The organism is Streptomyces sp. URMC 124, assembly GCF_051386455.1.
Lineage (GTDB): Bacteria > Actinomycetota > Actinomycetes > Streptomycetales > Streptomycetaceae > Streptomyces.
In genome coordinates this window covers 1-46,438 of record NZ_JBPQTS010000044.1, presented here as the reverse complement: position 1 = coordinate 46,438, position 46,438 = coordinate 1, and the positions used below count along the sequence as shown (strand labels likewise).

Sequence of the window (46,438 nt, the reverse complement as noted above, 5' to 3'; positions counted from 1 at the left end):
GCCTCGGTGTGCTCGGAGGCGGGGTTCTCGGCGGGGCCGGGGCGGGAGACGGTTCGAGGGCGCTGTCAGTGCCGTGTGCCACCGTGGTCGGCATGACGACGCACGGCAGGAAGCGGGCGGGCGCGAAGCGGCCCGTGGTGAGGGTCCCGGAGGTGCGGCTGCCCGAGCTGCGGCCGTACGACGGCGCGGAGCTGGAGCCCGAGGGGGACTACGACGGCCTGGCGTTCACGGACGCCGTCTTCGCCGGGCAGTCGGGGGTGGGCGCCCGCTTCCTGGACTGCGGGCTGTACGGCTGTGTGCTGGACGAGACGGAGCTGGTCGGGGCGCGCTTCACCGACTGCGTGCTGGAGGGGGTCCGCGGCGTCGGCACCGACCTGGCCAAGGCGGGCCTGCGGGACGTGGAGATACGGGACGCCCGGCTCGGCGGGGCCCAGCTGCACGGCGCGGTGCTGGAGCGGGTCCTCGTCCGCGGCGGCAAGATCGACTATCTGAATCTGCGCGGGGCGGGGCTGAAGGACGTCACGTTCGAAGGCGTCGTCCTCTCCGAGGCCGACTTCGGCGGGGCCCGGCTGGAGCGCGTCGCCTTCCGCGACTGCGTGCTGCGCCGCGCCGACTTCACGGGGGTGCGGATGACGGAGGTGGACCTGCGGGCGGCGGCGGAGATCGACGTCGCCCGGGGCATCGAGTGCCTGTCGGGAGCGGTGATCAGCCCGTCCCAACTCCTCGATCTTGCTCCGGCGTTCGCGGCGCAGATGGGCGTACGGGTGGAGGATCCGGAGGGCCCGGAGGGCTGAGGGGCGGTGGGCTGAGGGTCGGGGGGCTGAGGGCCGGAGAGCTGAGGGCCGGTGGGCTGAGGCCCGTCGGCCGCGGTCAGACGCGCGGGAAGCGGCTCTGCAGGTCCCAGATCACCGGGTTGTCGGCGAGGCCCTCGTGCATGTCGCACAGGTCCGCGATCAGGTCGTGCAGGAAGTCGCGGGCCTCGCGGCGCAGGGCGCGGTGGTCGAAGGTGAGCGCGGGCTCGTCGGCCGGCATCCAGTCGGCGGAGACCTCGACCCAGCCGAAGCGGCGCTCGAAGAGCATGCAGTCGGTGGATTCGGTGAAGTCCAGCTCGGCGAACTGGGTGGCCGAGGAGCGCCTGCCCCGCGGGTCCCGGTCGACCTGCTCCAGGACGTCGCACAGGGCCCACGCGAAGTCGAGCACCGGCACCCATCCCCAGGCTGTGGACAGCTCGCGGTCCTTCTTCACGTCCGCGATGTAGACGTCGCCGCAGAAGAGGTCGTGCCGGAGGGCCCGCACGTCGGCGGTGCGGTAGTCCGTCTGCGGGGGGTCGGGGAAGCGGCGCGAGAGCGAATAGCCGAGGTCGATCACGCTTCGATGGTGACACGGCCGCGGCGCGGATGCGTAAACGCGTGCGAGGACGCCGCCGAGCCCGGGTGCCCCGCGTCGGCGGCGGGGCACCCGGGCTACGGGGCTGTCGGGCTACCGGGCGCGGGCGAGGATGATCGCCCGCTCCGGTGTTACTTCACGTTGATCGCGGTCCAGGCGGCGGCGACCGCCTTGTACTCCGCGCTCGAGGAGCCGTAGAGGTCCGCGGTGGCCTTCAGGGTGCCGGTGCGGGCGGCCTTGTAGTTGGTGGTCGAGGTGAAGTACGTGGTCAGGGCCTTGTACCAGATCTTGGTGGCCTTGTCCCGGCCGATCCCCGCGACCTTGGAGTTGTTGTAGGTCGGGCTGTTGTACGTCACGCCGTTGATCGTCTTCGAGCCGCTGCCCTCGGACAGCAGGTAGAAGAAGTGGTTGGCCGGGCCCGAGGAGTAGTGGACGTCCAGGCGGCCGAGCGAGGAGGACCAGTAGTCCTTGGACGCGCCGTCCTTGCTGGGCTTGTCCATGTAGCGCAGCGGGGAGCCGTCGCCGCGGATGTTGATGGCCTCGCCGATGAGGTAGTCGCCCTTGTCGGTGCCGTTGTTGGCGTAGAACTCGGCGGCGGTGCCGAAGATGTCCGAGGTGGCCTCGTTGAGGCCGCCGGACTCGCCGCTGTAGTTCAGGCCGGCCGTGGCGGAGGTGACGCCGTGGCTCATCTCGTGCGCGGCCACGTCGAGCGAGGTCAGCGGGTTCTTGTTGCCCTCACCGTCGCCGTAGGTCATGCAGAAGCACTCGTCGTCCCAGAAGGCGTTGACGTAGTTGTCGCCGTAGTGGACGCGCGAGTAGGCGGCGACGCCGTCGTTCTTGATGCCGCTGCGGCCGAGCACGTTCTTGTAGAAGTCCCAGGTCACGGCCGCGCCGTAGTGCGCGTCGACGCCCGCCTTCTGGTCGCCGGAGCCCCACGTGTCGGTGGAGTTGGTGAACAGGTCGCCGGTGCCGTCGGTGCCCTGGGCCAGGTTGTAGGTCTTGTGGCCGCCGCGCTGGCCGTCGACGAGCTGGTAGCCCGAGCCGCCCTTGGTGGTCGTCAGCGGGACGGTGCCGCTGTAGGTGCTGGTGCCCGAGCCGGTTTCGATGGCCTCGCGCTGGAAGAGCTTCTTGCCGGTGTTGGCGTCGGTGATGACGTGCAGCTTGCTGGGCGTGCCGTCCTTCTGGACGCCGGTGACCACGGTCTCGTAGGCCAGGACGGGCTTGCCGGAGGCCGCCCAGACGACCTTGCGCGGCGCCCGCTCGGCGCCGGCCTTGTCGGTCTTCTTCTCCTCCGCGGCAGCGCTGAGGGCGCTCTTCTTCGCGGCGGCCGGGGCCTGGGCGGGGGTGGTGCTGGGCACGGATATCTCGGCGTCGGTCGCCTTGTCGACGCTGCGCGAGCCGCTCTTCGCCTCGTGCACGACGAGGTCGCCGCCGAGCACCGGCAGACCGTCGAAGGTGCGCTCGTAGCGGGTGTGCACCGTGCCGTTCGCGTCCTTGATCACGTCACGGACGACGAGCTTCTCCTTGCCGCCGAGGCCGATCTTCGCGGCGGTGGAGGGAGCCGCGGACTGCGCGTCCTTGATCGCGGCGACCCGCTGACCCGCGGCCACGGCCAGGGCCTTGCCCTCGTTCGCCTTGTCGGCGGTGGCGCTCGCGGAGCCGGTCTGCACGGCCACGACGACCATGGCGGCGGAGGCGACGAGCGCGGCGGCGCGCAGGGTGTTCTTGCGGGAGGTGGAGGTGACGCTTCTCAACTCTGTCTCCTATGTGCGGGCCGCGAAGTCACGGCCCTTTGAGGGGGGTTCAGGCAGCACGGGTTACGGCTGCCCGGTGGTGCAGGAGTGGTGCATGAGTGGATTGAGGAGAGAGTGCCATCCTCTGGGCGACATTGACAGGGGCGCAACAAGGATTTGATCTGTCGTTCTCCGAAACGCGGTTGTTCTGTTCCGCTATGCGGTGAACTGCACAGGGCTGGTCCGGACTTGAAACCGGTCGCATCTCAGTGCGAGGACAGTGATTGCATGCGATCGGATGAGATTGCATGCAATCCGGCGGCGCGGGGCGCGTACGAAGCGCGGGTCGCCGGACGGCCGGAGCGATGAGGCGGCGGTACCGCTTCCGCTACCGGGGTGACGCGCACAGGCTAGGGCCGCCGGCATCAAGTCGGTGTGAAGTCACGGCAAAAGACGCTGTTCCTTCGCGACGGCCACGGCACCGGATCGCGTGTCCACGCCCAACTTGTCGTAGATCCGCCCCAGATGGGTCTTCACCGTCGCCTCACTGATGAACAAGGCGCGCGCAATCTCCCGGTTGCCGAGCCCTCGGGCGAGCTGCCCCAGGATGTCCCGCTCGCGGTCGGTGAGCGCCGGCCGCCCCGAGCCGCGCATCCGGGCCATGACGCGGCCCGCAACCGGCGGCGAGAGCGCCGTACGGCCCTCCGCGGCCGCCCTGATGGCCGAGAACAGCTCCTCCGGGCGCTCGGCCTTCAGCAGGTACCCCGTGGCTCCCGCGTCGATGGCGCGCGTGATGTCGGCGTCCGTGTCGTACGTGGTGAGGACGAGGACGTACGGGCCGGAGCCGGAGCCGGAGCCGGGGCCGGGGCCGGAACCGGGGCCGGAGCTCGCGTCGGCGACGATGCGTCGCGTGGCCTCGATGCCGTCCATGCCCGGCCCCAGCTGAAGATCCATCAGCACCACGTCGGGGCGCAGCCGGGCCGCCAGGACGACCGCCTCCTCGCCGCCGCCCGCCTCGCCGACGACCTCGATGCCGGGCGCGCTGGACAGCAGGGCCAGCAGCCCGGCCCGTACGACGGCGTGGTCGTCGCAGAGCAGAATGCGAACGGGCCGGCTGGACCGGCTGGGCCGGCTGTGTGCGGCGGAGCGGCCGGGCTCGAAGGGGCCGGAATCGGTCACTGGGGCTCCAGGGGAATGCAGGCGGAGACGACGGTGCCCTCGCCGGGCGCCGACTCGATGGTCAGGGAGCCGCCGAGCTGCCGCACCCGGGCCCGCATCGCGGGCAGCCCGTGGCCGCGCCCGCCGGCCGGACCGGGCTGTGCGCCCGCGCCGGCCGGTGCGGACGGCGCGAACCCCCGCCCGTCGTCCGCGACGTCGAGGACGACCTGGTCGCCGAGGTAGCTCAGGGTGAGCGCGGCCGTGGCGGCCCCCGCGTGCTCGCGGACGTTCGCCAGGGCGCCCTGGGCGATGCGCAGCAGCGCGGCCCGCACCCCGTCGGGCAGCGGGACCGGCGCGCCGTCGACGTGGAAGAGCACCGGCACCCCCGTCCCCTCGGCCGCGCCGGAGGCGGCGAGCGTCCGCAGCGCGTCCTCCAGCCGGGCCCCGCCGTCGAACTGCGGCGGCGCCAGGTCGTCCACGAACCGCCGGGTTTCGGCCAGGCCGCGCGCCGCGACCTCCGCGGCGGTCCGCACGTGCCGGCGGGCCGTCTCCGGGTCCGACTCCCAGGTGCGGTCCGCGGCCTGCAGCAGCATCCGCTGGCTGGACAGACCCTGGGCCAGGGTGTCGTGGATCTCCATCGACAGCCGCTGCCGCTCCGCGAGGGCGCCCTCGCGCCGCTCGGTGGCCGCCAGCTCGCGGCGCGCGCGGACCAGGTCCTCGATCAGCGCCCGCTGCCGGTCCGTCTGCCGCTGCGTGTGGACGAACACGGCCGTGGCCACGGCCGCCACGGCGGGCGGGGCCAGCACGAGGGTGGGGTCGAAGCCGTGGGAGAGCCGCAGCTGCGCCACGACGACCAGGCCGGTGAGGAAGGTGACCAGGAGGAGCGCGGCGCGCGTGGGGAGCGTGCGCAGGCCCGTGTAGAGCAGGGGGACGGAGCACCACGCGAAGCTCGGCGCGAGCACGACGAGCACGACCCACGTCGCGACGACCGCCGCCAGCCAGAGGAGCTGCCGCTGCGGCCGCGCCGCGAAGACCGGCCTCAGGACGTACGGCAGGACGTAGAGCAGGGCGAGCAGCACGCTGAGCGCGGTGATCCACGGGGTGCGGGGCTCGCCCGGGTGGCGGATCAGGAAGCGGGCGAAGGAGGCGGAGAGGAGCAGGAAGAAGGCGGCGTGCATGACGAGGGCGAGGCGGCGGGCGCCGGGTTCGTCGTCGTCGGTAAAGGTCACCTCCTGTTCCTAACCGGTGCGGAGCGCCCTCGCATCAGCCGATCGGTTGACCCGGCGGGCAGCCGGGACGCCGATGCCCGCGGCCCGGGCGGCGCGAAGGATGGAGAGCGCAAGGAAAACCCCTGGCGAACCACTGGCCTGTTGAGGAGCCCAAATGAAGTCTGCGATGTCTGCGCCGTCTGCGAAGCCCGCGGTGTCCGCGAAGCCGGGGCTGGGGAAGCTCTCGGTCCGTGGCCGGGTGCTCGTGGGTGCGGCCGGCGCCGCCGTCGTCGCCGCCGGTACGTTCGGTGCCGTCACGGCGACGGCCTCGCCCGCGGCGGAGCGCCAGGCTCCGGTGTCCGTGGCAGGCAACGGCGTGACCGAGTCGTCGCACCTGTCCGTGGACGCGGCCACGCGCGCCGCCCAGGCCGCGCTCGCCGCGGCGAAGAAGGAGGGCCAGAAGGTCTCCGTCGCGGTCGTCGACCGCAACGGCAACACCCTGGTGACGCTGCGGGGCGACGGCGCCGGCCCGCAGTCCTACGAGTCCGCCGTGCGCAAGGGCTTCACGGCCGTCTCCTGGAACGCGCCCACCTCGGAGCTCGTCAAGCGCCTCCAGAGCGTCCCGAACCTCAAGGACATCCCCGGCACCCTGTTCCTGCCGGGCGGCACGCCGGTGCAGGTCAAGGGTGCGCCGGTCGCCGGCATCGGCGTCGCCGGGGCGCCGAGCGGCGACCTGGACGAGAAGTTCGCGAAGGCGGGCGCGGCGGCGCTGGGCTAGCCTGCGGAGCCATGGGCTTGCGCGGGCGGGGCGCGGCCGGGCGGCGGAGGGGACGAGGTGCCGGGGGGACGCATGCGGATCGTCGCGATGGCGGAGCCGGAGATGCCGGCGGAGCTGCGCGCCCAGGTCGAGGCCCTGCAGGAGCAGGCCTGGCCCGGCGGCGGTCCCCACGACCCGGCCCTGCGCCCCGTGGCCGTCCTGCTCGTCGCCCCGGACGGCGCCGTACGCGCCGCGCTGGACATCCTGTCGAAGGACATCGTCCACGAAGGCCGGATCTACCGGGCCTCGGGCCTGAGCGCCGTCGTCACGGACACGGCGCACCGCGGCAAGGGATACGGGCGGCGGCTGGTGGCCGCCGCCCGTGAGCTGCTCGCCGGTGGCGGTGCAGCTGATATCGGAGTAGCTGATGGCGGTGCAGCTGAGTGCGGTGCAGCCGGTCGTGGTGCCGCCGACGTGGGACTCTTCACGTGCGACCGCCCGCTGCAGGAGTTCTACGAGAGCGCCGGCTGGACCGCCCTGCCCGGCACCGTCCTGATCGGCGGCACGCCGCAGGACCCCTTCCCCAGCGATCAGCCGGGCTTCGACAAGGTCACCATGGCCGCGTTCTTCACGGCACGCGCGCAGCGCGATGCGGCCGCCTTCGAGAGGAGCCGCATCGGGCTCTACCCGGGCGGGATCGACCGGCTGTGGTGACGTCGCCGCGGACCGCGGCGGTCGGGGAGATCAGGGCGGTCAGCGAGATCAGGTCGGCGGACGGTCCTCCGGCCGCTGCTGCTGCGGCCGCTCCTGTGCCCCCAGCTGCTCGTTGATCTTCTGCTGGGCGGTGTCGACCTGGCTCTGGTACTTGTTCTGAGTCCTGGCGTCGAAGGCGTCCCCCGCCTTCTCGACACCCTGCCGGGTGGTGTCCTCATGGCCCTTGAGCAGGCCTTTGAGCTTGTCGAGCATGGACATGGCCGTCCTCCTCACGGAACGCTGACCCAACCAGCATCTCCGCATTCGGCCCGGCCCGCATCCGCGGCCCTACCCCTGAGCTTCACCCGGTGCTGGTGTATCCGCAGCTCCAGCACTTGTACACACCATTGCCCATCTGCTGCATCATGTTCTGGCAGTTGGGACAGGCCAAGGCCAGGTGCTTCAAGGGGCCGCGGCGCCCAGCCCCTTGGGGCACGCCGGGCAGACGCCCCGCACGATCGCCGGCGACGTGGCGTCGCCGGGGTTCTCCGCGACGACGATCACCCGTAGCTGGCGCCCGCATTCCGGGCACAGCTCGGGCTCGCGGTCCCGGTCGCCGATCACTGCGGCGAGAATGCGTTCGAGTGAGTCGCCGTCGTCCATGGTGCGTGTGTCCTGTCTCCACGGGTGCCCCTCCTTGGGTAACTACGTACCCGCCCCGGTGAACCCCAACTCCGCTGCTCAGCAGCTGGTTACGGAGCGTGCGCAACCGGTCGGCCATGTGGTATGGCGGACCGCTCCCCCTTGGTTCTACCCAGGTTGGGGTGATTGCCAGCCGCCTGCCTTGTTACGCCTCTAGCCACCCGTCTCACGCCGCGCCATCCTCAGGCAGGTACTGCGGGGGCCGGTGCGCGTCCCGCGCCCGGTGTGGATGCCGTGGTGCGTCGTCGAGGAGGTTCGTTCATGGAAACGGGTCTGGTTCGAAGACTCGGGGCTCTGGTGGGGGCGGGGCTGACCGCGCTGACCCTCGCCGTTGCCGCTACGAGCACGCCGGCGAGCGCGGTCGGGAACACCACCGATGTGTTGTGGCACAACACGACCACCGGTGAGGTGGGGACCTGGTTGCTCGACAGCAACCGCAATGTGATCGCCAATCCGCCGTTGTCGTGGCGGTGCGGTCCGGAGTGCAACCGGGATTGGAAGCTGTCGGGTACCGGGGATTTCAACGGCGACGGTAAGACCGATCTGCTGTGGCACAACACGACTACTGGCGAGGTCGGTACGTGGTTGCTCGACGGCAGCCGCAATGTGATCGGTAATCCGTCGCTGTCGTGGCGATGCGGTCCGGAGTGCAACCGGGACTGGAAGCTGTCGGGTACCGGGGATTTCAACGGCGACGGTAAGACCGATCTGCTGTGGCACAACACGACCACGGGCGAAGTCGGCACATGGCTGCTCGACGGAAGGTTCAACGTGACCGCCAATCCGCCGTTGTCGTGGCGGTGCGGTCCCGAATGCAATCGGGACTGGAAGCTCTCCGGCACCGGCGACTTCAACAGCGACGGCAGGACCGATCTGCTGTGGCACAACACCACCACGGGCGAAGTCGGGACCTGGCTGCTCGACGGCAACCGTAACGTGGTCGGTAATCCGCCGTTGTCGTGGCGGTGCGGTCCTGAATGCAACCGGGACTGGAAACTTTCCGGCACCGGCGACTTCAACAGCGACGGCAGGACCGATCTGCTGTGGCACAACACCACCACCGGTGAGGTCGGCACCTGGCTGCTCGACGGCAACCGCAACGTGACCGCCAACCCGCCGTTGTCCTGGCGGTGCGGTCCCGAGTGCAACCGTGACTGGAAGCTCTCCGGGACCGGGCGCTTCGGCTGAGCCGGGCGTCGTCAGCCGGTCGGCCGGGGCAGGGGAGCCACCCCGCAGTGCGGGGTGGCCCCTCGTCGGGCGTCGGACTCAGACGTTGACGCCGAAGTCCTGCGCGATGCCCTGCAGACCCGAGGCGTAGCCCTGGCCGACCGCGCGGAACTTCCACTCCGAGCCGTTGCGGTAGAGCTCGCCGAAGACCATGGCGGTCTCGGTGGCGGCGTCCTCGCTCAGGTCGTAGCGGGCGAGCTCGGTGCCGCCGGCCTGGTTGACGATGCGGATGTAGGCGTTGCGGACCTGGCCGAAGTTCTGGCTGCGGGAGACCGCGTCGTAGATGGAGACCGGGAAGACGATCTTGTCGACGTCGGCCGGGAGGGCGGCCAGGTTGACGTTGATCTGCTCGTCGTCGCCCTCGCCGGCGCCCGTGACGTTGTCACCGGTGTGGACGATCGACTGGTCCGGCGTGGACTTGTTGTTGAAGAAGACGAAGTGAGCGTCGGAGTAGACCTTGCCCGCGGGGTTCACGGCGATCGCGCTCGCGTCGAGGTCGAAGTCCGTGCCGGTGGTGGTGCGGACGTCCCAGCCGAGGCCGACCGTGACGGCCGTCAGGCCCGGGGCCTCCTTGGTGAGGGAGACGTTGCCGCCCTTGGACAGGCTTACAGCCATGGGAATTGTCCCTTTCTGGTCAGGTCTGCGTCGGATCTGCGTCGGATCTGCAGCGCACAGCGGCACGCGGTCACCGTCACCCTTCTTAACGTCCTCCGAGGACCCCAGGGTTCCACCCGCTTTTACTTTCTTTGCCAATCCCTGATGCCGGTGCGCGGCGACCACGGCGCAAAACGAGGTGACGCCCGCCCGTTCCACGCGGGATCATGGGGGGCATGTCCGGCCCCTACGTCATCCGCGGCTCGGTCTCCCTGCCGGAGGCCGAGCTCCAGTGGCGTTTCTCCCGCTCCTCCGGCCCCGGCGGCCAGCACGTCAACACCAGCGACAGCCAGGTCGAGCTGCGGTTCGACCTCGCGCGCACGGAGGCGCTGCCCGAGGTGTGGAAGGAGCGCGCGCTGGCCAAGCTCGCCGGCCGGCTCGTCGGCGGCGTCGTGGTCGTGCGCGCCTCGGAGCACCGCTCGCAGTGGCGCAATCGCGAGACCGCCGCCGTCCGGCTCGCCTCGCTGCTCGCCGAGGCGAGCGCCCCGCCGCCCCGCCCCCGCCGCGCCACGAAGATCCCGCGCGGCATCAACGAGCGGCGGCTGCGCCAGAAGAAGCAGCGCGCCGAGACCAAGCGCGGGCGCACGGGCAAGGACTGGGGCTAGCCCCGCCGCCGGGCCGCCCGCCTCACCCCAGCTGCCGGTACTTCCCCTTGAAGTACGTGAGCGGCCCGCTCTCCGTGGCCGGTGCCGTCGCCGTGAGCACCCTGCCGATCACCAGCGTGTGGTCCCCGGCCGTCACCCGCTGCTCCGTCCGGCACTCCAGCGTCGACAGCGCACCCCGTACGAGCGGGGCGCCGGTCGCGGTCCCCGGCGCGTAGGGGATGTCCTCGAAGAGCAGCCGGTCGCTGATCCGTCCCTTCATCGCGAAGCGCCCGGCGATGTGCCGCTGGCTCTCGGAGAGGACGGACACTCCCCACAGCGGCTGCCGCTCCAGGAGGTCGTCCATACGGGAATCGTTGCGAACGCTCACCATGACGAGCGGCGGTTCGAGCGAGACGGACAGAAAGGCGGTCGCCGTCATTCCGACGTCCTCGCCGCGCGGGCCGTGGTCCGGGTCGTGCGCGGTCACCAGCACCACGCCGGCGGCGAGGCGGGCGAGGGCGGCACGGAACTCATCGGCGCTCACCCCTTCAGAATGGGCTATGGCGGTCTCGTAGGGCGTGGTCGTCTGCAACACGCTGTGCACGCTAGTCCGCCGACCGTGCCCTCGCATCGGGCTGCAGGACCAGGCGGGTCCTAGGTCGCAAGGGTGCCGGAACGGTTCCGAAAGTTGTCCGCATCGGTTCGGGAAGGCGTCCGGATGGGTGTTCACACCGTTCCGGATTTGCGTTCACGAAGCATAAGAGCTTCTTCCCCCGCCAGTAGCGGGATCTCATCACGCATTGTGACATGAGTCACAGAGGGGCGTAATTGTTGACCCTGTGTACCGAGTGGTCAGCTCGCTGTGATTCAGTGGCCGTGGTAAACGGACGACAAGAAGCCTGGAGTTGCTGTCGAGGTCTCGGGGGAGAGCGAAGATGGAGACCGAGTCGGAGCCGTATGTCCGCCTGGCCACCTTGCGCGGGCTGCATCAGGTGGTGGCCGATCTGAACACGGCGCGAAGTCTCGCGGACACCTTGCAGACCGTCGCGGACGGCATCGTCACCGGGCTCGGGTACGAGCTCTCCGCCGTCAATCTCGTACGGCCGGACGGTGACCTCGTCGTGGCCGCCGTCGCCGGCAGCGCCGGCGCCGAGGCGCTGATGGCCGGGCGGGTCGGCTCGCGCGTCTCCTGGGAGCGGCGGCTGGCCATGGCCGACCAGTGGGGCTCGCTGCGCTTCATCCCGTACACCGAGGGCTGGGTCCTCGACAACGACGACGTGCCCCAGTGGCACACCGCCGGCCCCGCACCCCGCTTCCCGGACGAGTGGCACCCCATGGACCGCCTCTTCGCCCCCATGTACACCGCGGGCACCGCGGGCGGCGAGCTCCTCGGCGTGATCTCCGTCGACAAGCCGCGCAACGGCCGACGGCCCGGCGCATGGGGCCGCGAGGCGCTGCAGATGTACGCCTTCCAGGCCGCCATCGCCATCAGCAACGCCCGCCTGCGGGCCAACATGCAGCGCGCCCTCGTCCGCCTGGAGCGGGAGCAGCAGGCCCTGCGCGCCAGTGAGGAAAGCTTCCGCCAGGCCTTCGAGTACGCGCCCAGCGGCATGGCCATCGCCGAGATGGGCGGCGATCAGCACGGCCGCCTGCACCGCACCAACGACGCCCTGTGCCGTCTCCTCGGCCGCTCCGCGTCGCAGATGCGCCGCTATTCGTTCTCCGACCTCGTCCACCCGGAGGACATCGGCACGCTCCTGCGCACCTCCGCCGAGGGCGGCCGCGCCGAGCTGCGGCTCGCCCGCCGCGACGGCACCTACGTGTGGGTCTCGCTGCGCAACTCCGTCGTGGCCGACGCCGCCGACGGGCCGCGCTTCCTGCTGACCCACGTCGAGGACATCGAGGAGCGCAAGCGGCACGAGCTGCAGCTCGCGCACCGCGCCAGCCACGACTCGCTGACCGGCCTGCCCAACAGCGCCGAGCTGCGGGCCCGGCTCAGCAGCCGGCTGTGCACCCGCGCGCCCGGCAGCGAGCCCCACGCGGCCGCCGTGGCCGCGCCCTACGGCTGTCTCGACGGCTTCGCCGAGGTGGAGGGCGTGGACGGCGCCCCCGCGGTCGCGGGCGGGGCCGGGGCGGTCGCGGGCGGCGGCCTGTACGGCTCCGGGCAGGGCGGGGCGTACGCGCACGGCTTCGGCTCCGACCTCGGCCCCGAATACGCGCCGGACTGCGGGCCCGACTACGCCCCCGACGAGATCGGCTGCGGCGAGCACGACGGCGCCTACCCCGGGCATGTGCACGCCATAGCCCCGGCCGAGGACGGCGAGGACGACGGGGCCAAGGGCCTCGCGGTCCTCTTCTGCGACCTCGACGGCTTCAAGGCGATCAACGACCGTTACGGGCACCACACCGGCGACGCCGTCCTCATAGAGGTCGCCCGCCGCCTCAGCAACGGCGTCCGCGAGGGCGACACCGTCGCCCGCCTCGGCGGCGACGAATTCGTCGTCCTCGCCGACGGCCTCGCCCTGGCCGACGCGGAGGACCTCGCGGTCCGGCTGCGCAGCGCCATCGTCCCGCCGATCAGGGTTGACGGCCGGGCGGTCAGGGTAGGCGCGAGTTTCGGCATCGGCTGGGCCGGCTGCGGTATGTCCGCCGACGAGGTGCTGCACTCCGCCGACCAGCGGATGTACGTCGAAAAGCGGTCACGCGCCAAGGCAGGTCGGCGGGCAGGCTGAGGCCGGGCACCGCGAAGTGTCGCCGCGTCGCGGTAGTCTTCGCCGAAACGCGGCACCGCCGCCTACCGTGAATCGAACGTAAAGATTTGGCCAGTGGGCGATGGGCCCACAGCTGGGGAGTGACAGGGGATGACGGCCGGTAATAACGGCACGGGTACGCCGGAGAGCGAAGACCCGTTCGCGCACCTGTACCGCTCGGAGGGCGGCGGGTCCAACGACAGCGCCCCGGCCGCGCCGCAGCCGGGTGTCCCCCGCACTTCGTACAACCAGGTACGGACGGTCGGTTCACGCCAGTACGGCCCCCGCCAGCCGCAACAGCAGCAGCCGCCGCACGCCCAGCAGCCCTCGCCGCACTACGCGGCCCCGGAGACCCTGGCGGGCGGCGTCCCCCGCCAGACCCCGGCCCCGGGCCACGGCGGCCACGGCGGCGGCTCCCGCCCCAAGCGGACCGGCCTGCTGGTGGCGGCGATAGCCGTCGTCGCGGTGGTGGCGGGCGGCATCGGCGTCGCGATGATGAACAACAGCGGCACGTCGGACGACAAGAGCAACCAGGCCGCGCCCGCGGGTGACCAGAAGGAGCCCCAGGGCGAGGACAAGAAGAAGTCGTCCAAGGAGCCGGAGAAGAAGAACCAGCCGAGCAATCCGTCGGCGGCCGGCAACCTGAAGCGGGATGCGTCGACCCTGAAGCTGGTGGGAGGCGCGTCCACCGACACGGTGGTCAAGGGCGCCAAGGCCGCGGGCGGCGCCTACGCGGTGGTCGCGAACCAGTCGGGTTCGGGTGTCGAATGGGAGGTGGAGGTTCCGTCGACCGGGATATACCACCTGAACATCTATTACGGCGTGCCCGGCCAGGACGCCAACCTCGCGGTCGACGTCAACGGCAAGACCAACAGCCTGCCGATGCGCATGAAGATCTACGGCGACACGAAGCCGGGTGACTGGCCCCCCAACTGGCAGAAGAGCTGGACCCGCGTCGATCTGAACCAGGGCAAGAACACCATCAAGCTGTACTGCGGCAGCGGCAGCGGCTGTGAATCCCACCTCGACCAGCTGTGGATCACTAACGGCTGACGGTCCGGAGGAATCCCGCCACCGTCTCCGTTACTGCGGCCCGCGCAGGGGTCAGTACTTGCGCGGGTCCGTGGTCGAGGATGGGCCTCCATGAAGGCTCTTACCGCTCTTATGCGGCCTGGTTCAGGGCCGTGCCCGCCATCAGGGTCGGGTCGATGGTTGCCGTGCGGGCTGTCATTGCGTGGGTTCTGCCTATGGCTACTGCGAGGGCGTCGACGGATGTGTCGGCCACGTAAGTGGCTGCTTCCGTATGGTCCGTTCGTACGCCCGGGGTGTGGGCGTCGCCCGCCTTTCCGCCTATGCGGCCCGGTTCCGCCTTCACCCAGTCTCGCGCTCGTGGCCCTCACGGGCGGCTGCCGAAGAATCCTTCGGCAGCCGGTCTCAGAAACCTGAGGCGGTGAGGCTGCAGTTGCTCAAGGGAGCTACGACGTCGAGGGCGGGAGCTGAAACGGGGCCTGATGCTTGGTGGCGGTGAACCGCTAACACATCAGGAGGGCCCGGGACGTCGTCAACTTGCCGGGTCGGCAAGAAATCCGGCGCAACTCCGACTTCGAACGACCGTCAGTGTAGAGCGGCCCCGCCAGGAGCTGAAGGCGTAGGGTCAGGCGCCGGGGTTTCGCCCAAAGTTCCACACCTGGCCCGCCACGCTGGGGTAGTGCTCCCACTGCTGAATCCGTGCACCGTTCCAAGAGGCTGAATCTTCAACCTCGAGAACTTTTCCGGAGTTGTAATTGACGAAGACGTTTCCACTCCGGTCTCCGGCCTGCAGGATCTGCCACTTCTGCGTGTCATTGCCGACGCAGGTCCACTGCTGGACACCGGCACCGTTGAACCGGCTGGAGTCGGCCACCTCCAGGCACTTGCCACTGTTCTCGTTCACGATTTCGTAGAGCCCATTGCCGGCAGATTCAAAGCGCCAAAAGGACCCTGCCTGCCCGTTGCAGGACCACTGCTGGGCTCGGGCGCCGTTGCTCCGGCTGGAGCCGTCAATCTCCAGGCACTTGCCGCTGCCGCTGTTCCAAATACCCCCGTCGCCGGCAAAGCTCACACCCGGCGTCATGAGGATGATGGCAGCAGCAGAAACTGCTCCGAGGGAAAACTTGGAGGTGGCCTTCATTCGGTTACCTTTCTAGGGTAAATGCCCTATGTGCAGAATAGGGGTTATGTGTGATGTGAAGATCATATGTAGATGGCTGGGCGAGGGCAAAGGGAATTAGGCATTCCGGTTTGTTGGCTTGTCTAGCCGAGGGGCGCGGGTAGTCAGGGGCGAGCTGAGGCGGCTCAGGGATTGACTGCGTGAAGGAAACCCGCCACCGTCTCCGTCATTGCGGCCCGCGCAGGGGTCAGGTACTTGCGCGGGTCCGTGGTGGACGGGTGGGCTTCCAGGAAGGCGCGGATCGTGCCGGTGTAGGCCTGGTTCAGGGCCGTGCCCACGTTGATTTTCGTCATTCCTGCCGCCACCGCGCAGCGGAGCTCCGTGTCCGGTACGCCTGACGATCCGTGGAGGACCAGGGGGACGGGGACCGCCTCGCGGAGTTGTGCGATCAGGGCGTGGTCCAGGGTTGCCGTGCGGGCCGTCATTGCGTGGGTGCTGCCTACAGCTACTGCGAGGGCGTCGACGGATGTGTCGGCCACGTAAGTGGCCGCTTCCGCAGGGTCCGTTCGTACGCCCGGGGTGTGGGCGTCGCCCGCCTTTCCGCCTACGCGGCCCAGTTCCGCCTCCACCCAGATGTCGCGCTCGTGGCTCCAACGGGCCGCTTCGGCCGTCGCTTTGACGTTGTCTCCGTAGGGGAGTTTCGAGGCGTCGAACATCACCGAGGTGAAGCCGTGGGCGTGGGCCAGGCGCAGGAGGGCCTCGTCCTCCACGTGGTCCAGGTGGAGGGACAGACGCGCCGACGAGGCGGTCGCCACCGCGGCGGTCGCGGCGGCGATGGGGCCCAGGCGGCCGCCGTGGAACTTCACGGCGTTCTCCGAGATCTGGAGGACGGCCGGGCGGCCGGCGGATTCCGCGCCCGCCGCGATGGCCTCCGCGTGTTCGACCGTGATGACGTTGAAGGCGCACACGGCGCCGCCTGCGGTGATGAGTTCCCTGGTGTGGACGAGTGGCATGGCCGGTGGTCCTTCCGTCGGGTGCCCCCTCGGGGGCGGGTTCACGCCGCCGTGACCTTGACCTTCGGCAGCACGTCTTCGTACGTCGCGGGGTCGAATTCGCCTGCTGTGGGGGCCTTTACGGTCGCCGCGGCCAGGGCCACGGCACGGGTCAGGCGGTCCGGCCAGGGCAGGCCTTCGAGGAGGGCGGACAGGAGGCCGGCCGCGGCGGAGTCGCCCGCGCCGGTCGGGTTGCCGGTGAGGCGGCGCGGCGGGGTCGCGCGCCACCGGCCGTCGGGGGTCACGGCGAGCACGCCTTCCGGGCCGAGGGTCGCGGCGATGGCGTGGGCGCCGCGGCGGCGGGCGTCCAGGGCCGCGCGGAGGGGCTCAGTGGAGCCGGTCAGGGCGGCGAGTTCGTCCGCGTTGGGGGTGACCAGGTCGGGTCGGGCGGCGATGCCGCGGCGCAGCGGTTCGCCGCTGGTGTCCAGCAGGACGGGGACGCGGGCGGCGCGCGCCTGCCGGACGAGGTGGGCGTACGCCCCGACCGGCACGCCCGGCGGAAGGCTCCCGCACAGGGCGACGGCGCGGGCCTCGCGCAGCAGGCGCGTGTATGTGTCCGTGAACGCCGACCACTCCTCGGCGGTGACGTCGGGCCCGGTCTCGTTGAGCTGGGTGGTGTCGCCGGTGGAGGCGTCCACGACGGCGACCGTGCGGCGCGTGGTGCCGAGGATGGGGACGAGGGAGTCGATGAGCTCCGCCGCGCCGCCGGGGGTGTCCTCGGCGAGGTGACGGCGCAGGGTCTCGCCCGTCGTACCGCCCGCGAAGCCCGTGACCACCGTGGTGTGGCCGAGGGCGGCGAGGACGCGGGCCACGTTGATGCCCTTGCCGCCGGCCCGTTCGGCGGCGGCCTTGACGTGGTGCGACGCGTGCGGCTGCAGCCGCGGGACGCGATAGGTCAGATCGAGCGCGGCGTTGAGCGTGACCGTGAGGATCACCGGCGTCTCCCTCCCTTGACCAATGAACCGGACCGTCGACCGCGAGCGATCATGCCAAAACAGCGGCGGCAGGCCCAGACCTCGGGACTGCCGCCGCTGTTCCGGCCGGAGTGCGACCACTCGTCAAGGGCGGGAGAAATCAGTGCACTTAGGGCCTGACCACCCATTCGCCCTTGCGCATGACGCCCACCAGGTCGTACGAGGCGTCGAAAACGACCAGATCCGCATCCTTGCCGGGCTCCAGGGAGCCGACCCGGTCGGCCACGCCCAGCAGGCGCGCCGGGTTGGCCGAGAGGGCGCGCACCGCGTCCCCGACCGGCAGGTGGTCGACCGTCACGGCCCGCTTGAACGCCGTGTCCAGCGTCAGCGTCGAGCCCGCGATCGAACCCGCCGTCGGGCCGTCGGCGATCCGGGCCACGCCGTCCTTGACCTCGACGCTCATCGGGCCGAGCGGGTACATGCCGTCGCTCATGCCGGCCGCGCCCATCGCGTCGGTGATGAACGCGACCCGGTCCGCGCCGGCCCGGGCGAAGGCCAGCTCCAGGACGGCCGGGTGCAGGTGCGTGCCGTCGTTGATCAGCTCTACGGTGACCCGCTCGTCCTCCAGGAGGGCCGCGATCGGGCCGGGCGCGCGGTGCAGCAGGGACGGCATCGCGTTGAACAGGTGGGTGGCGACCGTCGCGCCCGCCTCGATGGCGTCCAGCGTCGCCTCGTAGGACGAGTCCGTGTGGCCCACGGCCGCGACGACGCCGTGGTCGGCGAGGAGGCGCACCGAGTCGAGGCCGCCCGCCAGCTCCGGGGCCAGCGTCATCATCCGGGCGGCGCCGCGCGCCGCGTCGACCAGCTTGCGGACGTCCGCCGGCTGCGGGTCGCGCAGCAGCTCCGGCTGGTGGGCGCCGCAGCGGTGCGGGGAGATGAACGGGCCCTCGAAGTGGATGCCCGCCAGGTCGCCCTGCTCGGTCAGCTCGGAGAGGACGGCCGCCTGCCGGGCGAGGTCGTCCAGGTCGCCGGTGACGGTGGAGGCGACCATCGTGGTCGTGCCGTGCGCGCGGTGCGTGCGGATCGCGGTCAGGGCCTCGTCGGGGTCGCCCGCCGAGAACGACGCGCCTCCGCCGCCGTGGACGTGCATGTCGACGAAGCCGGGGACGATCCAGTAGCCCTTGCCGGAGAAGTCGAGCGTCGTAGCCGTCGTGCGCTCGGCGTCCTCGTTCGCGGCGATCCGCCGGCCCTCGACCGTCACCCGCCCGTCCTCGACCACACCGGTCGGCAGCACCACGCGGGCGCCGGCGAGAACCGTTCGTTCGACCATCAGGCGGAAACCTCCGTGAGGTGGGTGGTGAGCAGGTCCCAGGCGAGCAGGCCCGCGCCCAGGCAGCCGGCGGCGTCCCCGAGGGCCGCCGGGACGATGCGGGGGAGCTGCTGGAACGTGATGCGCTCCGTGATCGCCGCGCGCAGCGGGGCGAAGAGGGTCTCGCCGGCCTCGGCGAGGCCGCCGCCGACGATCAGCGTGCGGGGGTCCAGCAGGGTGTGGGCGACGACGAGGCCGTCCGCGAGGGCGTCGACGGCCTCCTGCCAGACGGCGCGGGCGCGCGGGTCGCCGGCGTCGACGGCGCGCGCGCAGTCCGCGGCGTCGGCGTCCGGGACGCCGCTCGCCTCCGCCCAGGCGCGGCTGACCGCGGCCGCGGACGCGACGGTCTCCAGGCAGCCGCGGCCGCCGCAGCCGCACGGCAGGCCGGCGGCGCCGGTTCGGACGCGGATGTGGCCGATCTCGCCCGCGCCGCCGTGGGCGCCGGCCTCGATGCGGCCCTCGACGCCGATGGCGCCGGCGATGCCGGTGCCCAGGGCGACGAACAGGAAGCGGTCCGTGCCCTCGCCGGCGCCGATGCGGCCCTCGGCGAGGCCGCCGGTGCGGACGTCGTGGCCGAGGGCGACGGGGGCACCGCCCAGGCGGCGGCTCAGCAGATCGCGCAAGGGGGCGTCGCGCCAGCCGAGGTTGGCGGCGTAGACGGCGGTGCCGGCGGCGGCGTCCACGATGCCGGGCACGGCGATGCCCGCCGCGGCCGCGGGCTCGCCGAAGGCGGCCTCGCCGGTGGCCGCGAGCTCCGCGGCGAAGTCCAGGATGCCGGCTATGACGGCGTCCGGGCCCCGGTCACGGCCGGTCGGGCGGCGGGCCTCGTGCAGCAGTTCGTGGTCGGGGCCGATCAGTGCGGCCTTGATGGCGGTGCCGCCTACGTCGAGCGCGATGACGTGTCTCACGGGGACAGTGTCGCGTGTCCGCGCACGAAAGGTCTAGTCCACTCGCCCGTGGGGGGCCGTTTCCCCGCCCACGGGCTCGCTCGCGCGGGCGTATCCCCGTACGCGCCGGCGGCTCGGCGCGGCGCCTGCCCGGGTGTTCGGGGGTGCTCACCTCCGGTGAATCCGCCGCAGCGGTGCGCTGCCCTCGTGGGCGTGCCCGGCGGTGCCCCCGTTATGTGCCGCGGGTCGGCTCGGCGCCGCCGGAACAGTCCGTTTGTGGTTGCACGCCGTGGCGGCGGAGGGGGAGTGCTTGCTCGGCGTGTGCGAGGGCGCTCGTCCCCCGGCGGCTCGGCGCCGCCGGGCAGCCCGTTCGTGGTTGCGTGCCGTGGCGGCGGAGGAGAGCACCCGACACGGGACGGGAGGGCATCGCCCCCCGGCGGCATCGCGTCGCCGGGGCGGCGCCTGCCCGGGTGCTCAGGGGCGGCTCGCCGCTGGGTTCCGCCGCAGCGGTGCTCGGCCCTTGCGGGCGTGTCCGGCGGTGCCCCCGTTATGTGCCGCGGGTCGGCTCGGCACCGCCGGAACAGTCCGTTTGTGGTTGCGCGCCGTGGCGGCGGAGGGGAGTGACCGGTGCGGGGTGGGGGCGTGCCCCCGGGAGGGGCTCGTTCGCGGGAACCGCTGTTGCGGCCATCCCCCCGTGTCAGGTCATGGGTTCAGGATGACGCTTCGCGTCAAGCTCCTCGGGGTGTCCGGGTTGAGGTCTTTCGCTTCGGCCACCGCCACCGCGAGGCGCTGCGCGCGGATCAGGTCCGCCATCGGGTCCAGGCGCGCGCCGTCGGCCACGAGCGTGCCGCCCGTGCGGGCGACGTCCGCCTCCAGGCCCGCCGGGGCCGGGCCCAGCAGCCAGGCCGTGCGGCCCGGGCCCGTGATCGCTATCGGGCCGTGGCGGTACTCCATCGCCGGGTACGCCTCCGTCCACGCGCCCGCCGCCTCCCGCATCTTCAGGGCCGCCTCCTGCGCCAGGCCGTACGCCCAGCCCCCGCCCAGGAACGTCCACTGCTCCGACGCGTCCGCCGCCGGCGGCAGCGGCTCCGCCAGCGCCGTCTCCGCGTCCGCCGCCGCCTCCGCCACCGGCTTCACCCCGGCCGGCAGCGGGCCGCCCGCCTCCAGACCCGCCCGCAGGTACGCCAGTGCCGTCGTCGCGAAGCGCGTCTGGACGACCGACTTCTCGTCCGCCCAGTCCAGCACCGCCGCCTCGTCGGCCGCGCGCACCACCGGCGACGCCGGGTCGCCCGTCAGCGCGAACACCTCCCAGCGCTCGCGCACCTCCTCGATGAGGTCGAGCACCTCCGTCGTCGTCCCCGACCTCGTGATCACCACGAGCCGGTCGTACGTGCGCGACACCGGGAACTCCGACGCCGCGAAGGCGTCGGTCTCCCCCTGCCCGGACGCCTCGCGCAGCGCCGCGTACGCCTGGGCCATGAACCACGAGGTGCCGCAGCCGGTCACGGCCACCCGCTCCCCGGGCCGTGGCAGTCCCGCCGCGCTCGCCGCGGCCTTCGCCGCGCGCCGCCAGCAGTCGGGCTGGGTCGTGATCTCCGTAGAGGTGAGAGAGGGGGTGACAGAGGGGGTGAGAGAGGGCTCGGACATGCGCTTTCTTCTCCTTCCACCGGTGATCTCCGTGCATAGCAGCCCCCGCCCCGCACGGGAAGGGCGATACCGAAGCGAAACCGGAGTCGGCTGGACCGTATGGTGGCCCGCGGGGGAAACTCACGGTCCTTACGGTCCTCACGGTTCTTACGGGTCAGCGGACGAACACAAACCACGAAGGTGGGAAGCAGTAGTGCAGCGGCGGCGGTTCTTGGGTCTGACGGCGGCAGGTGCCGCCACGGCGGCGTTGGCGCCCGCGCTGACGGCGTGCGGGAGCGACAGCGGCTCCGGCAGCAAGACGCTGCGCGTCGTCGCGGCCGACTACGGTGACAACGCGGCGAACAGCTCCCAGAAGTACTGGGACGACCTCGCCCGCGCCTTCGAGGCCCAGAACAAGGGCATCAAGATCGACGTCTCGGTCCTGAGCTGGACCGAGGTCGACAAGAAGGTCGCCGAGATGGTCGCGGCCGGCAAGGCCCCGGACATCGCGCAGATCGGCGCGTACGCCGACTTCGCCGCCGCCGGCAAGCTCTACAGCGCCGACCAGCTGCTGACCATCCCCACCCAGGCCGACATCATCGCGCCGATCGCCCGCGCGGGCGAGGTGTCCCGCGTGCAGTACGGCCTGCCGTTCGTCTCCAGCACCCGCCTGCTCTTCTACAACAAGACGCTCTTCGCCAAGGCCGGCATACTCAAGGCCCCCGAGAGCTGGGACGAGCTGCAGGCCGCGGCCAAGAAGCTCCAGACCGCGGGGGTCAAGATCCCGTACGGCCTGCCGCTCGGCCCGGAGGAGGCGCCCGCCGAGACCATGATGTGGATGCTCAGCGGCGGCAGCGGCTACACGGACCACAACGGTTCGTACACGATCTTCTCCGACGAGAACGTCGACACGTTCAAGTGGCTGCGCGACGAGCTCGTCGGCAAGGGCCTCACCGGCAGCCTCGACCCCTCCCGCACCAACCGCCAGACCGTCTTCGACGCCTTCTGCCGCGGTGAGGTCGGCATGCTCAACGGCCACCCCACGCTGATGAAGCAGGCCGAGGCCAAGGGCATCAAGTACGGAACCGCCCCGCTTCCGGGCAAGTCGGCCAAGGCCAAGGCCACCATGGGCGTCGCCGACTGGATCATGGCGTTCAAGGCGAACGGCCACCGCGAGGAGATCGGCCGCTTCCTCGACTTCGTCTACAGCACGAAGAACGTCCTCGCCTTCACCAACCAGTACGACCTGCTGCCGGTGACCACCAGCGCCTCCGAGAAGATGGCCGGCGACAGCAAGAAGGCGAAGCTGAAGCCGTTCCTGGACCAGCTGGAGAACGCCGAGTTCTACCCCGTCGACAAGACCTCCTGGGCGAAGGTCAGCAAGTCCCTCAAGGAGAAGATCGGCTCGGTGGTCCTCAAGGGCGGCGACCCCGCGAGCGTGCTCGGCGAGATCCAGCGCGAGGCCGACTCCACGGAGCAGCAGGGCCTGGCCGGCAAGTAGGCGGCCCGCGAGCTGCCCGGCGGCCGGCCGAGCTGCCCGGCGGCCGGGCGGCGGACGGCCAGTAGGCTGGGCCGCGTGAACGGCGAGCAGGGCGAGCAGGGCGAGCAGGAGCAGCAGCGGGGCGAGGAGGGCGGACAGGCCGGGGGCCTGTCCGCGCACGACCTCGCCGTCCTCGCCCTGGAGCGGCAGTCCTTCCCCGGGCCCGGTGCCAAGGAGCGCGCCGTGCGGGAACGTCTCGGCATGACCCCGACCCGCTACTACCAGCTGCTCAACGCCCTCCTGGACGATCCGCGGGCCCTCGCCCACGACCCCGTCACCGTCAACCGGCTGCGGCGCATCCGGGACGCCCGGCGCGAACGCCGGTAGCCGACGGCGCCCAGCCAGTAGGTTGGGCCCATGGGCAGCCCTTCCCTCCCCCTTCCCGTCACCCCCGCCGGCCGCGACGGGCTCGCCGCCCTTCTGGCCGCTCCGCACAGCGCGGCCGTGGCGCTCGACTTCGACGGGACGCTCGCCGAGATCGTCCCCGACCCCGAGCAGGCCAGGGCGCACCCGGGCGCCGTGCCCGCGCTGGCGCGGCTCGCCCCCCGGCTCGGCTCGGTCGCCGTGATCACCGGCCGCCCGGCCGAGGTCGCGGTCCGCTACGGCGGCTTCGCCGGGGCCGCGGGCCTGGAGCACCTCGTGGTCCTCGGGCAGTACGGCGCCGAGCGCTGGGACGCGGCGACCGCCACCGTGACGGCTCCCGCACCGCCCGCGGGCGTCGCGGCCGCCCGGGTGGAGCTGCCGGGGATCGTGGCCGGCTCGGGCTTCGGCCGGGGCACCTGGATCGAGGACAAGGGCCGGGCGCTCGCCGTCCACACCCGGCGCACCGCCCACCCGCAGGACGCCTTCGACGCCCTGCGCGGGCCCCTGTCCGACCTCGCCGAGCGGCACGGGCTGATGGTGGAGCCCGGCAGGCTCGTGCTGGAGCTGCGGCCTCCGGGCGTCGACAAGGGCGCCGCCCTCGCGGCGTACCTGCGCGAGAGCGGCGCGGGCTGTGTCCTGTACGCCGGTGACGACCTCGGCGACCTGGCCGCCTTCGCGGCCGTGGAGAAACTGCGCTCCGAGGGGCTGCCGGGGCTGCTGGTGTGCAGCGGGAGCTCCGAGGTCGCCGAGCTCGCGGACCGGGCCGACCTGGTGGTCGACGGTCCGGCCGGGGTCGTCGAGCTGCTCACGGCCCTCGCCGACCGCCTCGGCGCGGGGAGCTGACGTCGCTCAGCACTGAGCACTGAGCACTGAGCACTGAGCACTCAGCCGTCGTCGTCCGGGTCGCTCGTCGCCTCGCCCTTCGCGGGCTTGCCCGGGATGCCGAGGACGTCCAGCGCCGTCGTCCAGTCGCGCGCGATGGCCTGCTGCGCGGCGACCAGGTCGACCTTGCCCGAGCAGATGGCGTTCTTGATCCTGGTCTCCACCACGTCCTTGGGGTTGTTGGGCCCCTTGCCCTCCTTGTGGCCGGGGGAGGGCGGCTCCACCCACAGGTTGCGCGGGTCGTTGGGGTCGCCCCCGAGCTGCAGGCTGATCAGGTGGTCGTACTCGGCGTCGCGCAGCGAGCCCTTGTAGCCGTACGAGGCGGCGTTGGCGGTCTTCTCGCGGCCGGTGATGTTCGTGGGCGGCCTGATGCCGGCGGTGTAGCCGCTGCGGCAGATCGTCGTCTTGAGCGTGGCCCGGGTGACCTTCGGGTTGGTCGCGCCGGGGGTGCACGCGGGGTCGGGGAGGGGCTCCTTGGCCGGGGTGAAGCGGTAGTGGCAGCTGCCGGCGGCGGGCTGCTGCTGGACGGTGTAGGACGGCTGCGGCCCGGGGCCGACCGGTATGGATCCGCCGGGCGGGCGCGGGGAGCCGGCCGGTGCGGTACCGGCGGGCGCCGACCGTGCGGGCGCCGTGCCGGACGGTGGCGAACCGGTCGGCGGCCTGCCCGAGGCGGCGGATGACCCGGACGACGGCGCGGGTGACCCGGCGGACGACGGCGCGGACGACCCGGCGGACGACGGCGCGGACGACCCGGCGGACGACGGTGCCGACGACGCCGCGGAGGCCCCCTTCGCCCCCTTGGCCTGCTGGTCGTCGTCGTTCTTGGCGGAATCCGAGGAACAGCCGCCGACGGCGGTCAGGACGGCGGCGCACGCCGTGGCAAGTACGGCCCAACGTGGGACATTTGGCATGGGCCATGGCTACCCGGGCCCGGATTCGGGCAGCCCGGGCCGCCGAAGCACCGACCGCTCAGAGGGCGGCGGGGTTCGTGCGGCTCGCGCTCCGGCGCTTCACGGCCCGGGCCACGGCGGTGACGGCGCTGCCGCCGCCCCTGCGCCCACCGGGCTCACAGCGCCCGCAGCTGGTCCGTGAACCACCGCGCCGGCGGCAGCGCCGTCGCCGCCGCGGCCAGCCGCTTGGTGCGCTCCGCCCGCTCCGCGGGATCCATCAGCAGCGCCAGGTGCAGCGCGCGGGCGGTCGCCTCCACGTCGTACGGATTGACGGTGATCGCCTCGTCGCCCAGCTCGGCCGCCGCCCCCGCCTCGCGCGAGAGCACCAGCGCGCAGCCGTGGTCGGAGACCACCGGCACCTCCTTGGCGACGAGGTTCATCCCGTCCCGGATGGGGTTGACCAGCGCCACGTCCGCGATCCGGTACGCGGCCAGCGAGCGCGCGAAGTCGTCCTTGACGTGCAGCACGACCGGCTCCCAGCCCTCCGTGCCGAACTCGGCGTTGATCTCGCGGGCGACCCGCTCGACCTCGGCGGTGTAGTCGCGGTAGACGGCGAGGTCCTGCCGGGAGGGGTAGGCGAAGGCGACGTGCACGACCCGCTCGCGCCACTGCGGGTGCTCCTGAAGCAGCCGCCGGTACGCGCGCAGCCCGCGCACGATGTTCTTGGACAGCTCCGTGCGGTCCACGCGCACGATCGCCTTGCGGTCCGGCCCGCCGATCTGCGACCTCAGCGCCGCCATGCGCTCCCCGACGTCCGCCCGGTGCGCCCGCTCGCGCAGGAAGTCCCCGTCGGCGCCGAGACCGTGCACGCCCAGCCGCGTCGCCCGCCCCTCGAAGCGCACCTCGGCGGCCCGCCCCTCGCCGTCCCGCACGACCTCCGCGCCCAGCACGTCCGCGCAGCAGGCGGCGAACGCCTCGGCCCAGCGCACGGTCAGGAAGCCGGCCCGGTCGCCGCCGAGCACACCGCGCAGCAGCTGCCCGGCCACGTCGTCCGGCAGCATCCGGAAGTAGTCCGGCGGGGCCCAGGGGGTGTGCGAGAAGTGACCGATGCGCAGGTCGGGGCGGCGCGCCCGGAGCAGGCCCGGCACGAGCGCCAGGTGGTAGTCCTGGACGAGCACCGCGGCGCCCTGTGCGGCCTCCTCGGCGACGGCGTCCGCGAACGCCGCGTTGTACTCCTCGTAGGCCGCCCACTGCGCCCGGAAGTCCCGGTCGAAGACGGGCTCCAGGGGCGTCTGGTAGAGCATGTGGTGCACGAACCACAGCACCGAGTTGGCGATGCCGTTGTAGGCGGCGGCGAAGGTGTCCGGCGCGATGTCGAGCATCCGCACCTGGTGGCCGCCGGTGTCGTCCGTGCCGAGTCTTCGGCCTGCGGCGCGGGCCGCCTCGCGGTCGCCCTCGCCCAGGGCCGCGCACACCCACACGGCGGCCGCGCCCTCCGGGTCGCGCTCGATCGAGCTGAGCCCGGAGACCAGCCCCCCGCCGCCGCGCCCGGCCGCGAGGGTTCCGTCCTCGCGGCGCCGGTACGAGACCGGGCCGCGGTTGGAGGCGACGACGATCGGCGCGGCGGCGATCGATGCGGGGTGCACGTGCTCAGCGACCATGTGCCCAGCCTTGCCGCCGGGAGAACCGCTCAAACGTACGCTTACGCGGCGTGCCGCTGCGCGTACTCGGGTATCCCGGCCATCGGCGGGCGCTCCTCCGTATCCACCGCGTACGTCCGCGGAACGAAGCCCTCCGAGGTCCGTTCGAACTGCGTCAGCGCAGGTCGCACCAGATGCCCCCGGGCCAGCCGGAGCTGCGCCGTGCGGTAGATGGCGGCGGCCATCCGGCCCAGCGCCCGCCCGTCCTGGTGGCGGTGCTTGCGCACGCCCACGTCCACCTGGGCCAGCGCCCCCAGCCCGACGGTGTGCAGCGCGTCCACCAGAAGGCCCAGCTCCACGCCGTAGCCCACGGGGAACGGCAGCCGCTCCAGCAGGGACCGGCGGGCCGCGTACTCGCCGCCGAGCGGCTGTACGAAACCGGCCAGCTGCGGCCAGTGCAGGTTCAGCAGGGGGCGGGCCACGAGCTCGGTCACCCGCCCGCCCTGCCCGGCGGTCCCGGCGGAGCCCGGCACGTCGAACTCCGCCCCCAGCGGGCGGTCGTACATCGCCTTGACGAAGTGCACGCCCGGGTCGGTCAGCAGGGGGCCCACGATCCCCGACACGAAGTCCGCCGAGAACTCGCGCAGGTCGGCGTCGACGAAGCACACGATGTCACCGGTCGTCACCAGCAGGGAGCGCCACAGGACCTCGCCCTTGCCCGGCAGCGCGGGCAGGCTCGGCAGCACCTCGTCGCGGTGCACCACGCCCGCGCCCGCCGCCGCCGCGACCTCGGACGTGCGGTCCGTCGAGCCCGAGTCGACCACCACCAGCTCGTCCACCAGCGGCACCGCCTCCGACATCAGCTCGCGGCGGATCGTCGCCACGATGGCGCCGACCGTCGGCTCCTCGTTCAGCGCCGGCAGGACGACGCTCACCGTGGTGCCGGAGTCCCGTTTGGCGGCCAGAAGCACGTCGAGCGGACGATCAGCAGCGGACCAGGACCGCTCGGCCAGCCAGCGCTCCACCTCTTCCAGCACGTGTACGACTCCCTGTCTCACGGACGTTCTGCGACGCGCTCTGTGACGCATCTCGCGGTGCGGACGCCCCTCTCAACGGGCCGTCCCTTCCGTTACAGTCTTGAACAACGCGGACCGCCGTCCTATGTCGGGGGTCGTCGCGTGCACAAACGCCTGGGCCCCGCCCAGGCCATACCGCTCATCCAGAGGGGCAGAGGGACACGGCCCGTTGAAGCCCCGGCAACCCTCCAGCCGGTCTTACCGTCCATTCGGCGAGGCTCCCGGCGGGGAAGGTGCCAATTCCGTCTCGTGGCGACGTACGCCGCGAGGAAGATGAGGAGAAAGGGCCTCGCCTCCATGGCTGTGCAGTCTGTTGAACCCTCTACCACTTCTGTGGACCTCGGCCCCGCCGCGGCACTCTCCTGCCGCGAGTGCGGAGAGCGCTTCGAGCTCGGGCCCGTCTTCGCCTGCGCCCTGTGCTTCGGCCCCCTCGAAGTCGCCTACGACCTGCCCGCCGGCGACCCCGCGACCCTGCGGCAGCGGATCGAGTCCGGCCCCGCGAACATCTGGCGCTACGCCCCCCTGCTGCCCGTCCCCGCCGACGTCGCGGACAAGCCCAACCTCAACCCCGGCCTCACCAAGCTCGTCAAGGCCGACAACCTCGCCCGCGAACTGGGCGTGACCGGCGGCCTGTACGTCAAGGACGACTCCGGCAACCCCACGCACTCCTTCAAGGACCGCGTGGTCGCCATCGCCGTCGAGGCCGCCCGTGCCTTCGGCTTCACGACGCTGTCCTGCTCGTCCACGGGGAACCTGGCGGGCGCGGTCGGTGCCGCGGCCGCCCGGGCCGGGTTCAAGTCGTGCGTCTTCATCCCGCACGACCTGGAGGCCGGAAAGGTCGTGATGGCCGCGGTGTACGGCGGCGACCTCGTCGGCATCGAGGGCACGTACGACGACGTCAACCGCTTCTGCAGCGAGCTCATCGGTGACCCGCTGGGGGAGGGCTGGGGCTTCGTCAACGTCAACCTCCGCCCGTACTACGGGGAAGGGTCGAAGACGCTCGCGTACGAGATCTGCGAGCAGCTGGGCTGGCGGCTGCCGGACCAGATCGTCGTGCCGATCGCCTCCGGCTCCCAGCTCACGAAGATCGACAAGGGGCTCAAGGAGCTCGTCGCCCTGGGGCTGGTCGAGGACCGCCCGTACAAGATCTTCGGCGCGCAGGCGGAGGGGTGCTCGCCCGTCGCGCGCGCCTTCAAGGACGGGCACGACGTGGTGCGGCCCGTGAAGCCGGACACGATCGCGAAGTCCCTCGCCATCGGCAACCCGGCCGACGGGCCGTACGTGCTGGACATCGCGCGGCGGACGGGCGGAGCGGTGGAGGCCGTGGGCGACCCGGAGATCGTGGAGGCGATCCGGCTGCTCGCCCGCACGGAGGGGATCTTCGCCGAGACGGCGGGCGGCGTGACCGTGGGCGTCACGAAGAAGCTCATCGAGGACGGGGTCCTCGATCCCTCCCTCACGACCGTCGTGCTCAACACCGGGGACGGGCTGAAGACGCTCGACGCCGTCGCGGCGGGGCCCACGGCGACGATCCGGCCGTCGTTGGAGGCGTTCCGCGCCGCGGGGCTTGCTGCCGTCTGACGTCTGCCGCGGGCCGGTCGTGCCCGCCTTTCCGCCCCGGCGGAACAACCGCCCACAACCTCTCCGGAAGGTTCTCCCATGAGCGTCACCGTTCGTATCCCCACCATCCTGCGTACCTACACCGGCGGTAAGGCCGAAGTGCCCGCCGAGGGTGCGACCCTCTCCGAGGTCATCCGGTCCCTCGAGGCGAACCACGCCGGGATCGCCGCCCGTGTGCTCGACGACGCCGGCAAGCTGCGCCGGTTCGTGAACGTCTACGTCAACGACGACGACGTGCGCTTCGAGCAGGGGCTGCAGACGCCCACCCCCGACGGCTCCGCCGTCTCCGTCATCCCGGCCGTCGCCGGCGGCTGAGGTTTCACAGGGTTCCTCCGTTATTGCCGCACGACGTCCCCGGAATCGCCCCGACCGCAGTAGCGGACGGGGCGATTCCGCCTGTTGAGCGCGATACAGTTGGGGCGATCCCCGCCCGGCGTCAGTGCCGAACGCATATGAGAACCCGTCAAGTTGTGCGCGAAGTGTGTGCACGAAATGCCGGGTTGGTTGTGTTATTCCCGGCCCGACTTGCCCTGAAATAGCCTGAGTTATGCGGGTTTCTTTGATCGGCCATGCCCTGAATTCTCGTCCGAGTGACCTGTTGCAGACGGCATCCGTGCAGATACATTCAGCCGCGGTCGACGCGTTCCGGCGCACACCCACTGGGCTGCCAGCGGGTGAGGTCTGACCCGGGTCCGCGAAGTGCGGTCCTGCGCAAGGGCCAGTAATAGGGGAGTTAGGCATGGCTCAGGGCACCGTCAAGTGGTTCAACGCGGAGAAGGGCTACGGCTTCATCGCGGTCGACGGTGGTGCGGATGTATTCGTCCACTACAGCGCGATTCAGATGGACGGCTACCGCACCCTCGAGGAGGGTCAGCGGGTCGAGTTCGAGATCTCGCAGGGCCAGAAGGGGCCGCAGGCGGACATGGTGAAGCTGCAGCAGGTCTGATCGCGGCGCATCGACCACCGGCTCGCTCGGTTTGCAGAGGGGCTCGCACCCGACGGGGTGCGGGCCCCTCGCGCGTGCGCGCCTTCCCGCGTGCGGAGGAGGTACGTGCGGGACGGGGCGGGCGCGTGTGCGGGACGTGCGGGGTGGGTACGGCTGCCTGGGGCCCTTGATCGGCGCCCCGTGGGCGTGACCGTCCCCCGAGGCGCTTGCACTCTCCCTGGTCGAGTGCTAATCATTGGGCTTAGCACTCTCCGAGTGAGAGTGACAGATTTGGACCGTCGGTGAGGTCCGCATGCCAGGCGGGGCAAGGAACCGCAGGGTACGCAGGCCGTCCGTCGCGGGCGCCAGTGCGGTCCGGAGCAGTCTCCACCCCGTCCTGGGAGGACCACTTCACATGGCCAAGATCATCGCGTTCGACGAGGAGGCACGGCGCGGTCTCGAGCGCGGGATGAACCAGCTCGCCGACGCCGTCAAGGTCACCCTCGGCCCCAAGGGCCGCAACGTCGTCCTCGAGAAGAAGTGGGGCGCCCCCACGATCACCAACGATGGTGTCTCCATCGCCAAGGAGATCGAGCTCGAGGACCCGTACGAGAAGATCGGCGCCGAGCTGGTCAAGGAGGTCGCGAAGAAGACGGACGACGTCGCCGGTGACGGCACGACGACCGCGACCGTCCTCGCCCAGGCCCTGGTCCGCGAGGGCCTGCGCAACGTCGCCGCGGGTGCCAACCCGATGGCGCTGAAGCGCGGCATCGAGAAGGCCGTCGAGGCTGTCTCGGGCGCCCTGCTCGAGCAGGCCAAGGACGTGGAGACCAAGGAGCAGATCGCCTCCACCGCCTCCATCTCCGCCGCCGACACCCAGATCGGCGAGCTCATCGCCGAGGCCATGGACAAGGTCGGCAAGGAAGGCGTCATCACCGTCGAGGAGTCCCAGACCTTCGGTCTGGAGCTGGAGCTCACCGAGGGTATGCGCTTCGACAAGGGCTACATCTCGGCGTACTTCGCCACCGACATGGAGCGTATGGAGGCGTCGCTCGACGACCCGTACATCCTGATCGTCAACTCCAAGGTCGGCTCGGTCAAGGACCTGCTGCCGCTCCTGGAGAAGGTCATGCAGTCCGGCAAGCCGCTGCTGATCATCGCCGAGGACGTCGAGGGCGAGGCCCTCTCCACCCTCGTCGTGAACAAGATCCGCGGCACCTTCAAGTCCGTCGCCGTCAAGGCCCCGGGCTTCGGCGACCGCCGCAAGGCCATGCTCGGTGACATCGCCATCCTCACCGGTGGCACCGTCATCTCCGAGGAGGTCGGCCTCAAGCTGGAGAACGCCGGTCTCGACCTGCTCGGCCGCGCCCGCAAGGTCGTCATCACCAAGGACGAGACGACCATCGTCGACGGTGCCGGTGACAGCGAGCAGGTCCAGGGCCGCGTCAACCAGATCCGCGCCGAGATCGAGAACAGCGACTCGGACTACGACCGCGAGAAGCTCCAGGAGCGCCTCGCGAAGCTGGCCGGCGGCGTGGCCGTCATCAAGGCCGGTGCCGCGACCGAGGTCGAGCTCAAGGAGCGCAAGCACCGCATCGAGGACGCCGTTCGCAACGCGAAGGCGGCCGTCGAGGAGGGCATCGTCGCCGGTGGTGGCGTGGCCCTGCTGCAGGCCTCCCAGGTGTTCGAGAAGCTGGAGCTCGAGGGCGACGAGGCCACCGGTGCCGCCGCCGTCAAGCTGGCCCTGGAGGCCCCGCTCAAGCAGATCGCGGTCAACGCCGGTCTCGAGGGTGGCGTCGTCGTGGAGAAGGTGCGCAACCTGACCCCGGGCCACGGCCTCAACGCCGCCACGGGCGAGTACGTCGACCTGGTCGCCGAGGGCATCATCGACCCGGCCAAGGTCACCCGCTCCGCCCTGCAGAACGCCGCGTCCATCGCCGCGCTGTTCCTGACCACCGAGGCCGTCATCGCCGACAAGCCGGAGAAGGCCGCCGCGGCCGCTCCGGGCGGCATGCCGGGCGGTGACATGGACTTCTGATCCGCACCGGATCACTCGTCCTGACGCTGTACGCGCCCGAGGGCGGCGCCCCCTACGAGGGGGGTGCCGCCCTCGGGCCGTTTCCGGTGTTCAGCTCGCGCAGGGAGGCACGGCTCAGACCGAACGCGTACGTCGCGACGAACCCCGCCGCGTAGCCCACCAGCAGGCCCGCCCCGTAGACCACCACCGCCTGCCCCGGGCCGTGGCCGCCCTTGAGCAGGGGGAACAGGGCCCAGCCCGACGGGCCGATGGCCGTCGAGCCGACCGTGTCGCCCAGCTGTCCCAGCAGCCCCACGAAGGCTCCTCCGCACGCCCCTCCGACGCAGGCCGTGACGAACGGGCGGCCCAGCGGCAGGGAGACGCCGTAGATCAGGGGCTCGCCGATGCCCAGGAGCCCCGCCGGCATCGCGGACCGGATCGTCCGGCGCACCGAGGTGTTGCGCGGCAGGCGGGCGTAGAGGGCGAGGGCGGCGCCCACCTGGCCGGCGCCCGCCATCGCGAGGACCGGCAGCAGCACCGTGGAGCCCTGCTGCTGGATCAGGGTCGTGTGGATGGGGATGAGGGCCTGGTGCAGGCCCAGCATGACCAGCGGCAGGAACAGCCCGCCCAGGACGAAGCCGGCCGCCGCCCCGCCGTTCGCGAGCAGCCAGTCGGCGAAGCGGCCGATGGCGCCGGCGACCTCGCCCGCCGCGTACATCAGCCCGTACAGCGTGGCCAGGCCCGCCACCAGGACCGTGACCGTCGGGGTGATCAGCACGTCCAGGGCCTCGGGGACGCGGGCCCGGCACCAGCGTTCGACGTGCGCGGCGAACAGGGCCGCGGCCAGCGCGCCGAGCACCCCGCCCTGGCCGGGCACGAGCTTCTCGCCGAACGCGGTCACCCGCTCCACGCCGGGAAACACGATGATCGCCGCGACGGCCCCGCCCAGGACGGGGGTGCCGCCGAACTCCTTCGCGGTGTTGTAGCCGACGAAGACGGCGATCAGGGACATGAAGCCCGAGGCGCACGCGGTCAGTGCGGGGGCCAGCGCGGGCAGCCAGTGGAGGTTGGCGAGCAGCCCGGCCAGGCCCGCGACGATGCCGCAGCCGATCAGGGCGGGGATCAGCGGGACGAAGATCTGGGCGATCCGGCGCAGGAACTCCCTGCCCGGCGTGGCATTGCGGGCCTTGCGCTCGGCCCGGATCGCCGCGCCGCGCTCGGCGAGCGCCTCCGCGGTGACGGGCTCCGCGGTGGCCGGTTCTGCGGTGCCGGGGCCGGCGGTGCCGGGGCTTGCGGTGCCGGGTTCCGCGAGGCGGGCGAGTTCGGGGGCGACCTTGGCCACCGTGCCCGGGCCGAGCACGATCTGCAGGGCCGTGGCGTCCCCGACGACGCCCAGCACGCCCGCAAGGGCCCGTAGTTCAGCGTGCCGGACGGCCGACGGGTCCCGGACGGTCACCCGCAGGCGCGTCATGCAGTTCGTGACGGACGTGAGGTTGCCGGCGCCGCCGAGCAGGGGAAGGAGCGCGGCCGCGGTGGCGCCGTGGCCGCGCTCCCCCCGTGGGGCGCCGTCCGGGCCGTCCGGTCTGTCCGGTGCCACGGCGGGGTTACCCACGGGCTGTCCGGAGGGCGGCGCGCAGGTGACCGCCCGCCTCCTCCAGGAGGCGTGCGGCCGTGCGCCCGTCGACGCCGCCCAGGACGACGAGGACGGCGTTCTTGACCTCTCCGCCGGTCTCCGTCAGCGCGTCCTCCACCTCCTGCTCGGAGGCGCCCGTGGCCAGGGCGACGATCTGCCGGGAGCGGGCGCGCAGCTTGTCGTTGGTGGCCCGCACGTCGACCATCAGGTTCCCGTAGGTCTTGCCGAGCCGGATCATCGTGATCGTCGAGAGCATGTTGAGGACGAGCTTCTGCGCGGTGCCCGCCTTCAGCCGGGTCGAGCCGGTGAGCAGCTCGGGGCCGACGACGACCTCGATCGCGTGGTCGGCGGCCCGGCCGAGGGGCGAACCGGCGTTGCAGGACACCCCGATGGTCAGCGCCCCCGCGGCGCGGGCGTGCTCGACGGCCCCGACCGCGTAGGGGGTGCGGCCGGAGGCGGAGACGCCGACGACGGTGTCGGCCGGGCCGGTCCCGAGGGCGGCCAGGTCGCCCGCGGCCAGCTCCCGGCTGTCCTCGGCGCCTTCGACGGCGGTGACGAGCGCCGCGGCGCCGCCCGCGATCACCCCCATGACCTGCGAGGGGTCGGTGTTGAAGGTCGGTGGGCACTCGCTGGCGTCGAGCACGCCGAGGCGGCCGGCGGTCCCGGCGCCCGCGTAGATCAGCCTTCCGCCGCGGGCCATCCGGGCGGCGGTGGCGTCGATGGCGGCGGCGATCCCGGGCAGCTGCGCGGCGACGGCGGCGGCGACGCCGGCGTCCTCGCCGTTCATGATCCGGGCGATGTCGAGGGTGGGCAGCCGGTCGATGTCCGCGAGGTCGGGCCGGAACGCCTCGGTGGTGAGGGCGGCGAGCTCGGAGCGGAGGGCGCTGCGGGCTTGCGGCGCGCCGGAGGGCGCGGAGACGCCCGGCGCGGCGGGGCCGCCGGATGCCGCGGGCGGGTCGGACGGCGCGGAAGCCGCCGCCTGCGCGGGCGACGGGCACGCGGCTGCGGCCGATGCGGAGGACGACGACGCTGAAGAGGCCATGGGCGGACGGCTCTTTCCGTGCGGGCCGGGCGGGCCGGCTGCGGTCAGCGCGGGGAGCGCGGGGCGTGGCGGTGGGCGAGCGCTTCGTACGAGGCGGACAGGGCCGGCGCCGCGGAGTCGTACGTCCGCTGGGCGACGCCGATGAACAGGCAGTCCACCACGAGGAGCTGACTGGTGCGGCTCGACATGGCCGCGGGGCGCAGCTCGCTCTCCCGGGCCGAGGAGGTGGTGAGGACGTGGTCCGCGTACTGGGCGATCTCGCCCTCCGGGCGGCCGGTGACCGCGAGCGTCGTCGCGCCGTGCTCGAAGGCGACCCGCAGCGGTTCGATGACGTCGGTGGTCCGGCCGGAGTGGGTGATGGCGACGGCGACGTCGCCCGCGCGCAGCTGGACGGCGTTGGTGACGGCCAGGTGCGGGTCGGTGGGGGCGTGGGCGATCAGGCCGATGCGCAGGAGCTTTTGGACGAGGTCCTGGCCGACGAGGTGGGAGGCGCCGATGCCGTAGACGTCGATGCGGCGGGCCCCGGCGAGCGCCGCCACCGCGGCCTCCAGCTGCGCGGTGTCGAGGGCGGCGGCGGTGTCCGCCAGGCACTGCGCCTCCTCCTGGGCGAGCTTGGCGACGACGGCGGGCAGCGGGTCGTCGACGTCGATGTCGGCGGTGACGGCCGGGGCGCGGCCGGCGGCCTGCTCGGCGGCGAGCGCGGCGAGGGCGAGCCGCAGGTCGCGGTAGCCCGGATAGCCGAGGATGCGGGCGGTGCGCACGACCGTGGCCTCGCTCGTGCCCGTGCGTTCCGCGAGGCCGGTGACGGTGAGCGCGGCGGAGCCCGCGGGGTCGCTCGCGACGGTCTCGGCGACGCGCTGCATCGAGCGGGTCATGGAGGGCGCGAGCGTGCGGACCTTGGCGGCGAGGGCGCCGGGCGCGGGTGCGCCGCGGGCGGGCGGCGCGGTGGGGGCGTCGGCCGGAGCGGGGACCGCGCGGTCGCCGCCGGTAGTTTCTTTCAGTTTGCTGCTCACCTTTTGAAAGGTATTTTCAGGGTGGTGAGCCGTCAACCGCCCCCGTCCGGGACAATGGACCGTATGGAGCTCGAACAAACGCTGCACACGGCGCGTGCGCTGATCCTGGCCGACCTGGTGGCGGGTGACGTCGCGGAGGCCGACGTCGTCTCCCTCGTCGAGGACGCGGTGGCGCAGCGGCGGTGGTGGGTCGAGCAGTGGCCGGAGGGCGCGGGGTTCGTGGTCGGGCTCATAGCCCAGGACGTCCAGGACGCCCTGCTGGAGCGCTACGGCCGCTGGCCGCTGTGCCCGGTCTGCACTCGGTCGGGTGACCTGCACGCCCTGGAGGTCGAGCCGGAGCTGGGGCCCGACCCGCACTGGGCGTGCACGAAGCAGACGGTCCTGGTCGCCCCCGTCGGCTCGCTCGCCGGCGCCCTGCGGTGAGGCGCCGATGACGCTCTACATCGACCCGCCCGTCTGGCCCGGGCACGGCCGCATGTGGTCGCACCTGATCAGCGATGTGTCGTACGACGAGCTGCACGCCTTCGCCGCGCGGCTCGGCGCTCCCTCCCGCGCGTTCGACCGCGATCACTACGACGTGCCGTCGACGTCCTACGGGGACGCCGTGCGGCTGGGTGCGGTGGAGGCGAGCAGCAAGGAGCTCGTGCGGCTGCTGGTGGGCGCGGGGTTGCGGCGGCCCAAGCACGAACGGCCGTAGCCCGTGCCGTGCGGGGTGCCGTTCACCTCGCCGTGCGGTGGGCCGTGCAGCGGGGCGGTCAGCCGGCCAGCAGTTCCAGTTCGGTGGTGAGGTTGCGGCGCGCGACCGCCTCCCAGCGGTCGTAGCCCAGCGGGGTGCGGAAGAGCCGGGGCAGGGCCAGCAGCTGCCGCAGCACGGCCGAGCGCCCCTCGCGGAAGGCCGCGTCCGGCACGAAGCCGTACTCCTCGCGCACGGCGGCGGCGTAGGCCGCGTACTCCTGCGGCGAGCCCGCGAGCACGGCCAGGTCGGCGTCGGAGAGCACTTCGCCGTCCCGGTCGCCGGCCGCCGGGTCGTGGCCGACGGTCAGCCGTACGAGCCGGGCGACCTCGGCCGTACGGGCGGCGCCGACGCCCAGATCGGGCAGGGCGCGCTCGGCGAGGTGCGCGCTGCGCTCCTCGTTCTCCGAGCGGTCGGGGCGGTAGACCGCGTCGTGGAACCAGGCGGCGAGGCGGACGGCGTCCGCGTCGGCGGCGTGCGCGGCCAGCTCCTCGACCCGGTCCAGGACCGCCACCAGGTGATCGACCGTGTGGTAGCGGCGCTGCGGTTCCGACCAGCGGCGCAGCAGGTCCTCGGCGTACGGGCCGGGGTCCGGGGAGGCTGCGCCGCCGCGGGCGCGGTCGACGGTCTCCTGCCAGCGCCGGCGCAGGGCGGGGCCGGACGGGTGCTCGGTCGTGGCTGCCATGGGGCCAATTGTGGGGCACCGCTTTTGGCGCGGGGCCCGCGTATGGCAGGCTGTGCAATATGTCTAGACCAATTCTTGAGGTGATCGCGCTCGGTCCGCGGGACGCGGAGGCGGCGCAGGACGGCGGGGCGGACCGCCTCGAACTGGTCACCGACATGGCCGCGGACGGTCTCACCCCGACCCTGGAGACCTTCACCGCGGTGCGGGACGCCGTCGGCATCCCCGTGCGCGTCATGCTGCGGGCGGCCGACGGCTTCTCCGCGGGCGACGCGGCGGCCCTGTCCGCCCTGTGCGAGCAGGCCCGCGCGCTGGCCGCCGAAGGGGCCTGCGAATTCGTCCTCGGCTTCCTGACCGACGACGGCCGCGCCGACCTCACGGCCGTCGCCGCGCTCGCCGACGCGATCGGGCCGCGGGCGCGCTGGACGTTCCACCGCGCCGTCGACCGGGCCGCGGACCGCGACGCCCTGCGCAAGCAGCTCGCCGATCTGCCCGGCCTCGACACCTACCTGACGGCGGGGTCCCCCACCGGCGTCGACGACGGCCTCGCCACGCTGGTCGCGGAGGCGGGACGCTCCGACGAGCCGGGCTACGAGCCGCGGATCATGGTGGGCGGGGGGCTCCAGCTCAAGCACCTGCCGGTGCTGCGCGGCGCCGGCATCTCCGCCTTCCACATCGGCGGCGCCGCTCGCCCGGACGGGTGGTCCGGACCGGTGGACGCCGGCGCGGTGCGCACGTGGCGCGAGGCGCTGGACGCGTAGCGGGCGGCCTGCGGCCGGTCGCGGCGCGACCGCCGGCGCCGGGCCCGGCCTCTTGACGCCGCCTGAGGCCGCCGTGCGGCTCGGCGCGCCGCTGAGAGCTTTCCCGCTGCGGCGACGAGGTGCCACGACGGCGCGGTCCGGCGGTGCCGTGCCCCGCGGTGCCGTGCCCGGCCGTGCCGTCGGGGCTCAGCGGTCCGCCGTCGCCCGGGGGCGGGCCGGTGCGCTGGGTGCCGGTGCCGGTGCCGGTGCCGGTGCCGGGGCCCTGGTCGTCGCTGCCGCGATGCCCATCGCCACCAGCGCCAGCGCCGACGCCCCCAGCGGGAACCAGCGCTCTCCCAGGAGCGCCATCGCCAGGCTGCCCGTCCCGCCGCCCGCGGCCATGCCCAGGTACAGCGCGCTGCTGTTGAGGGAGAGCAGCAGCGGGGCGTCGGCGGGGCGCAGGGAGGCCAGGCGGTGGGGCTGGGCCACCGAGATCGACCAGCCCGCGAGCGGCACCGCCACCGCGTAGAGGAGCGCGCCCGTCATCGTCCGGCCCAGCCACGGCAGCGCCGCGAAGAACACGACCGAGACCACGCTGCCGGTCAGCAGGACCTTGCGCACGCCCCAGCGGTCCACGACGTGGCCGCCGAGCCAGCTGCCCGCGAACGAGGCGATGCCCGTCACCAGCAGGACGGTGCTCAGCCGGTCCGCGTCGCCGCCGGTCGCGGGGCGGACGGCCGTGCCCAGGTAGATGTAGACGGACTGGAACGCCATGAAGAAGGCGAACGTCGTCGCCGCGGCGGCCAGCACGCGCCCGTCGCGCAGCGGGGCGAGCCGCTCCCGCAGGCCCACGGCCCGGGCGGGCGCGGGCAGTTCGCGGAGGAAGGCGGCCAGGCCCAGCAGGGCCGCGGCGCCGAGCGCGGTGACCAGCCACATGGTCAGCCGCCAGTCGGCCCGGCCCACGTAGGTGCCGAGCGGCACGCCCAGGGCCGTGGCCACGGTCATCCCGCCGAGCACGGTCGCGATGGCCCGGCCGCGCCGCTCCGGCGGGACGAGGGTGGTGGCGGCCGCGCTGGCGTTCGGGCTGTAGAGCGCGGCTCCGGCGGCGGCCAGGACCCGGGTCGCGAGGAGCGTCGGGTAGTCCGGGGCGAGCGCGCTCAGGGCGTTCGCGGCGGTGAAGACGGCGAGTGCCGTGAGCAGCAGGCGGCGGCGGGGCCAGCGGGCGGTCACGGCGGCGAGGACCGGGGCCAGCAGCGCGTACGAGAGCGCGAAGACCGTCACCACCTGGCCGGCCGCGACGACGGAGACGTCCAGGTCGTCGGCGACTTGGCCGAGGATGCCGGCCATGACCATGGTGTCGGTGCCCACGGCGAAGGTGCCGAGGGCGAGCAGGAGTAGTCGCAGACGCACAGGATCCCCCTTCGGGACGCGACGCATTGCCGCATCGTTGGATGCTCGTCAAACAATTGGGGATGTGTGGATAATTGTCAAACAGTTGCCGGGGGTCGAGGAGGGAAGGGCGCATGACGGAGGAGTGGCTGCCGCAGCCCGCGGCCGAGGACATCCAGCTGGTGAAGGTGCTGCACGCGCTCGGCGACCCGGTGCGCCTGCAGCTGCTGTCGGTGTACCTGAAGGGGCAGGAGTTCGCCTGCGACCTGAGCGGGCTCGGCCTCGACCACCTGCACAAGTCCACGGTGTCGCACCACATGAAGGTGCTGCGCGAGTCGGGGGTGACCTCGACGCGCGTCTCCGGCCGCAACCGGTTCGTACAGCTGCGGCGCGGTGATCTCGACAAGCGGTTCCCGGGGCTGCTGGACGCGCTGCTCAGGGGGTTGGAGAGCGAGGCGCGGTAGGGCCTCACCCCGCAGGGGCGGTTACGCCAACTGCTCAGGCAGCGGCTGTGCGTGAAGCACCGTCAGGCCCGAGACGGATCGCGTCAGCGCCACGTACAGCCGCCGCAGCCCCGTGCGCTCGTCCGGCTCTCCGGCGACGACCGCCGCCGGCTCGTCCAGGACCACGTAGTCGTACTCCAGGCCCTTCGCCAGCGAGGCCGGCACCAGCGTCAGCCGGGCCTCCGCCGTCGTCTCCCGGCCCGGGGCGAGGTGCGGCAGGCCCGCCTCCGCCAGCAGCGCACCCAGCGTGCCGATCCGCGCGTCCGCCGCGATCAGGCCGATCGACCCCTCGCGCTCCAGCGACTCCCGGCACGCGGCCACGACCGCCTCGTCCAGCTCCCCGGCGGCCACCGCGCGCACCGAGAAGTCGCCCGCCGCCTCGCGCACGGACGTGGCCTCGGCCAGGCCCGGGGCGATGGCGGGCAGCAGCCGCGACGCGTAGGCGATCACCTCGCGCGGCACGCGGAAGCCCTGCGTGAGCTCCTCCACCGCGGCCTCCGGCTTGCCGAGGTGCGCCAGCGCCTCCTCCCAACTGGCCGTCGCCCACGGCGTCGTGCCCTGCGCGAGGTCGCCGAGGATCGTCGCCGAACCGGTCGTGCAGCGCCGGCCCACCGCGCGGTACTGCATGGGGGAGAGGTCCTGGGCCTCGTCCAGCACCACGTGCCCGAGCGACGGCGTGCGCGCCACCAGATCCGCCGCCTCGTCGACCAGCACCGCGTCCGCCGCCGACCACTTCGCCGACTTCACGCCGCGCGCCGGCTTCGCCCACAGGATCTCCGCCTGCTCCTCCGCCGAGAGGACCCCGTCCGCGTGCTCCGCCAGGAACTCCGCGTCCGACAGCAGCCGCAGCACCAGCTTCACCGGATCGACCGCGGGCCACACCGCCTTGACGGCCGCCTTCACGGCGGCGTTGCGCGCGACCGCGTCCTGCACCCGGTCGTCCGGCGCCTCGCCCGCCTGCTCCATCCGCACGAGCACGGCGTGCGCGATCCGCTGCGGCAGGGCCTCGCGGGCCGCGCCGTAGCGGATGTCGCGCGCCAGCAGCTCGCGGACGATCTCCTCGACCTCGTGCGCCGGCACCCGCCACCGCCGCGAGCCGCGCACCACGACCACGGCTTCCTCCGGCATCCTCACCCCGGAGCGCACCGCACGCCGCAGCACCTCCGCCATGCGGGCGTCGCCCTTGATGCGGGCGGCCTCCGCGCCGTCCGTGCCGCGCACCTCCACGTGCGCGACGAGGTCGTCCACCGTCGCCTGCGCCACGTTCAACTCGCCCAGCGCCGGCAGCACTTGCTCGATGTAGTGCAGGAACGACCGGTTCGGGCCGATGACCAGCGTGCCCGTGCGGGCGAGGCGCTCGCGGTGCGCGTACAGCAGATAGGCCACGCGGTGCAGGCCGACCGCCGTCTTCCCGGTGCCGGGCGCCCCCTGCACGCACACCGTGCCGCCGATCCCCGCGCGGACGATCTCGTCCTGCTCCGGCTGGATCGTCGCCACGATGTCCCGCATGGGGCCCACGCGCGGCCGCTCGATCTCCGCCTGGAGCAGCTTGCTGGCCTGGTCGCCGGAGGCGGTGTCCGTGAGGTCCTCGTCCTCGTACGCGGTGAGGTCGCCGCCCGTGTAGCCGAAGCGGCGGCGCATCCGCACGTCCATCGGCTCCTTCTTGGACGCGCGGTAGAACGGCTGCGAGACGGGCGCGCGCCAGTCGATCACCATCGGGTCGCCGTCCGCGTCGTGCACGTGCCGGCGGCCGATGTAGAACTGCTCGCCCTGCGCCCCTTCCGCCTGATCGGCGCCCGGTGCGTGCGCGTAGTCCAGCCGCCCGAAGAACAGCGGGGTGTGCGCGAGGTCGGCCAGCGCCGTGATGCGGTCCTCGATCTGCCGCTCCAGGACGGCGGCGTTGACCCAGTTCGCGGTGACGTCCTTGATGTCCAGGGCCTGGACGTCCTCCCGCATGGCGCGCAGCGCGGCGCGGGAGGAGGAGAGGTGGGTGCGCTCCCGCTCCAAAGGGTCGTTCGCGTGGGTGGTCACTTGCGGCGCGGGCACGGCAGAGCCTCCAGACGTACGGCGGAACGAAACGATCGGAAGCCGCCGGTTTCCGTCCGGTCGGCGGCCGCGCTCCGGGCGGCGGACGCTGCGGGGCAGGCGCCGCGGGAGGCGGGCGGGAAGGGGAGATTGTAGTCAGCGGGCCGGGGGCGTGCGAGCGAATTTCCGCGCCCCGGGGGGCCTCAGGGGGGACCCCGGGGCTGGTTGTCAGGGTCGGCCTCCACCTCCCGTAGGACGCCATGATGCTGGGGTCGTACGCGCGGGCCTGCGCTTTTACACCGGCAGGCCGATGTCCGGGGCGGTCCGGGAAACCATCATGGAGACATGAACACAGCAACCGGGAACCCGGACTCCGCCGCCACCGAAACCCCCCTCGCCCACGCCCTCCGCGCGATCAAGGCCTTCGCCGGCGCGGCCGTCAGCGTCGTCGTCCTCGGCCAGTACGCCGATGCCCGCAAGGCCTGAACCCGGCCCCCTCCGCAGGGGCCGGGCCGGAGCGTCCCGGACCTACGCCTCCTCGCCCGCGAGCAGCGAATCCGCGTCCACGATGCGGTACGCGTAACCCTGCTCGGCCAGGAACCGCTGCCGGTGCGCCGCGAAGTCCTGGTCGACGGTGTCCCGGGCGACCACCGAGTAGAAGCGCGCCTCGTGCCCGTCCGCCTTCGGGCGCAGCACCCGGCCGAGCCGCTGCGCCTCCTCCTGCCGCGAGCCGAACGTGCCCGACACCTGGATGGCGACCGTCGCCTCCGGAAGGTCGATCGAGAAGTTCGCGACCTTCGAGACCACCAGCACCGAGATCTCGCCCTGCCGGAACGCGTCGAAGAGCTTCTCGCGCTGGGCGTTGCTGGTCTCGCCCTTGATCACGGGCGCGTCGAGGTGCTCGCCGAGCTCGTCGAGCTGGTCGATGTACTGCCCGATCACCAGCGTCTGCTCGCCCTTGTGCCGCGCCACCAGCGCCTCCGTGACGCGCCGCTTCGTGGCCGTCGTCGCGCAGTAGCGGTACTTCTCCTCCGTCTCGGCCGTCGCGTAGGCGAGCCGCTCGGAGTCCGTGAGGTTCACGCGCACCTCCACGCAGTCGGCCGGCGCGATGTAGCCCTGCGCCTCGATCTCCTTCCACGGCGCGTCGAAGCGCTTCGGGCCGATCAGCGAGAAGACGTCCGACTCCCGGCCGTCCTCGCGCACGAGCGTCGCCGTCAGGCCCAGGCGGCGGCGCGCCTGCAGATCCGCCGTGAACTTGAAGACCGGCGCCGGCAGCAGGTGCACCTCGTCGTAGACGACCAGGCCCCAGTCGCGCGAGTCGAACAGCTCCAGGTGCGGGTAGATGCCCTTCCGCTTGGTCGTCAGGACCTGGTACGTGGCGATGGTGACCGGCCGGATCTCCTTCTTCGTGCCGCTGTACTCACCGATCTCGTCCTCGGTCAGCGACGTGCGCTTGATCAGCTCGTGCTTCCACTGACGGGCCGAGACGGTGTTCGTGACGAGGATCAGCGTCGTCGCCTTCGCCTTGGCCATCGCACCGGCGCCCACGAGCGTCTTGCCCGCGCCGCACGGCAGCACGACCACGCCCGAGCCGCCGTGCCAGAACCCCTCCACGGCCTGCTGCTGGTACGGACGCAGCGCCCAGCCGTCCTCCGCCAGCTCGATCGGGTGCGCCTCGCCGTCCACGTACCCCGCGAGGTCCTCCGCCGGCCAGCCCAGCTTCAGCAGCGTCTGCTTGATCTGGCCGCGCTCGGACGGGTGCACGGCCACCGTGTCCGGGTCGATCCGGGCACCCACCAGCGGCTGGACCTTCTTCGAACGGAGGATCTCCTCCAGGACGGGCCGGTCCGTGGACTCCAGGACCAGCCCGTGCGTGGGGTGCTTGACCAGCTTCAGCCGCCCGTAGCGGTCCATCGTCTCCGCGATGTCCACCAGGAGGGCGTGCGGGACGGGATAGCGCGAGTACGTGACGAGAGCGTCGACGACCTGCTCGGCGTCGTGCCCCGCGGCCCGGGCGTTCCACAGGCCGAGCGGCGTGAGCCGGTAGGTGTGGATGTGCTCGGGGGCGCGCTCCAGCTCGGCGAAGGGGGCGATGGCGCGACGGCATGCGTCGGCCTGCTCGTGGTCCACCTCCAGGAGCAGCGTCTTGTCGCTCTGGACGATCAAGCAGGACACTCGTACCTCCACAACCGGGCCCGGCCGGCCCACCGCGCGAAACTCCTAAGTTTACGTGGCCGGGGAGCGAAACGGGGGGCCGCGTGGTGAGCGTGGTGAGCGTGGTGAGCGTGGTCAGTGCGGTGAGCGCGGTCAGTGCGGTGAGGGCTTGAGTGCTACGCCGGTTCGTCCGCCAGTTCCGCCACGCCCGTGATGCGGTGCAGCGGATACGTCCGCACCTCGTCCGCCGTGTGGTCGTAACCTGTCACGAAGCCTCCCTCCACCCGCACCGGAGCGATGACGCGCTGGCTCGCCGCGCCCTCCGCGTTCACGTAGCCGATCCACACCGCGGCGCCCGTCAGCACCGCCGCCTGCATCGTGGCGAGGGTGTCCGCCGAGGTGGTGCGGGGCAGGCCGCCGTCCGACGGGGCCGGTGCCGCGACCGGCTTGCGCTCGGCCGTCGACGCCAGGTCCCCCGCACGGATCGCCCGCACCGCAGCGCCCAGCAGCGTCTCGTCGGGCACCGGCGGGCCCTCCGGCACCGGGGCCGGAGCCGTGCGCGGCGGCGTGCGGCGCGCATCCGCCCGGGTCACCACCACATCGCCCTCCGCGGACTCCGCCGCCGGGGCGTAGCCCATGGCCCGCAGGCCCTCCAGCAGGGCATCCGGCGCGGCCTGCGCCGCCAGCACCGTCGGAGCCAGACGGCGCAGCCGCAGCGCGGCCGAACGGCGGTCCGCGAGGATCTCCGCGAGCATCGCCTCGTCGTCGCAGCGCAGGTACGACGACGCCGCGCCGACGCGCAGGTGCCCGTGGCGGCGGGCCACGTCGTCCACCAGATAGGCCAGCGGCTGCGGCACGGGCGTGCGGGAATGCTCCGTCAGGAACGCCTTCAGGTCCGCCGCGGTCTGCCCGGCGTCCAGCGCGCGCCGCACCGACGCGGGCGTGAAGCGGTACACCGTGGCACCGCCCTTGGACTCCACGTCCGCCAGCACCCCGAGCATCCGGGCCAGCGGCCGCTTCAGCGGGCCCGGAGCCACCGCCGTCAGGTCGGCCTGCAGCAGGATGTGGTCCAGCGGCTGCGGCAGGAGCGGGGCGAGGAGGGCGGCCGCCCTCACGGCGCAGCCCCCTGCTTCGGCGTCACCCAGCGGGAAAGCGGCCGGTTCCGTCTCCCCGGGGCCCAGCAGCGCCCGGCCCGGAGCGGACAGCGCGCCGCGGTTCGTGACGCCCAGCAGCTCCGCCTCCGCCAGCGCCCAGCGCACCAGACGGGTGCGCAGGTCCTCCGTGCCCGGCTCCGCCGGCGTCCGCGGCGGACGCTCCCAGTGCATGCGGTCCAGCAGCGTGTCCACCGCGACCGACGTGCCGGGCGGAAGCGTGGCCAGCAGGGCCAGGGCACGATGGCGGACCTCCGGCGCCGGCGAGCGGTCCAGCTCCGCGCCGAGAACGTTGAGGGGACGGCCCTTGGCGTCCCGGCTGCCCACCAGGCCCGGCGTGCGGGTGGCCGCGAGCCACGCCGTCGCCAGGCGCGCCCAGCGCTGCTCGGCGGGCAGGTGCAGCCAGTCGTCGGAGGCCGGCGTGGGGGCGTAGCGCTCGTCGACCTCGCCGTCGGAAGCCAGCAGCCCCGCCGCGTACGCCAGCTCGATCCAGAAGGCCGCGGCGGTTTCGGTGGTGTCGAGGACGGCCGCGGTGCGCTTGAGGTCGCGCACCGCCAGGCCGCCCGCCCGGAGTACGAGCGGGCCGTCCGACTCCCAGGCGGACAGCAGCTCTTCGACCGTGGCCAGGGCCGTGAACGCCTGGCCCGCCGCGGTCGCGTCCACCATGCGGGCCGAGTGCGGCGTGGCCGGTTCGAGGCCGGGGGCCACCGGCTCGGGCGTTCTGTGCGCGCGGCCCGCGCGCAGGTGCAGCGCCGCCTCGCGCGGCAGGACCACGTTGCCCGGCGTCGCGGGCAGCAGCAGGCCGCGGTCGAGCAGCCAGCGCAGGTGCGGGGCCGGGTCGGCGGTGACCGTGCCGTAGGGCGGGCCCCACACCAGCTTGTTCAGGACCGCGGCCGCCTCGGCGGGGGCGTTCGCCAGCAGCTCCGCCATCCGGGTGCGGTCCTCGAACAAGGCGGTGAGCGCGGCGACGGCCGACACCGGGTCGTGCGTGCCGGGCAGGCCCGCGGCGGCGATGATCTGCTGCAGCCGGCCCGGGGACATGCCCGCCGTCGCCTCCGCCACGCTCGGGCCGAGGCCCGTGGGGGAGGGGTGCGCCGGGCTGGGCGCGAGCAGCTCGCGGGCGGTGCGGACCAGACGGAGACGGTCCTCGCCGCCCCAGACCAGGGCCTGCTCGCGCAAGGTGGCCACGGCGCGCGGGAGCGCTTCGGCGATGCGGGGGTCGTCCTCGGGCGCGTCCCCGGTCATCAGGGCCGCGAGGGCGGCGTACGGGCACGGGTCGGGGGCCACGGCCAAGGCCTCGGCCGTCTGCAGCGCGAACCGGTCCAGGCGCTCCAGGGCGCGGACGACGGAGGCGCGGGTGCCGGCGCGGGTGGCGAGCTGGGTGAGGTCGCCGGGGACGGGGTTGAGGAGGTCGGGGCGGGCGCGCAGCAGCTCGGCGAGCGCGTCGTCGGCTCTCGTGCGCAGCTCCTCGGCCAGCGTCCGCGGGCCGCTGCGCGCCGCGGCCCCGCTGCTCCTGCGTGTCTCCCGCGGTGTGGTCATTCTGTTTACGGTACCGGGTGGCGGGGTGGGGG

44 protein-coding genes, 1 pseudogene and 1 riboswitch are annotated in these 46,438 nt (G+C 72.7%); of the genes and pseudogenes, 19 read left to right on the top strand and 26 right to left on the bottom strand.

Going from position 1 to position 46,438, the window contains the following annotated elements:
* The first annotated feature begins 92 nt into the window (after nucleotides 1-92).
* On the top strand, nucleotides 93-794 hold the full coding sequence (locus ACSNOG_RS12395; protein WP_436752660.1) for a pentapeptide repeat-containing protein: 702 nt from the start codon (nucleotides 93-95) through the stop codon (nucleotides 792-794).
* 76 nt (nucleotides 795-870) lie between these two features.
* Here ACSNOG_RS12395 and ACSNOG_RS12390 read toward each other — a convergent pair whose 3' ends face one another.
* The 4 genes from ACSNOG_RS12390 to ACSNOG_RS12375 form a co-directional block, all read right to left on the bottom strand.
* Nucleotides 871-1,368, bottom strand: a complete 498-nt coding sequence (locus ACSNOG_RS12390) for a hypothetical protein (protein WP_436752659.1) — start codon at nucleotides 1,366-1,368, stop codon at nucleotides 871-873.
* Between the two features lie 149 nt (nucleotides 1,369-1,517).
* On the bottom strand, nucleotides 1,518-3,140 hold the full coding sequence (locus ACSNOG_RS12385; protein WP_436752658.1) for a M4 family metallopeptidase: 1,623 nt from the start codon (nucleotides 3,138-3,140) through the stop codon (nucleotides 1,518-1,520).
* Between the two features lie 420 nt (nucleotides 3,141-3,560).
* A complete protein-coding gene (locus ACSNOG_RS12380) occupies nucleotides 3,561-4,220 on the bottom strand; it encodes a response regulator (RefSeq protein WP_436752664.1) in 660 nt (219 codons plus the stop codon).
* Between the two features lie 74 nt (nucleotides 4,221-4,294).
* Nucleotides 4,295-5,455, bottom strand: coding sequence for a sensor histidine kinase (locus ACSNOG_RS12375; protein ID WP_436752663.1), 1,161 nt, complete (start codon nucleotides 5,453-5,455; stop codon nucleotides 4,295-4,297).
* A 262-nt stretch (nucleotides 5,456-5,717) separates the two neighbouring features.
* Between ACSNOG_RS12375 and ACSNOG_RS12370 the strand changes: the two genes are divergently transcribed.
* A complete protein-coding gene (locus ACSNOG_RS12370; RefSeq protein ID WP_436752662.1) occupies nucleotides 5,718-6,263 on the top strand; it encodes a GlcG/HbpS family heme-binding protein in 546 nt (181 codons plus the stop codon).
* A gap of 72 nt (nucleotides 6,264-6,335) precedes the next feature.
* Nucleotides 6,336-6,956, top strand: coding sequence for a GNAT family N-acetyltransferase (locus ACSNOG_RS12365; protein ID WP_436752657.1), 621 nt, complete (start codon nucleotides 6,336-6,338; stop codon nucleotides 6,954-6,956).
* Between the two features lie 48 nt (nucleotides 6,957-7,004).
* Here ACSNOG_RS12365 and ACSNOG_RS12360 read toward each other — a convergent pair whose 3' ends face one another.
* Both ACSNOG_RS12360 and ACSNOG_RS12355 read right to left on the bottom strand, forming a co-directional pair.
* Nucleotides 7,005-7,214: an antitoxin gene (locus ACSNOG_RS12360; protein ID WP_436752656.1), complete on the bottom strand. Its 210-nt coding sequence runs from the start codon at nucleotides 7,212-7,214 to the stop codon at nucleotides 7,005-7,007.
* A 183-nt stretch (nucleotides 7,215-7,397) separates the two neighbouring features.
* Nucleotides 7,398-7,598 carry a hypothetical protein gene (locus tag ACSNOG_RS12355; RefSeq protein WP_436752655.1) on the bottom strand — a complete coding sequence of 67 codons (201 nt, stop codon included), beginning with the start codon at nucleotides 7,596-7,598 and terminating at the stop codon, nucleotides 7,398-7,400.
* Nucleotides 7,599-7,898: 300 nt separating this feature from the next.
* Here ACSNOG_RS12355 and ACSNOG_RS12350 point away from each other — a divergent pair, with 300 nt between their 5' ends.
* Entirely contained in the window at nucleotides 7,899-8,825 is a 927-nt protein-coding gene (locus ACSNOG_RS12350; RefSeq protein ID WP_436752654.1) for an FG-GAP repeat domain-containing protein, read from the top strand.
* 78 nt (nucleotides 8,826-8,903) lie between these two features.
* Here the strand turns inward: ACSNOG_RS12350 and ACSNOG_RS12345 are convergent, their stop codons facing one another.
* On the bottom strand, nucleotides 8,904-9,479 hold the full coding sequence (locus tag ACSNOG_RS12345; protein ID WP_436752653.1) for a TerD family protein: 576 nt from the start codon (nucleotides 9,477-9,479) through the stop codon (nucleotides 8,904-8,906).
* Between the two features lie 206 nt (nucleotides 9,480-9,685).
* Between ACSNOG_RS12345 and arfB the strand changes: the two genes are divergently transcribed.
* Nucleotides 9,686-10,123 carry an alternative ribosome rescue aminoacyl-tRNA hydrolase ArfB gene (arfB, locus tag ACSNOG_RS12340; RefSeq protein WP_436752652.1) on the top strand — a complete coding sequence of 146 codons (438 nt, stop codon included), beginning with the start codon at nucleotides 9,686-9,688 and terminating at the stop codon, nucleotides 10,121-10,123.
* 22 nt (nucleotides 10,124-10,145) lie between these two features.
* Here the strand turns inward: arfB and ACSNOG_RS12335 are convergent, their stop codons facing one another.
* A complete protein-coding gene (locus ACSNOG_RS12335; RefSeq protein WP_436752651.1) occupies nucleotides 10,146-10,697 on the bottom strand; it encodes a flavin reductase family protein in 552 nt (183 codons plus the stop codon).
* A gap of 340 nt (nucleotides 10,698-11,037) precedes the next feature.
* Here ACSNOG_RS12335 and cdgB point away from each other — a divergent pair, with 340 nt between their 5' ends.
* Both cdgB and ACSNOG_RS12325 read left to right on the top strand, forming a co-directional pair.
* Entirely contained in the window at nucleotides 11,038-12,834 is a 1,797-nt protein-coding gene (gene cdgB, locus ACSNOG_RS12330; RefSeq protein WP_436752650.1) for a diguanylate cyclase CdgB, read from the top strand.
* A gap of 129 nt (nucleotides 12,835-12,963) precedes the next feature.
* The gene (locus ACSNOG_RS12325; protein ID WP_436752649.1) at nucleotides 12,964-13,905 is read left to right on the top strand and encodes a carbohydrate-binding protein; all 942 of its coding nucleotides are present in this window, start codon (nucleotides 12,964-12,966) and stop codon (nucleotides 13,903-13,905) included.
* Here the strand turns inward: ACSNOG_RS12325 and ACSNOG_RS12320 are convergent.
* The 7 genes and pseudogenes from ACSNOG_RS12320 to ACSNOG_RS12290 all read right to left on the bottom strand — a co-directional run.
* Nucleotides 13,895-14,230: pseudogene (locus tag ACSNOG_RS12320) on the bottom strand (class II fructose-bisphosphate aldolase); the annotation flags it as partial. The gene ACSNOG_RS12325 and the pseudogene ACSNOG_RS12320 sit on opposite strands and share 11 nt — an antisense overlap.
* A gap of 276 nt (nucleotides 14,231-14,506) precedes the next feature.
* Nucleotides 14,507-15,022 (bottom strand): RICIN domain-containing protein, encoded by a 516-nt coding sequence (locus tag ACSNOG_RS12315; RefSeq protein WP_436752648.1) that lies wholly within the window; start codon nucleotides 15,020-15,022, stop codon nucleotides 14,507-14,509.
* Nucleotides 15,023-15,186: 164 nt separating this feature from the next.
* Entirely contained in the window at nucleotides 15,187-16,014 is an 828-nt protein-coding gene (locus ACSNOG_RS12310) for a class II fructose-bisphosphate aldolase (RefSeq protein WP_436752647.1), read from the bottom strand.
* Between the two features lie 41 nt (nucleotides 16,015-16,055).
* The gene (locus tag ACSNOG_RS12305) at nucleotides 16,056-16,988 is read right to left on the bottom strand and encodes a 1-phosphofructokinase family hexose kinase (RefSeq protein ID WP_436752646.1); all 933 of its coding nucleotides are present in this window, start codon (nucleotides 16,986-16,988) and stop codon (nucleotides 16,056-16,058) included.
* Nucleotides 16,989-17,136: 148 nt separating this feature from the next.
* The gene (gene nagA, locus ACSNOG_RS12300) at nucleotides 17,137-18,297 is read right to left on the bottom strand and encodes an N-acetylglucosamine-6-phosphate deacetylase (protein ID WP_436752645.1); all 1,161 of its coding nucleotides are present in this window, start codon (nucleotides 18,295-18,297) and stop codon (nucleotides 17,137-17,139) included.
* Complete coding sequence (locus tag ACSNOG_RS12295) at nucleotides 18,297-19,244, bottom strand: ROK family protein (protein ID WP_436752644.1); 948 nt, start codon at nucleotides 19,242-19,244, stop codon at nucleotides 18,297-18,299. The genes nagA and ACSNOG_RS12295 overlap by 1 nt, the downstream gene beginning before the upstream one ends.
* A 681-nt stretch (nucleotides 19,245-19,925) precedes the next feature.
* Complete coding sequence (locus ACSNOG_RS12290) at nucleotides 19,926-20,870, bottom strand: SIS domain-containing protein (protein WP_436752643.1); 945 nt, start codon at nucleotides 20,868-20,870, stop codon at nucleotides 19,926-19,928.
* A gap of 193 nt (nucleotides 20,871-21,063) precedes the next feature.
* Here ACSNOG_RS12290 and ACSNOG_RS12285 point away from each other — a divergent pair, with 193 nt between their 5' ends.
* The 3 genes from ACSNOG_RS12285 to otsB all read left to right on the top strand — a co-directional run bounded on the left by ACSNOG_RS12285 (nucleotide 21,064) and on the right by otsB (nucleotide 23,595).
* The gene (locus ACSNOG_RS12285) at nucleotides 21,064-22,350 is read left to right on the top strand and encodes an extracellular solute-binding protein (protein ID WP_436752642.1); all 1,287 of its coding nucleotides are present in this window, start codon (nucleotides 21,064-21,066) and stop codon (nucleotides 22,348-22,350) included.
* A 147-nt stretch (nucleotides 22,351-22,497) separates the two neighbouring features.
* Nucleotides 22,498-22,716, top strand: coding sequence for a DUF3263 domain-containing protein (locus ACSNOG_RS12280; RefSeq protein WP_436752661.1), 219 nt, complete (start codon nucleotides 22,498-22,500; stop codon nucleotides 22,714-22,716).
* A gap of 30 nt (nucleotides 22,717-22,746) precedes the next feature.
* The gene (otsB, locus tag ACSNOG_RS12275; RefSeq protein WP_436752641.1) at nucleotides 22,747-23,595 is read left to right on the top strand and encodes a trehalose-phosphatase; all 849 of its coding nucleotides are present in this window, start codon (nucleotides 22,747-22,749) and stop codon (nucleotides 23,593-23,595) included.
* A gap of 41 nt (nucleotides 23,596-23,636) precedes the next feature.
* Here otsB and ACSNOG_RS12270 read toward each other — a convergent pair whose 3' ends face one another.
* The 3 genes from ACSNOG_RS12270 to ACSNOG_RS12260 form a co-directional block, all read right to left on the bottom strand.
* Nucleotides 23,637-24,545 (bottom strand): hypothetical protein, encoded by a 909-nt coding sequence (locus tag ACSNOG_RS12270; RefSeq protein ID WP_436752640.1) that lies wholly within the window; start codon nucleotides 24,543-24,545, stop codon nucleotides 23,637-23,639.
* Nucleotides 24,546-24,700: 155 nt separating this feature from the next.
* Nucleotides 24,701-26,185 (bottom strand): alpha,alpha-trehalose-phosphate synthase (UDP-forming), encoded by a 1,485-nt coding sequence (locus tag ACSNOG_RS12265; protein WP_436752639.1) that lies wholly within the window; start codon nucleotides 26,183-26,185, stop codon nucleotides 24,701-24,703.
* Nucleotides 26,186-26,226: 41 nt separating this feature from the next.
* Nucleotides 26,227-27,201 (bottom strand): glucosyl-3-phosphoglycerate synthase, encoded by a 975-nt coding sequence (locus tag ACSNOG_RS12260; RefSeq protein ID WP_436752638.1) that lies wholly within the window; start codon nucleotides 27,199-27,201, stop codon nucleotides 26,227-26,229.
* Between the two features lie 175 nt (nucleotides 27,202-27,376).
* Nucleotides 27,377-27,520: riboswitch (SAM riboswitch) on the top strand.
* A 17-nt stretch (nucleotides 27,521-27,537) separates the two neighbouring features.
* On the opposite strand from ACSNOG_RS12260, the gene thrC reads away from it, so the two are divergent.
* The 4 genes from thrC (at nucleotide 27,538) to groL (ending at nucleotide 31,823) form a co-directional block, all read left to right on the top strand.
* A complete protein-coding gene (thrC, locus tag ACSNOG_RS12255) occupies nucleotides 27,538-28,821 on the top strand; it encodes a threonine synthase (protein WP_436752637.1) in 1,284 nt (427 codons plus the stop codon).
* Between the two features lie 78 nt (nucleotides 28,822-28,899).
* A complete protein-coding gene (locus ACSNOG_RS12250; protein WP_436752636.1) occupies nucleotides 28,900-29,175 on the top strand; it encodes a MoaD/ThiS family protein in 276 nt (91 codons plus the stop codon).
* A 424-nt stretch (nucleotides 29,176-29,599) separates the two neighbouring features.
* Complete coding sequence (locus tag ACSNOG_RS12245; RefSeq protein ID WP_030367227.1) at nucleotides 29,600-29,806, top strand: cold-shock protein; 207 nt, start codon at nucleotides 29,600-29,602, stop codon at nucleotides 29,804-29,806.
* A 394-nt stretch (nucleotides 29,807-30,200) separates the two neighbouring features.
* Nucleotides 30,201-31,823 carry a chaperonin GroEL gene (groL, locus tag ACSNOG_RS12240; RefSeq protein ID WP_436752635.1) on the top strand — a complete coding sequence of 541 codons (1,623 nt, stop codon included), beginning with the start codon at nucleotides 30,201-30,203 and terminating at the stop codon, nucleotides 31,821-31,823.
* 52 nt (nucleotides 31,824-31,875) lie between these two features.
* Here groL and ACSNOG_RS12235 read toward each other — a convergent pair whose 3' ends face one another.
* Genes ACSNOG_RS12235 through ACSNOG_RS12225 form a run of 3 tightly spaced genes read right to left on the bottom strand, consistent with a single transcriptional unit; the run spans nucleotide 31,876 to nucleotide 35,490 of the window.
* Nucleotides 31,876-33,399 carry a PTS transporter subunit EIIC gene (locus ACSNOG_RS12235; RefSeq protein ID WP_436752634.1) on the bottom strand — a complete coding sequence of 508 codons (1,524 nt, stop codon included), beginning with the start codon at nucleotides 33,397-33,399 and terminating at the stop codon, nucleotides 31,876-31,878.
* Nucleotides 33,400-33,406: 7 nt separating this feature from the next.
* Nucleotides 33,407-34,477, bottom strand: a complete 1,071-nt coding sequence (gene murQ, locus ACSNOG_RS12230) for an N-acetylmuramic acid 6-phosphate etherase (protein ID WP_436752633.1) — start codon at nucleotides 34,475-34,477, stop codon at nucleotides 33,407-33,409.
* Nucleotides 34,478-34,521: 44 nt separating this feature from the next.
* The gene (locus tag ACSNOG_RS12225) at nucleotides 34,522-35,490 is read right to left on the bottom strand and encodes a MurR/RpiR family transcriptional regulator (protein WP_436752632.1); all 969 of its coding nucleotides are present in this window, start codon (nucleotides 35,488-35,490) and stop codon (nucleotides 34,522-34,524) included.
* A gap of 54 nt (nucleotides 35,491-35,544) precedes the next feature.
* On the opposite strand from ACSNOG_RS12225, the gene ACSNOG_RS12220 reads away from it, so the two are divergent.
* The gene (locus tag ACSNOG_RS12220) at nucleotides 35,545-35,913 is read left to right on the top strand and encodes a hypothetical protein (RefSeq protein ID WP_436752631.1); all 369 of its coding nucleotides are present in this window, start codon (nucleotides 35,545-35,547) and stop codon (nucleotides 35,911-35,913) included.
* Nucleotides 35,914-35,920: 7 nt separating this feature from the next.
* Nucleotides 35,921-36,187 carry a DUF4031 domain-containing protein gene (locus ACSNOG_RS12215; RefSeq protein ID WP_436752630.1) on the top strand — a complete coding sequence of 89 codons (267 nt, stop codon included), beginning with the start codon at nucleotides 35,921-35,923 and terminating at the stop codon, nucleotides 36,185-36,187.
* Between the two features lie 58 nt (nucleotides 36,188-36,245).
* Here the strand turns inward: ACSNOG_RS12215 and ACSNOG_RS12210 are convergent, their stop codons facing one another.
* Nucleotides 36,246-36,908, bottom strand: a complete 663-nt coding sequence (locus ACSNOG_RS12210) for an HD domain-containing protein (protein WP_436752629.1) — start codon at nucleotides 36,906-36,908, stop codon at nucleotides 36,246-36,248.
* 59 nt (nucleotides 36,909-36,967) lie between these two features.
* Between ACSNOG_RS12210 and ACSNOG_RS12205 the strand changes: the two genes are divergently transcribed.
* Nucleotides 36,968-37,666 carry a copper homeostasis protein CutC gene (locus ACSNOG_RS12205; protein WP_436752628.1) on the top strand — a complete coding sequence of 233 codons (699 nt, stop codon included), beginning with the start codon at nucleotides 36,968-36,970 and terminating at the stop codon, nucleotides 37,664-37,666.
* Nucleotides 37,667-37,852: 186 nt separating this feature from the next.
* Here the strand turns inward: ACSNOG_RS12205 and ACSNOG_RS12200 are convergent, their stop codons facing one another.
* Entirely contained in the window at nucleotides 37,853-39,055 is a 1,203-nt protein-coding gene (locus ACSNOG_RS12200; protein WP_436752627.1) for an MFS transporter, read from the bottom strand.
* A gap of 113 nt (nucleotides 39,056-39,168) precedes the next feature.
* Between ACSNOG_RS12200 and ACSNOG_RS12195 the strand changes: the two genes are divergently transcribed.
* Nucleotides 39,169-39,498: an ArsR/SmtB family transcription factor gene (locus ACSNOG_RS12195; RefSeq protein WP_436752626.1), complete on the top strand. Its 330-nt coding sequence runs from the start codon at nucleotides 39,169-39,171 to the stop codon at nucleotides 39,496-39,498.
* A 21-nt stretch (nucleotides 39,499-39,519) separates the two neighbouring features.
* On the opposite strand, the gene ACSNOG_RS12190 is transcribed toward ACSNOG_RS12195, so the two are convergent.
* Complete coding sequence (locus ACSNOG_RS12190; RefSeq protein WP_436752625.1) at nucleotides 39,520-41,583, bottom strand: HelD family protein; 2,064 nt, start codon at nucleotides 41,581-41,583, stop codon at nucleotides 39,520-39,522.
* 324 nt (nucleotides 41,584-41,907) lie between these two features.
* On the opposite strand from ACSNOG_RS12190, the gene ACSNOG_RS12185 reads away from it, so the two are divergent.
* Nucleotides 41,908-42,048 carry a hypothetical protein gene (locus tag ACSNOG_RS12185; protein WP_436752624.1) on the top strand — a complete coding sequence of 47 codons (141 nt, stop codon included), beginning with the start codon at nucleotides 41,908-41,910 and terminating at the stop codon, nucleotides 42,046-42,048.
* Nucleotides 42,049-42,090: 42 nt separating this feature from the next.
* Here the strand turns inward: ACSNOG_RS12185 and ACSNOG_RS12180 are convergent, their stop codons facing one another.
* The gene (locus ACSNOG_RS12180; RefSeq protein WP_436752623.1) at nucleotides 42,091-43,737 is read right to left on the bottom strand and encodes a DNA repair helicase XPB; all 1,647 of its coding nucleotides are present in this window, start codon (nucleotides 43,735-43,737) and stop codon (nucleotides 42,091-42,093) included.
* 155 nt (nucleotides 43,738-43,892) lie between these two features.
* Complete coding sequence (locus tag ACSNOG_RS12175; RefSeq protein ID WP_436752622.1) at nucleotides 43,893-46,406, bottom strand: helicase-associated domain-containing protein; 2,514 nt, start codon at nucleotides 46,404-46,406, stop codon at nucleotides 43,893-43,895.
* Nucleotides 46,407-46,438: the final 32 nt, after the last annotated feature.

Coding starts and splice junctions, on each gene's coding strand:
- ACSNOG_RS12395 (WP_436752660.1), top strand. CDS start 93: ATGACGACGCACGGCAGGAAGCGGGCGGGCGCGAAGCGGCCCGTGGTG.
- ACSNOG_RS12375 (WP_436752663.1), bottom strand. CDS start 5,455: ATGCACGCCGCCTTCTTCCTGCTCCTCTCCGCCTCCTTCGCCCGCTTC.
- ACSNOG_RS12365 (WP_436752657.1), top strand. CDS start 6,336: ATGCGGATCGTCGCGATGGCGGAGCCGGAGATGCCGGCGGAGCTGCGC.
- ACSNOG_RS12360 (WP_436752656.1), bottom strand. CDS start 7,214: ATGTCCATGCTCGACAAGCTCAAAGGCCTGCTCAAGGGCCATGAGGAC.
- ACSNOG_RS12355 (WP_436752655.1), bottom strand. CDS start 7,598: ATGGACGACGGCGACTCACTCGAACGCATTCTCGCCGCAGTGATCGGC.
- ACSNOG_RS12350 (WP_436752654.1), top strand. CDS start 7,899: ATGGAAACGGGTCTGGTTCGAAGACTCGGGGCTCTGGTGGGGGCGGGG.
- ACSNOG_RS12345 (WP_436752653.1), bottom strand. CDS start 9,479: ATGGCTGTAAGCCTGTCCAAGGGCGGCAACGTCTCCCTCACCAAGGAG.
- arfB (WP_436752652.1), top strand. CDS start 9,686: ATGGGGGGCATGTCCGGCCCCTACGTCATCCGCGGCTCGGTCTCCCTG.
- cdgB (WP_436752650.1), top strand. CDS start 11,038: ATGGAGACCGAGTCGGAGCCGTATGTCCGCCTGGCCACCTTGCGCGGG.
- ACSNOG_RS12325 (WP_436752649.1), top strand. CDS start 12,964: ATGACGGCCGGTAATAACGGCACGGGTACGCCGGAGAGCGAAGACCCG.
- ACSNOG_RS12315 (WP_436752648.1), bottom strand. CDS start 15,022: ATGAAGGCCACCTCCAAGTTTTCCCTCGGAGCAGTTTCTGCTGCTGCC.
- ACSNOG_RS12310 (WP_436752647.1), bottom strand. CDS start 16,014: ATGCCACTCGTCCACACCAGGGAACTCATCACCGCAGGCGGCGCCGTG.
- nagA (WP_436752645.1), bottom strand. CDS start 18,297: ATGGTCGAACGAACGGTTCTCGCCGGCGCCCGCGTGGTGCTGCCGACC.
- ACSNOG_RS12290 (WP_436752643.1), bottom strand. CDS start 20,870: ATGTCCGAGCCCTCTCTCACCCCCTCTGTCACCCCCTCTCTCACCTCT.
- otsB (WP_436752641.1), top strand. CDS start 22,747: ATGGGCAGCCCTTCCCTCCCCCTTCCCGTCACCCCCGCCGGCCGCGAC.
- ACSNOG_RS12270 (WP_436752640.1), bottom strand. CDS start 24,545: ATGCCAAATGTCCCACGTTGGGCCGTACTTGCCACGGCGTGCGCCGCC.
- ACSNOG_RS12265 (WP_436752639.1), bottom strand. CDS start 26,185: ATGGTCGCTGAGCACGTGCACCCCGCATCGATCGCCGCCGCGCCGATC.
- thrC (WP_436752637.1), top strand. CDS start 27,538: ATGGCTGTGCAGTCTGTTGAACCCTCTACCACTTCTGTGGACCTCGGC.
- ACSNOG_RS12250 (WP_436752636.1), top strand. CDS start 28,900: ATGAGCGTCACCGTTCGTATCCCCACCATCCTGCGTACCTACACCGGC.
- ACSNOG_RS12245 (WP_030367227.1), top strand. CDS start 29,600: ATGGCTCAGGGCACCGTCAAGTGGTTCAACGCGGAGAAGGGCTACGGC.
- groL (WP_436752635.1), top strand. CDS start 30,201: ATGGCCAAGATCATCGCGTTCGACGAGGAGGCACGGCGCGGTCTCGAG.
- murQ (WP_436752633.1), bottom strand. CDS start 34,477: ATGGCCTCTTCAGCGTCGTCGTCCTCCGCATCGGCCGCAGCCGCGTGC.
- ACSNOG_RS12220 (WP_436752631.1), top strand. CDS start 35,545: ATGGACCGTATGGAGCTCGAACAAACGCTGCACACGGCGCGTGCGCTG.
- ACSNOG_RS12215 (WP_436752630.1), top strand. CDS start 35,921: ATGACGCTCTACATCGACCCGCCCGTCTGGCCCGGGCACGGCCGCATG.
- ACSNOG_RS12210 (WP_436752629.1), bottom strand. CDS start 36,908: ATGGCAGCCACGACCGAGCACCCGTCCGGCCCCGCCCTGCGCCGGCGC.
- ACSNOG_RS12205 (WP_436752628.1), top strand. CDS start 36,968: ATGTCTAGACCAATTCTTGAGGTGATCGCGCTCGGTCCGCGGGACGCG.
- ACSNOG_RS12195 (WP_436752626.1), top strand. CDS start 39,169: ATGACGGAGGAGTGGCTGCCGCAGCCCGCGGCCGAGGACATCCAGCTG.
- ACSNOG_RS12185 (WP_436752624.1), top strand. CDS start 41,908: ATGAACACAGCAACCGGGAACCCGGACTCCGCCGCCACCGAAACCCCC.
- ACSNOG_RS12175 (WP_436752622.1), bottom strand. CDS start 46,406: ATGACCACACCGCGGGAGACACGCAGGAGCAGCGGGGCCGCGGCGCGC.